The following is a 55,813-nucleotide window of genomic DNA, read 5'->3' as shown; positions in this document are numbered from 1 at the left end:
GATGGGTGGCCACGCATTGCACGCTGGCGCCGAAAATCGCATGAATCCGGTTCAATCCGTCCCGCGCCGGGCAGCCACTGCCGGGTTCGCGTTTGTTGCACGGCACATTGGCGTCGTAGAAGTAGTAGCAGCGGGTGCGTTGCAGCAGGTTGCCGCCGGTGCTGGCCATGTTGCGCAATTGCGGCGAGGCGCCGGCCAGAATGGCTTGGGACAGTAGCGGGTAGCGCTGTTCGATCAACGGGTGCCAGGCCAGGTCGGCGTTGCTGACCAATGCACCGATCATCAGCCCGCCGTTTTGCGTTTGCGTGACCTCACGCAACGGCAGTCCGGTGATGTCGATCAGATGTTCAGGGCGGGTGAGATTTTCCTTCATCAAATCCAGAAGATTCGTACCGCCGGCGATGAATCGAGATGCGGGACCGGCAAGGTGCACAGCGTCCTCTACTGAATTGGGTTTGCTGTAGTGGAAGGGCGTCATTGGTCGCCTCCTTGCTGGCAGGCGGGCAAGGCTTCTTCAATGGCATCGCAAATATTGCTGTAGGCGCCGCAGCGGCAGAGGTTGCCGCTCATCAATTCCTTGATCTGCTGCGTGGTCTGCGCCCGGCCTTCATTGGCCAGCCCCACCGCCGAACAGATCTGCCCCGGCGTGCAATAACCACACTGAAAGGCGTCGTGCTTGATGAAGGCTTGCTGCATCGGGTGCAGCGCCTCGCCATCGGCCAGGCCTTCGATGGTGGTCAACTCGGCGCCGTCGCACATCACCGCCAGGGTCAGGCAGGCATTCACCCGCTTGCCGTTGAGCAATACCGTGCAGGCCCCGCACTGGCCGTGGTCGCAGCCCTTTTTAGTGCCAACCAGATCCAGTTGCTCGCGTAGCAGGTCCAGCAATGTGGTCCACGGCAGCACATCAAGCTCACGGACCTGGCCGTTGAGCCGCAGGCGCAGCGGATGACGGGTGAACACCGACGGCGCTGCGTCGGGAGTGATCGCGCTCATAAACACCTCACGGTTGATCGTACCTTCGCGGCGTTTTGGCAAACCGCCGTCATTAAGGGGTACGACTTCGGGGGTGGGATGGGCGTTCAAAGGAATTGATCTGTGGCGCAATACCACTCGAAGCACAAAGGCCTTCGTGGCTTCTATGAAACCGGTTCGACTCGTGGGATTCGTGCAGACCCTGCGAAACGGCTGCCCCGAATGCTGCAGTTCATGGACCGCGCAGTGGTGCCTGGCGATCTTGATCTTCCAGGATGGCGGTTACACCCGTTCAAAGGAGATCTGACCGAATATTGGTCGCTCAGCGTATCGGGGAACTGGCGGGTTATTTTTCGTTTTATTGGCTCGGATATCGAACTGGTCGACTATCTGGACTATCTGGACTATCACTGACAGGAGGCAGGACCATGCCCATGCACAACCCGCCGCACCCTGGCGAAACATTGTTGCAGGACGTCTTACCCGAGCTTGGCATCAGCGTCACTGAATTGGCCCGCCATCTCGGTTTTGCCCGGCCACACCTTTCCAGGGTGTTGCACGGCCACGCGCCGATCAGCCCGGACCTGGCGGTACGTCTGGAACGGGCAGGCATCGGTAAAGCCAGAATGTGGCTCGGGGGTCAAACCGACTACGACCTCTGGCAGGCGGAACATCGTGAGCAGCCGGCTATCGAGCCCATTGCCGCCCACGTCTGATCGTTTCTAAACCAGCAACTCCCCCGCCACTGCCGCTCGAATGGCTTTACCACAGAGTTGTTCCACCAGCGCCAGCGCAAACGGCAACGCTGCGCCCGAGCCTTGGGCGGTGATGCAGTTGCCGTCGACCACCACCGGTTGATCGACGAAGGTGCAGCCTGACAATTGATGGCTGGCGGAGGGCAGGCAGGTCATGCGGCGTTGACGCAGAACCCCGAAGGCTTGCAGCGCCAGCGCCGGGGCTTCGGCGATGCCGGCGAACAGGCGCCCGGCGGCGGCCTGGTCCTTGATCAGTTGTTCCAGGGGTTGATGCGCCGCCAGGTGTTGCGCACCAACAGCACCGCCGGGCAGGGCAATCAGGTCGAACGGTTGGGCCAGCAGGTCTACCAGCATGGCGTCGGCGGTCAGGCGAGTGCCGCGAGCGCATGTGAGCATGCGCCGGCCCTCGATGCTGGCCACCACCACTTCAACCTGAGCGCGGCGCAGCACATCAATCAGGGTCACGCATTGCAGGTCATCGATGCCCTCGGCGAGGGTAATCAGGGCTCTAAAGGTCATGGGCACGGTCCACGGGATGATTCTTAAAGCGTAGTCAGCTTTAGTGTCCCTTGTTCGTGTCTGCCGTTACTTGATGTAAAGCTGCGTCGAAACGACGTTGCCCGGCGCGTTGATCGACCGGTTACTGAAGCTGAACGTCCCTTCCTGCCTGCCCCCCAAGTCAAAGACGTACAGCGTGCCGACGACCCTTGTCTCGGTGGCGGTGCATTCGGTCGGGTTGCCATTGCCATAGGCACAGACTTTTTGCTGCGCCCCGGCGAGGTTGAAGCCGTCGAGCTGGACGGTCGGCTTGCGGCCATACCCCACCTCCAGCACATACACCTTGATGTCTGCGCCGCCGTGGTCGCATGTCGTGCGCTCTTGTCCGGCGGAAATGTTTTCAATCCCGCACGCCGCCGACTGCACCTTGAGCACCTGAACGTTGGTCAACGGCGGTGCCGACGCGGCCATCACGGCAGGCGCACCCGCCATACACGCGAAAAACAGCCCCAACGACCGAACGATGTTGCGCTTGTCACCCACCATGAACACTCCCCCAAAACAGGCGCGCAGTATGGCGCAGTTCAGCCAACCGCAAAACATCGCCGACGATCGCAGCCATTACCCCACGCGGCTGGTATGATGCGCGGCTTTTTCCGACCCACAGAAAATTCCCGGGCGCCTTGGGCGGTCTGTGCTTTGCTGTTGAGGTCGATACATTCACGGCGCCCTGCGCGCCACGGGGAGCAGACATGCTGGAAAGGCTGTTTCAACTCAAGGCACATAACACCAACGTGCGCACCGAGATTCTGGCGGGCGTCACGACCTTCCTGGCCATGGCCTACATTCTGTTCGTCAACCCGAGCATTCTCGGCGAGACCGGCATGGACAAGGGCGCGGTGTTTGTCGCGACCTGCCTGGCCGCGGCCTTCGGCTCGACGGTGATGGGCCTGATCGCCAACTACCCGATCGCGCTCGCGCCGGGCATGGGCCTGAACGCGTTCTTCACGTATACCGTGGTCCTGCACATGGGCCATACCTGGCAAGTGGCGCTGGGTGCGGTGTTCATTTCGGCCGTGTGCTTCTTCCTGCTGTCGATCTTCCGCATCCGCGAATGGATCATCAACAGCATCCCGCTGCCCCTGCGTTCGGCGATTGCCGCCGGTATCGGCCTGTTCCTGGCCTTGATCGCCCTGCACAACGCCGGCATCGTGGTCAGTAACGAGGCGACCATGCTCGGCCTCGGTGACTTGAAAAAACCGGCTCCGATCCTCGCGACCCTGGGTTTTGCCCTGATCGTCGCCCTCGAAGCCCTGAAGGTTCGCGGCGCGGTACTGATCGGCATTCTGGCGGTGACGATCGTCTCCATCGCGATGAATGTCACCCCGTTCGGCGGCGTGATGTCGATGCCACCGTCGCTGGCCCCGACCTTCCTGCAACTGGACATCAAAGGCGCACTGGACATCGGTCTGGTCAGCGTGATTTTCGCCTTCCTGTTCGTCGACCTGTTCGACAACTCCGGCACCCTGATCGGCGTCGCCAAGCGCGCCGGCCTGATGGGCAAGGACGGCCACATGCCGAAAATGGGTCGTGCGCTGATCGCCGACAGCACCGCGGCCATGGCCGGTTCGCTGCTGGGCACCTCGACCACCACCAGCTACATCGAATCCGCCGCTGGCGTGAGTGCCGGTGGTCGTACCGGTTTAACGGCTGTCGTGGTGGCGATCCTGTTCCTGCTGGCGCTGTTCTTCTCGCCATTGGCCGCCAGTGTTCCAGCCTTTGCTACCGCACCGGCACTGCTGTTCGTCGCCGTGCTGATGACTTCCGGCCTGGCCGAAATAGACTGGGACGACATCACCGTGGCCGCACCGGTCGTGGTCACTGCCCTGGCCATGCCGTTCACCTATTCCATCGCCAACGGCATCGCCTTCGGTTTCATTTCCTGGACCGCGATCAAGTTGCTGTCCGGGCGTGCCCGTGAGCTGAACCCGGCGCTGGTGATTCTGTCGATTCTGTTTGTGATCAAGTTGGGTTGGTTCAGCGCATGACTTTTGATTCCCAGGCCTACGCCGTACAGCTCGAAGAAAAGGTCACGCGCCTGCGTGACCTGCTGGCCCCGTTCGGTGCGCCAGAACCTGAAGTGTTCGACTCGCCGCTGCAAAACTTCCGCCTGCGCGCCGAGTTTCGCCTGTGGCGCGAAGGCGGCGACCGTCACTACGCGATGTTTGCCCAAGATGACAAACGCACGCCGATCCTGATCGAAGAATTCCCGATCGCCAGCCTGCGCATCAATGAGCTGATGCCCAAGCTCAAGGCCGCATGGCAAGCGAGCGCGGCCCTGAGCCACAAATTGTTCCAGGTGGAGTTCCTGACCACCCTGGCCGGCGACGCGATGATCACCCTGTGCTACCACCGCCCGCTGGACGAGCATTGGCACACTGCCGCGTCGAAACTGGCGGCGGACCTCAACGTCAGCATCATCGGTCGCTCCAAGGGCAAGCGCGAAGTCATTGGCCATGATTACGTGGTCGAGCAATTCGAAGTCGGCGGCCGCACCTTCAGCTATCGCCAGCCGGAAGGCGCGTTCACCCAGCCCAACGGCACCGTGAACCAGAAGATGCTCAACTGGGCCTACGACGCCATGGGCGATCGCACGGACGATTTGCTGGAGCTGTATTGCGGCAACGGCAACTTCACCCTGCCGCTGGCCACCCGCGCGCGCAAAGCCCTCGCCACTGAAATCAGCAAGAGCTCGGTCAACGCGGCGTTGAGCAACCTCAGCGAAAACGCGGTGGATAACGTCACCCTGGTGCGTTTGTCCGCCGAAGAACTGACCGAAGCCTTGAACGAAGTGCGGCCGTTCCGACGCCTGCACGGCATCGACCTCAAGAGCTACGAATTCGGCAGCGTCTTCGTCGACCCGCCCCGTGCCGGCATGGACCCGGACACCTGCGAACTGACCCGCCGCTTCGACAACATCCTGTACATCTCCTGCAACCCGGAAACCCTGGCGGCCAACATCGCCCAACTGCACGACACTCACCGCATTACCCAATGCGCGATGTTCGACCAGTTCCCGTGGACCCATCACATGGAATCCGGGGTGTTGTTGACTCGGCGGTGATCGCAGGTGCCCGATACAAATCAGCCGTCTTGATGACGGCTTTTTTGTGGGTGTTGTTTACGGGATGACTTCGACCTTGCGCGGGCGACCGCCCTTTTTGCCATTAGCCCGGGCCGCTTCAGCCTTCGCGGCGCTGCTTTGCCGGCCATTGCGCGAGGAAACAACCGAAGCGGCCATATTCATCAGGGGCTTGCTGGCGGAAATCATCCCGGCGATGGAGACGTGCAGGTCCTTTTCCTCATGAAAAAGTGCAGTGCCGCAGAGGCCTACTTTCAGATCGGCATAATCCTCGGCTTCAAAACCATCGAATTCCGGGTAGTGCTTCACGGGCAGTAAAACGCCAGATCCATCTTCGAAGCGGACCGTAAGGCACTCCTCCTGAAACGTCACCGCTGTCGCCTGCAAGGCGCTTTTATGGCGAATTTTCCCCCGCTCAATTGCCTCATCCAGTACTGCTTCAGTGACTGGCCGGTCTACCTGCATTTTCGCTTTAATCGTTTTCAAAGTTCGATCTCCACACCCTCCGGCGCGCCGATCAGGGCCAGTAGGGTCTTGTTCTTATCGGGCTCGTAACACGCTGAGCCAATCACGTAGGTTGTGCTTGTGATCCTTTTCATCACCACGACTTCGTTGTCCTGCGAATCCCAAAGCTGATTGTCGAGGCATGCCGTTTGCAACTTGTCCCACCAAATACTGCGCGCACGGCGCAGGTGTACAGGTTGCCTGAGTCCGTAACGCAAGCCCTCAAGCACGGCGCCAGGTGGCCGGCGTGAATGCGGAACAACATCCCAAAGCTCGACACCGTTGTGCCAAAAGCTGAACTTGAAACGCGCGCTCCATGTCCCGCCGTCAACATGGGTGTGCGGCGGGCAGTGTTCGTCACGCAAGTTGATCAACATCGAAAACCCTTTGTAACTGAACAATCTCATGCTAACCCATCCGTTAGGTTTAATAAGCCGTAAGGCTCAACATTCCTTGAAATTCCGATAACTGGCACTGACTCTCCGAGTCAGCCACCTGAATTGAGCCTAGCTTTCGAGACCACGCGTGCCCTGCCCACGACGCCAAAAAATAGTTAACAAACCTTTCGCAGTAACACGCTGTATTAATGCGCAGGCATTTGATAAATACAGAGCTCCAGCCTTCATCTGATCCCCGGCGTAACCAATCATGCAACGACACTTCGACGATCTTCAGCTCGGTAGCATCGAACTGTTCTGCCTCGCCGCCGAGGCCGGGAGTTTTACCGCCGCGGCGCTGGTGGCCGGGGTGACGCCCGCCGCCGTGAGCCGTTCGGTGTCGCGCATGGAGGAACGCCTGGGGGTGCGGTTGTTTGCGCGCACCACCCGCAGCGTCAAGTTGACTGACAGTGGTCGACGTTATTACGAGGAATGCCGTCAGGCGCTGGCGCAGCTGGTTGAAGCTCAGCGGGAGGTCATGGGCCAGCAGCAGGAACCGTCCGGCACCCTGCGCATCAGTATTCCTACGACCTACGCCCACCATCGAATCCTGCCGTTGTTGCCGGAGTTTCGGGCGCGGTTTCCAGCGGTGAAGGTCGAAACCCACATCAGCAATCGCAACATCGATTTTGTCGGCGAAGGCTATGACATGGCGATTCGTGTGCGGGCCATCCCCGATTCCGGTTTGATTGCGCGGCCTCTGGAAGACGCGGCGCTGGTGATGATCGCCAGCCCCGATTACCTGAAACGCGCCGGGGTGCCGCAATCCCTGGATGATCTGCAGCAGCACGAATGCATCCAGTACGAACTGCCCAGCAGCGGGCGGCGGATTGCCTGGTTGTTCAATGACAGTGGCGTGCCGCTGGAGATTCTCGCCGACGGAAATCTCAGTTGTTCCGACGATGTGCTGGGTGGCGTGACCTTGGCGAAACACGGTGCGGGGTTGTTTCAGACCTATCGTTTCATCGTCGAAAACGAATTGGCCGATGGCTCGCTGGTGGAGGTGCTCAAGCCGTATGGCGGGCGCTCGCGGCCGTTCACCCTGCTCTATCCGCAGAGTCGGCATATGCCATTACGGTTACGGGCGTTTATCGATTTTCTGGTTGAGCGTTTGCCTCGCTAAGCAACAACCGTCCGATCACCGAACACAAAAACCCGCCCCTCCACCTCTTCAATTGACCAAAGTAACCGTCTAGTACAATTTATCTCCACAGGCTGAACCCTACAGCCAACGCCAACAATAATAAGTGGAGAGACCCCGATGCCCCCTATCGTTCTGGTGCTCAACGGCCCGAACCTGAACCTGCTCGGCACCCGTGAGCCGGCGACCTACGGCCACGAAACCCTGGCCGACATTTCCGCCTTGTGCGGGCGCTCTGGCGAAGAGTTCGGCCTGGCCGTGGAGTTTCGCCAGACCAACCACGAGGGCGAATTGCTCGACTGGATTCACGCCGCTCGCGGACGTTGCGCCGGGATCGTCATCAACCCGGCGGCCTGGACCCACACGTCGGTGGCGATTCGCGACGCCTTGGTGGCCAGTGAACTGCCGGTGATCGAAGTTCACCTGTCCAACGTCCATGCCCGCGAACCGTTCCGTCACCACTCCTTTGTCTCGGCCATCGCCACGGCGGTAATGGCCGGTTTCGGCAGCCACGGCTATCGTTTGGCGCTGGAGCATTTCAGCCATCGTTTGCAGGGGTGAACGCCATGTCTCAGAACGACGTTGTACTGGCCGGACTGATCGGCGCTGGCATCCAGGCCTCGCGCACGCCGACGCTGCACGAGCATGAAGGCGATGCCCAGGGCCTGCGTTATCTGTATCGCCTGATCGACCTTGATCAGTTGAAACTCGACCTCAATGCCCTGCCCGATCTGCTGATGGCCGCCGAACGCATGAACTTCACCGGGCTGAACATCACCTTTCCGTGCAAGCAGGCGATCATCCCGTTGCTCGACGAATTGTCCCCGGAAGCCCGGGGGATTGGTGCGGTCAACACGGTGGTGCTCAAGGATGGCAAACGCGTCGGCCACAACACCGACTGCCTGGGGTTTGCCGAAGGGTTTCGCCGGGGCCTGCGGGACGTTGCCCGTGAGCGCGTGGTGCAAATGGGCGCCGGGGGCGCGGGTGCGGCAGTGGCCCATGCGTTGTTGAGTGAGGGCGTGCAGCAGCTGAGCATTTTCGATGTGGATCACAGTCGGGCGCAGGCGCTGGCGAACAATCTCAATCAGCATTTTGGTGCGGGTCGGGCGGTAGCTGGGCATGATCTGGCGAGCACGCTGGCGGTGGCCGATGGTCTGGTGAACACCACGCCGATGGGCATGCAGAAACTGCCGGGCACGCCGGTGCCGGTGGCGTTATTGAGGGCTGATTTGTGGGTGGCGGAGATTGTGTACTTTCCGCTGGAAACCGAACTGCTGCGCAACGCTCGCGCGCTGGGTTGCCGGACGCTGGATGGTGGGACCATGGCGGTGTTTCAGGCGGTGAAGGCGTTTGAATTGTTTAGTGGGGTGGTGCCGGATGCGCAGCGGATGTTGGCGCATTTTCAGAGTTTGAATGGGTGATAGACCGGGGGGGCTGCTTCGCAGCCCAACGGGGGCAAGCCCCCTCGCCACAGGTCAGGCCTGCAGATAGCGCAAAACCGACTCGCAGATCATCGCCCGATGACGCTGCTTGATGCCTTCATCCGGCAGGTCGACCTGAAAAATCTCACCCAGCGTATGGCGGTTCGACACGCGATAGAAGCAGAACGAACTGATCAGCAAATGCACATCCAGCGGCTCCAGGCCCGACCGGAACACACCCTCTTCAGCCCCGCGACGCAGGATCTCGTTCAGTGAATCGAGGATGGTGTTGTTCATCGCCTTGATCGCATCGGAGCGCTTCACGTACTCGGCGTTGTGAATGTTCTCGATGCTGACGATGCGCACGAAATCGACGTTGCGGTCGTGGTGATCGAAGGTGAACTCCACCAGGCGCCGAATCGCTTCCACTGGCGCCAGCTCGGCCAGGTGCAGACGGTTTTCGGTGCTGCGAATATCACCGTAGAGTTTCTCCAGCACCTCGACATACAGCTGCTCCTTACTGCCGAAGTAGTAATAGATCATGCGTTTGGAGGTGTCGATGCGCTCGGCGATCGCATCGACGCGCGCGCCGGAAAGCCCTTGCTGGACGAACTCGACGATCGCCTCTTGCAGGATGTTCTCGCGGGTCTTTTCCGGGTTGTTCTTGCGACTCTTGCGAGGCTCGACAAGCGGTTCGCCGGGGGCGATGGAGCGTTCTGAAGTTATTGTCATTGCGGGCTCACGGCCATCACTGCACAGGCTGGCGATTATGGGCCGCGCCGCACAGTGAAGGAAGCCGCGCGGCCGCCGTTTAACCCCGTGTTTACGATTTTCCTACAACTTTGCCTGACGTACGGCACCACTTCGGGATTTGGCCATGGCCGCCAGCCGCACCGCCACGTTGGCCGCGCCATAACCGGCGTAGCCGTTCTTGCGCTGGATGATCTCGAAGAAGAACCGCCCTTCGAACGGCTCGGTGTACACATGAAACAGCTCGCCGCCCTGGGCATCGCGGTCGTACAGCACGTTGAAGTAGGCCAGTTCGCTGAGGAATTCGTCATCGAAATCGAAACGCGCGGCGAGGTCGTCGTAGTAGTTGAGCGGGATATCCAGCAGCGGCACGCCCGCCTCTTTCGCCCGGCTGACTTCGGCGAAGATGTCGTCGCAGTCGAAGGCGATGTGATGCACCCCGGAGCCGCGATAACTCGACAGCGCGTGTGAGATCGCGGTGTTGCGGTTCTCGGAAATGTTCAGCGGCAAGCGGATCGAACTGTCACGGCTGCGCAGCGCCCGGCTCTTCACCAGACCGTAGGGATCGGGCAGCACCACTTCGTCGTCGGCCTCGAAATCCAGCAGGCTTTTATAGAACAGCACCCAACTGTCGAGGCTGTCCGCCGGCAGCGCCATGGCCATGTGGTCGATGCGTTTGAGGCCGCCGCTGGCCGTAGCGGTCGGTTGCAGATTGAAGTCGGTGCCGTAGACATCGGCGTCCTGATCCACCAGGTAAATCAGGCTGCCGTCCGGTGCGCGCACGGCGGCGAGTTCCAGTTCATTGGGGCCGACCAGTCCGCGATAGGGCTGGCCCTTGTAGGCGACGGCGCGGGCCAGGGCACTGGCGCTATCGTTGACCCGCACCGCCGTGGCGCACAACGATGGGCCGTGGGCCTCGAAAAAGCTGTGGGCGAACGAGTACGGTTCGGAGTTGAGGATCAAATTGATATCGCCCTGGCGCAGCAGGCTGACGCTCTTGGAACGATGCTGCCCGGCCTTGACGAAACCCAGGCGTTCCAGCCAATGCGAGAGCTTGGCGCCGAGGCTTTCATCCACGGCGAATTCGAGAAACTCGATGCCGTTGTATTCACTGGCCTTGGGGGTTTCGAACAGGATATCGACAGGTTGGTTTTGCGGCTCCAGACGCTGGCGGGTCTTCTCTTCCAGGTACAGCAACGAGCGCAAACCGTCGGCGGCGTTGGCCCGGGGTGGCGCGGCGCGGAAGCCGTCGTTGAAAATCTCCAGCGACAGCGGCCCGGTGTAGCCACTCTGGATGATCGGCGCGAGGAACCCCGCCAGGTCGAATTCGCCTTGGCCCGGAAAACAGCGGAAATGCCGGCTCCACTCCAGCACATCCATGGCCAGGATCGGCGCGTCGGCCATTTGCACGAAGAAGATCTTGTCGCCGGGAATCTCGGCGATGGCGCTTGGATCGCCTTTGAGCGACAGCGTGTGGAAGCTGTCGAGCAAGACGCCAAGACTCGGATGATCGGCTTGGCGCACGATGTTCCACACCTGTTGATAAGTGTTCACATGCCGGCCCCAGGCCAGTGCTTCATAGCCGATGCGCAAGCCACGGGCACCGGCCCGTTCGGCGAGCAGGCGCAAATCATCGATCAGGATCTGTTCATCACCGATCGAGTCAGCCGCCGCGTTGCTGCACACCAGCACCAGGTCGGTGCCGAGTTCCTGCATCAGGTCGAACTTGCGCTCAGCCCGCTCCAGATTGCGCGGCAGGCGATCGCGACGGCAACCTTCGAAATCACGGAAGGGTTGAAACAGGGTGATAGCGATGCCGAGATCGGCGCACATCTGTCTGATTTCACGGGGACTGCCGTCGTAATAAAGCAGGTCATTTTCGAAAATCTCCACCCCGTCAAACCCGGCGGCGGCGATGGCTTCGAGTTTTTCCGGCAGGGTGCCGCTCAAGGAAACGGTGGCAATGGAACGCTGCATATTTCGACTCCCGGTGGTTTGCACGCGATCCCTGCAGGAGCAAGGCTTGCCCGCGATGGCGATCTTGGGGACGCCATCGCGGGCAAGCCTTGCTCCTACGGAAGCGGCATTTTTCTTGGAATAAATTATTGGCCGCAAGCTCCCGTACAGCAATTCAAAGTGTACTAGCCAGTTAGTTTTATGTGCGATTATCGAACACAATGGCCCTTGGCGAATTGACGATTTTTTGTCCACTGCCCAACATCCACTGCACATTGAGCCCGGACATCCATCCCCTCGGCTCGGTTACCCAAGACCCAGAACACCACATAAAAATAATCGGTGGCCTACATGACTCCTTCACAAAGCTCTCCCATGGAGCGTTCCTCCATGACTCCTGCCAGCGCTGGCATCGGCGCCAAGATCCGCGGCGCCATGGCGGTCGGCAAAACCCGTTGGGGCATGTTGGCGCTGGTGTTTTTCGCCACCACCCTGAACTACATCGACCGCGCCGCACTCGGCGTCATGCAGCCGATCCTGGCCAAGGAAATGAGCTGGACGGCGATGGACTACGCCAACATCAACTTCTGGTTCCAGGTCGGCTACGCCATCGGCTTTGTGTTGCAAGGCCGGTTGATCGACCGGGTCGGGGTCAAGCGCGTGTTCTTCTGCGCGGTGCTGCTCTGGAGCCTGGCCACCGGCGCCCATGGCCTGGCGACGTCCGCTGCGGGCTTCATGGTCTGTCGGTTTATTCTCGGTTTGACCGAGGCGGCGAACTACCCGGCCTGTGTGAAAACCACCCGGTTGTGGTTCCCGGCCGGCGAACGCGCCGTGGCCACCGGCATCTTCAACGCCGGGACCAACGTCGGTGCGATGTTCACCCCGATGCTGTTGCCGCTGATCCTGCATGCGTGGGGCTGGCAAGCCGCGTTCCTGTGCATGTCGGCACTGGGCGGGATCTGGCTGGTGTGCTGGGGCTTGAAGTACTTCAACCCGGAAGAGCATCCGAGCGTCAAACAATCGGAACTGGACTACATCCAGCAAGAAGTCGAACCGGAACAAACCCGCGTACCGTTCTCGAAAATCCTGCGCATGCGCGGCACCTGGGCTTTCGCCCTCGCCTACTCGATGACCGCGCCGGTGTTCTGGTTTTACCTGTACTGGCTGCCTCCGTTTTTGAATCAGCAATACAACCTGGGCATCAACGTGACTCAGATGGGCATCCCGCTGATCATCATTTACCTGACGGCGGACTTCGGCAGTGTCGGCGGCGGCATCCTCTCCTCGTTCCTGATCGGTCGCGGGATCAACCCGATCAAGGCGCGGCTGATGTCCATGCTGCTGTTCGCCTGCTGCATCATCGGCGTGATCATGGCCGCCGGCTCCAGCAACCTGTGGGTCGCGGTGGCGGCGATTTCCCTGGCCATCGGCGCGCACCAGGCCTGGACCGCGAACATCTGGAGCCTGGTGATGGACTACACGCCCAAGCACATGATGAGCACGGTGTTTGGCTTCGGCGGGATGTGCGCGGCGATTGGCGGGATGTTCATGACGCAGTTGGTCGGCCACATCCTCACCGTCACCAACAACAACTACACCGTGCTGTTCACCCTGATTCCGGCGATGTACTTCATCGCACTGATCTGGATGTACTTCATGGCACCGCGCAAGATTCCTACCGTCAGCGACTGAAACGCCCTACCCCGGCAGGCCTGATTCCAGGCCTGCCGCTATCGACGACTCTGCTGCCACGCCGCCGCCAACCCGCTGCAACAAATCACCGCGATCCCGACCACCGTGGTCAGGGTCGGCGTGTGGGAGAACAGCAGCCAACCGAGCAGTCCGGCAAACACAATCTGGCAATAACCAAACGGCGCCAGCAATGCCGGGGCGGCGTGGCGGAAGGCCTGGGTCAGAAACAAGTGCGCGGTCATCCCGCAACTCCCCAGCGCCAGCATCAACAACCCATGCCCCAGCGTCGGTACTTGCCAGAAGAACGGCACCAGCGCGCTCATCACCAACGTGTTGCACAACCCGGCGAAGAAGTTGCTGGTGGTCGGGCTGTCGATCTGGCTGAGCTTGCGGGTCAGCAATTGATAGAAGCAGAAAAACATCGCCGAGCAGAACGGCAGCAACACCGCCGGGGTGAACAGTTCACCGCCGGGGTGGACGATGATCAGCACGCCGACAAAGCCGCAAATCACCGCGATCCATTGCCCGCGCGTGACGTGTTCCTTGAGCAGCGGCACCGACAATGCGGTGACCAGCACCGGCGCAAGAAAGTTGACCGCCGTGGCTTCGGCCAAGGGAATGTACAAAAGACCGGTGGTGAAAAACAGGCTGGTGCCCAGCAGGCACAACGCTCGCGCCAACTGCAGCAAGGGGCGTTTGGTGCGTAGCACACGTAACCCGGACTGCGGCAAAAAAATCCCGGCCATCAACAAGGTGTGCACCAGGTATCGGGCCCAGACCACCATGACAATCGGGTAAAAACCGGAGAGGTACTTCGATATCGCATCATGGCTGGAGAAGAGGAAGGTCGCCGCGACGATCAGCAAGATCCCTTTGAAGGGTTTGTTTACACCGGAGAGGGGGGTGCTGAGCGTCATGGCAATCCTTTGGAATTTTAATTCCAACAATTTAGAACCTGGTTCCAGATTCTTACACAGGGTAACGAAAAAAGTGTGCGAACAACGCCCTGCTCTTTGTAGGAGCGAGGCTTGCCCGCGAAAGATCACACGCGGTTTACCAACCCTTACACATTTGGCCCACACCGTTTTCGCCGTTGCGGTTATTCATGGCGACGGCGATACACGCCCAAACAATCCATGGAGGAACCGCACACATGTTATGGAACAAGGCTAGACCCAGCGACAACGTCAACGACACCCGCGAGGGCAAGGATGCCCGCCAACTCACAGGGAAAGCCTTGGGTGCCGGACTGGCTGTCACGGCATTGGCCAGTGCAGGAATGTACTCGGCATTGAGTACGACACCGGGCGTAGTGCCTGTCGGCTCGGACACACCCGCTTACTACACTGCGCCCCACCCCGCCGCAGATCGGGACCTGTTGTTCGTTCAATCCGTACTGGGCGATACCGAAGACACCTGGACACAACTTTTTGCGCAGACGGGTCGCCACTACCCGCCTCCCAGGCTGACGCTGTTGAGCAATGACATCAACTCCCGATGCGGCATTGCCAGCGCCGGTAGCGGCCCGTTTTATTGCCCGGACGATCAGCAGGTCTATCTTGATCTGGCGTTCTTTTCACAGATGGCGCAACGGTTTTCGGTGATCGGCGAGTTCGCCCAGGCGTATGTCCTCGCTCATGAAATCGGCCACCACGTGCAGCTTGAATTGGGGATCTCCGAGCCTTTCGAGAAAGCATTGGCTACGCGGCAACCAGTGGCTGGCGACGGTGGCCTGGAAGTCCGGGCAGAGTTGCAGGCCGATTGCCTCGCCGGTGTCTGGGCGCACCATGCGCAAAAGCGCCTGGAGTGGCTGGAGCCCGGGGACATCGACGCGGCCCTGCATGCCGCCGCCGTGTTCGGCGACGATGCGCTGCAACGCGCCCAACACGCCACGATACGACCGCAGACGTTCAGTCATGGCACGTCAGAGCAGCGGGCGAACTGGTTCAAAACCGGGTTCGCCACGGGTCGGATCGACACCTGCGATACCTTCAACCGCGCGGACCTCTAAGACCTTCCCGCCGATGAAACCGCTAATGTCAGTGCACAGCACAGAACCGCCGGCGCGAAAGGCTGTCTGACGACCGGACTGGCGCCACGCCGACCCACCAGCAACACTCATCAGCACGCTTCTTCACCCGGACAAGAAAGAGGAATTCCCCATGCTATGGAAAAAAGGCCGACGCAGCGACAACGTGGTCGACGCCCGAGGTGATGATGTCGGCGGTGGGGGCGGCGGAATGCGCTTTGGTGGCGGCAAGGGCCTGAGCCTGACGGCGATCCTGCTGATCGTCGGGATCGGCTGGATCACCGGCCAGGACCCGATGCAGATCCTCGGGCAATTGACCGGGCAGATGAGCGAGCAGTCGGCACCGACCACCAGCCAGACCCGCAAGGCGCCACCGGCCAATGATGAAGGCGCCGAATTCGTGCGCTCGATCCTCGGCGATACCGAAGACACCTGGGGCCAGATTTTCCAGCAGGCCGGCAAGCAATATAAAAACCCGACCCTGGTGCTGTTCAGCAACCGGGTGAATTCCGCGTGTGGCCTGGCCACTTCTGCGACCGGGCCGTTTTATTGCCCGGCGGACCAGAAGGTGTACCTGGACATGGCGTTCTTCCAGGAGATGTCGCAACGCTTTTCCGCCGCCGGCGACTTCGCCCAGGCTTACGTGATCGCCCACGAAGTGGGACACCATGTGCAGACGTTACTCGGCGTTTCCGCGAAAATTCAGACCGCTCGCCAGCAAGGCCGGCAGATGGAAGGCGATGGTGGTTTACTGGTGCGCCAGGAACTTCAGGCCGATTGCCTTGCCGGAGTCTGGGCCAACAACGCGCAAAAGCGCTTGAACTGGCTGGAGCCCGGCGACATCGAGGAAGCCTTGAACGCCGCCAACGCCATTGGCGACGATCGCTTGCAGCAACAAGGTCAGGGCCGGGTCGTACCGGACTCCTTCACCCACGGCACGTCAGCGCAAAGGGTGCGCTGGTTTAAAACCGGTTTTGCCCAGGGCCAGGTCGGCCAGTGCGATACCTTCGCGGCGAAAAACTTGTAAATGCATAGATGGCTGCTGGTTTTGTTGATCGCCTGGGGCAGCGCCCAGGCTGACGAGCACGGGGTCAAAGAGATCAGCCCCGGACGCCTGCTGTTGAAAGAAGGCGAGATGGCGGTGGGGATGGGGCCGGCACCGAGCAAGATCGAACGGGTGCTGATCGTCATCCACGGTCGATTGCGCAACGCCGAAACCTACCGGCGCAGCGCCGAGCAAGCCGCCGAACAGGCTGGGCAGAGTGCGAACACCTTGGTAATCGCCCCGCAGTTCCTCAATGAGACCGACGCCGTGCGCCATCCCCTGGCTGACACGGTGTTGCGCTGGAAGGGCAATGACTGGATGGCCGGCGGTTTATCCACCGCGCCGTTTGCGGTGAGTTCCTTCGCAGCCCTCGACCAGATCATCGAGCGCATCGCCGACCGCCGCCAGTTTCCGGACGTGAAGCAAATCGTCATCGCCGGTCATTCCGGTGGCGGCCAGGTGGTGCAGCGCTACGCCCTGCTGGCCCACGACCAACCGGCGCTCACGGCAGCCGGGGTGAAAATCCGTTATGTGGTGGCCAATCCGTCGTCCTACGCCTACTTCAATGAGCAGCGGCCCGTGGCGTTCGACCATGCGCGGTGCACCGGTTTCAATCGCTGGAAGTATGGTCTGACCGACATGCCGATCTATGCCGGTGGGCAAACGGCCTCGCAGATTGAAGGCAGTTACATCAAGCGTGATGTGATTTATCTGCTCGGCCAGCAAGACACCGACCCGCAGCATCCGGCGCTCGACAAAGGCTGCGAAGCCGAGGCCCAAGGGGCTTATCGCCTGGTGCGCGGGCATAACTTTTTTGATTATTTGCTGCGGCGTAATCCACAGGGCGTGAATCAGCGCCTGGTCGAAGTGCCCGGGGTCGGGCATAACGGGGATGGGATGTTCACGTCGCCGGAGGGGCAGAAGGTGTTGTTCAGTCAGTAAGATTTTTGGTGCCTGATCGGGCCTCTTCGCGGGCAAGCCTCGCTCCTACAGTTGGAAATGCATTCCCCTGTAGGAGCGAGGCTTGCCCGCGAAAGCGATTAATCAAACAACAAATCTCTTAAGCCGAAAGCATCCGCCGCAACTCAACACAATCCGCCGCATGCCAATCCGCCAATTCCGGCCACGGATTTTCCGGCAGATTCACCAGCACCGTCCGCGCCCCCGCCGCTCGGCCGCAATCCAGATCGAAGCGGTAATCACCGACCATCACCAGCTCGCTCGCGGGCACGCTCCAGGCCTCGGCCAATTTCAGCAAACCACCGGGATGAGGCTTGGGCGGCGCTTCGTCACGGCCCAGCACATCCTCGACCGCGAAGCAGTCGGCCAGGCCAATCGCTTGCAGCGTCACATGCGCCAGCTCCCGCGCATTGCGGGTGAGGATGCCGAGGCGATAACCGCGCCCTGCCAGCTCACGCACCAGCTCCACCGCGCCCGGCGCTGGTTTTGAACCCAATGCCAAATCCCGTTCATGTTCCAGCAACCACGCGTGTTTAGCCGCGCCTTCTTCGGGTGGCAATGCGGCGAGGTGGGTCAGGATGTCGTCTTCGGCCGGGATCCCCAGCGCCACGCGGATCGCCGCGAAATCATGCACCGCCACCGTCAGGGTGCCGTCCATGTCGAACACCCAGTGCCGCACCTCGGCCAGGCTCATGCCCAATCCTTGCGATGACGAATCAGGCCTTCCTGAGTGACGGACGCCACCAGTTGACCGGCGCGGTTGAACACACTGCCGCGAGAGAAACCACGGGAATTGCCGGCCCACGGACTGTCCATGGCGTAGAGCAACCAGTCATCGGCGCGCAGGTCCGAGTGGAACCACAGCGAGTGGTCGAGGCTGGCGACCTGCATGTCTTTCTGCCACACCGATTTGCCATGGGGCAGCAGCGAAGTGGTCAACAGCCCGAAGTCGGAGGCGTAGGCCAGCAGGTATTTGTGCAGCGCCGGCGAATCGGCCAACGCACCGTCGGCGCGAAACCACACGTACTTGATCGGGTCGGAAGCTTGCGGGTTGTAGGGGTCTTTTTCGGTCACCGGACGGAATTCGATCGGCTTCGGGCAGAGCAATTTCTCGCGCATGTGTTCCGGAATCAAATGCGCGCGTTGCTGGGCCAGTTCCAGTTCCGACGGCAGGTTTTCCGGGCCGACCACTTGCGGCATTTCGGTCTGGTGCTGGAAGCCTTCTTCGTCGTACTGGAAGGACGCGCTGCACGTGAAGATCGGATGGCCCTTCTGGATCGCCGTCACTCGACGAGTACTGAAACTGCCGCCATCGCGCACCCGATCCACTTGATACACCACCGGCAACTTCGCATCGCCCGGACGCAGGAAATAACCGTGCATCGAGTGCACATGCCGCGTTTCTTCAACGGTCTGACTGGCCGCCGACAGGGACTGGCCGAGCACCTGGCCGCCGAACAACTGACGGAAACCCAGGTCCTGGCTGCGGCCGCGGAACAGGTTTTCTTCAATCGGTTCCAGGGTCAGCAGGTCAACCAGATCTTCCAACACTTGGCTCATTCAGGCTCTCCTCACACAAAGCAATGCCGCGCAGTCATGGCTGCGGCGGTCGATTCAGTTAATGGCCCAGGCCAACATGGGGGCCATTGTAAACATCTGTGTCTGCTTATCCATGCAGGGTTTGCAGCCATTGCTCACGGGTGATGCGATATAGCACATGGTGACGCAGCGGATGATCGGCCGCGAGCTTCGGGTGGTCGAAGTCATCGGCTGAATCATGGTGCATGCCAATCGCCTGCATGACTTTCTCCGACGGCAGATTGGTTTGCGTGGTGAAGGCCACGACCTCTCTCAAGGCCAACCGGTCGAAGCCGCAGCGCAGAGCGGTCCACGCCGCTTCACTGGCATAACCCAGGCCCCAGTGTTCGCGGGCCAGGCGCCAGCCGATTTCGGTGGCCGGGACGAACGGCGCGTCGAAGTTGACCACCGCCAACCCGGTAAACCCGATGAACTGGCCGGTGTCCTTGCGCTCCAGCGCCCAGAAGCCGAAACCGTGCTCGGCAAAATGCCCGCGAATCCGCCCGATCAACGAAGCGCATTCCAGGCGGCTCAGCGCGGCCGGGAAATAACGCATCACTTGTGGATCGGCACACATCGCCGCAAATTCCGGCAAATCCTCATCGCTCCACTGCCGCAAGAGCAGTCGCGCGCTTTCGAGTTCCAGTATCGGCTCCATCGTGCCCCTCCGTTTCCATCCTTTGAGTCTACATCGCTGGTAGGATCGTTCACTTATTCCTACACGCCGCCGTTGAAATTCTGACAATGCCCCTGCCGCTGATCTACCACGAAGACTACAGCCCCGAGTTCCCGGCGGAGCACCGCTTCCCGATGGACAAGTTTCGCCTGCTGCGCGATCACCTGGTGGACAGCGGTCTGGTCCGGGACGCCGATTTACTGCGTCCGGAACTCTGCCCTGCCGAGATTCTCGCCCTCGCACATGACCCTGCGTATATCGAACGCTACATGAGCGGCGAGTTGTCCCGCGAAGACCAGCGGCGCCTCGGCCTGCCGTGGAACGAAGCGCTGGCCCGCAGAACGGTGCGGGCGGTCGGCGGTTCGTTGTTGGCCGCCGAGCAAGCGCTGGAACATGGGCTGGCCTGTCACCTGGCCGGCGGCACTCATCATGCCCACTACGATTACCCGGCGGGGTTCTGCATCTTCAATGACCTGGCGGTGATCAGCCATTACCTGCTGGAAAGCGGTCGGGTGAATCGGGTGCTGATCTTCGATTGCGACGTGCACCAGGGCGATGGGACTGCACGGATCCTGCACAACACCCCGGACGCAATCACCGTTTCCCTGCACTGCGAGAAGAATTTTCCTGCACGCAAAGCCGAAAGTGACTGGGACATCCCGCTGCCCAAGGGCATGGGCGATGCCGATTATTTGCAGGTGGTGGACGACGCGCTCAACTACCTGCTGCCGCTCTACCAGCCGGATCTGGTGCTGTATGACGCCGGCGTCGATGTGCACAAGGATGATGCGCTGGGTTACCTGAAACTGACTGACGAAGGCGTCGCCGCCCGGGATGAAAGCGTAATGCGCCACTGCCTGGGCCGGGACATTCCGGTGGTCGGGGTGATCGGTGGCGGCTACAGCAAGGACCGCCAGGCTCTCGCCCGGCGTCATGGCATCCTGCATCACAGCGCGCAACGGGTCTGGCAGTCATCAGGTTGTCATTGAGCTGTGAATCTTTACCCACAATGCCTGTGGAACTGCCTGTGGATAACCTGAGTGAAAGCGCCTACAGGCCCCACCCCCTATAGCTTACAAAGGACTGGTTGTTTTTTGACCAGCCTTTACCGGCACGCCCACGTCGATGGGTGCTGATAGAATGCGCGGCTTATTCCGCCACGCCGCAGCTCTCGCCATGACCCCATCCGCCCCAGCCCTCCCCCCTCACGTCGCCATCATCGGCGGTGGCCCCGCCGGCCTGATGGCCGCCGAGGTGCTGAGCCAGCGCGGAATCAAGGTCGACCTGTACGACGGCATGCCTTCGGTGGGGCGAAAATTCCTCCTGGCCGGCGTCGGCGGCATGAACATCACCCACTCCGAAGCCTACCCGGCCTTCCTCTCGCGCTACGCCGAACGAGCGCCGCAGATTGCCCCGCTGCTGCGATCCTTCGGTGCCGATGCCCTGTGCCAGTGGATTCATGAGCTGGGTATCGAAACCTTTGTCGGTAGCTCCGGCCGGGTTTTTCCTACAGACATGAAAGCCGCTCCCCTGCTGCGCGCCTGGCTCAAACGCTTGCGCGACAGTGGCGTAGTTATCCACACCCGCCATCGCTGGCTCGGCTGGAACGACCACGGTGATTTGCGAATCGCTGGCCCCGACGGTGAAATCACCGTCAAACCCGACGCCACCCTGCTCGCCCTCGGTGGCGGCAGTTGGTCGCGCCTGGGTTCGGACGGCGCCTGGACGCTGCCGCTGGAACAGCGCGGCGTAGGACTCGCGCCGTTGCAGCCAAGCAATTGCGGCTTCGAGGTGCAGGCCTGGAGCGAATTGATGGTCAGCAAATTCGCTGGTGCACCGCTGAAAAATATCGCCATCGGTTTGAATGACGACGTTCCGCGTCTGGGCGAGTGTGTGATCACCGCTACGGGGATTGAAGGCAGTTTGATCTACGCGTTGTCGGCGCCGATCCGCGAAGCCATCAACCTGCACGGCTCGGCGACTATTCATATCGACCTGTTGCCGGGTCGGCCTGTGGATAAAGTTGAGATTGCGCTGCGCAAACCGCGTGGCTCACGCTCCGTGTCCAAACACTTACACAGCCAACTCGGAATCGACGGCGTTAAAGCGGCGTTGCTACGCGAACTGACAGGCACCGAGTGTTTTGCCGATCCGGCCTTGCTGGCCAAAGCGATCAAGGCCTTGCCGCTGACACTGGTGAAAACCCGGCCACTGGACGAAGCCATCAGCAGTGCGGGCGGTGTGACGTTCGAAGCGATGGACGAACGCCTGATGCTCAAGCAACTGCCTGGCGTGTTCTGCGCGGGGGAAATGCTCGACTGGGAAGCACCGACCGGGGGCTATCTGCTGACCGGGTGTTTCGCCAGTGGCCGGGCGGCGGGATTCGGGATAGCAGACTGGCTTAAAAGCTGCGGCAAGTTTTAAGCGGCAAGCTGCAAGTTAAAAGCGGCGTGGCTTTTCAGCTTGCCGCTTGTAGCTTGCAACTTATAGCTGCTCTTACGGCTTCTTCTTACGCGGCCCAGTGTTAAACACCGGTACTTTGCGCACAGGCTTGAGCGAAGGTTCCACCGCCGAAGCATCCCCACTCTCAACCCACTTGCCCAAGTTGCGCTTACCGCCACCGGAGGTCTTTGGCTTCTTCGGTTTTTTCGGCTTCTTGACGACCTGACCAGTGGAATCGGTATCCGGCACCCGATGCTCAGGCTCGAAATCCTGCTCGGTCTGGCGGGTCAAGGTCTGACGGGTCAACATCTCGATGGCCGACAGCTGATTCACCTCATCGGCACACACCAACGAAATCGCCTCGCCAGTGGCACCCGCACGCCCGGTACGACCGATGCGGTGGATGTAATCCTCAGCCACGATTGGCAGGTCGAAGTTGACCACCAGCGGCAGGTCTTCGATATCCAGACCACGGGCCGCGACGTCGGTGGCCACCAGAATCTGAATCTCACTGGCCTTGAACCGATCCAGCGCCCGCTGACGCGTCGCCTGGGGTTTGTCGCCATGGATACCGTCGGCGTTAACGCCCAGGCCCTGGAGTTTTTCCACCAGCGCGTCCACGCCGTTGCGGGTCTTGGCGAACACCAGCACCTGCTTCCACTTGCCTTTGCGCAGCAAATGAATGAACAGCTCAGGCTTGCGCTTCTTGTCCACCACCACAACCCATTGCTTGACGGTGTTGGCCGCCACGTTGCGCGGGCTGACTTCGATGCTCAGCGGATCATTGAGCATTTGCCCGGCGAGCAAGCGGATGGCGTCGGAGAACGTGGCGGAGAACAACAGCGTCTGGCGCTGTTTCGGCAGCACGCGGTAGATATTCCCCAGTTCCTCGGAGAAGCCCAGGTCGAGCATGCGATCGGCTTCGTCGAGGATCAGGGTTTGCAGTTGATTGAATTTGAGCGCCTTCTGGCGATACAGGTCAAGCAAGCGACCCGGGGTCGCCACCAGCACATCGACGCCTTTGCGCAGCTTCATCATCTGCGGGTTGATGCTGACGCCGCCGTACACCGCATAAGTGCTCAACGGCAGGTTCTCGGCGTACTGGCGCACGGCTTCGTGAACCTGCTCGGCCAGTTCGCGGGTCGGCACCAGGATCAGGGCGCGTACCGAGTTGGACGCCACTTTCGGCCCTTCCATGGCCAGCAACTGCAGCAGCGGCAGCGCGAAACCGGCGGTTTTGCCGGTGCCGGTCTGGGCCGCAGCCATCAGGTCGCGACCGGCCAGCACCGCCGGAATGGCTTGCGCCTGGACCGGCGTAGGCGTCTGGTAGCCGAGCGTCTCAAGAGAGCGCAGCAAGGGTTCGATCAGGCCAAGGGAGGCGAAAGTCATGGGATTACCGTAGGAAAAAGCGGAGCGGGTGTGCGATGGCGCGCAGTTTACCCTAATTCACACGGGATTCTGTTGGTGCAACCGCCACAGGTCGCACCGGACCGCGACGCCACTGCGGCAAACCGATCAACACCACGGCGCTGATGATCACCGCCATCGCTATCGCTTCCTCAATACCGATGGTCTCGCCGACAAACACGATCCCCAGCAATACCGCCACCGCCGGGTTGACGTAGGCATAACTGGTGGCCGCCGCCGGGCGCACGTTTTTCAACAGGTACATGTAAGCGTTGAAGGCGATGATCGAACCGAAGCCGATCAGGTAGGCCAACGCGGCCCAGCCTTCCATCGGCGGCAGGCTGTCCAGGTGTTCGCCGCTGACCGTGCTGCCGATCAGCAACACCACGCCACCCACCAGCATTTCCACGGCACTGGCCATCGCGCCCTGGGGCAACGGCAAGTGTTTGCTCCACACCGAACCGAACGCCCAGGCTGCGGCGGCGAACACCAACAGCGCCGCGCCCAATGGGCTCGATTGCAGATTGGAACCCAGGTTGAGCATCGCGATGCCGATCAGCCCGAGCACAATCCCCGCCCATTCGAGACGGGTATTGCGCGCGCCCCAGAAATAGCCGAAGAGCAAGGTAAACAGCGGCACCGTCGCCACCGCCAGTGCCGCAACACCGGACGCCACGCCCGTGTGCTCGGCCACGCTCACCGCGCCGTTACCGAAACTGAGCAGCAAAATCCCGATAATCCCCGCCGCTTTCCACTGCGCCCAGGTCGGCGCCGGCGCCCCGCGCCAGCGCAAGAAGGCGTACATCAGCGTGCCGGCAATCACAAAACGAATCCCGCCGAGCATCAACGGCGGCCAGTACTGCACGCCGATGCGAATGACCAGATAGGTCGAGCCCCAAATCACGTACAACGCGAAAAATGCGGCGATCAACGGTAAGGGGAAACGACGTAAGCCAGGCATTGGGCAGCTCGACAGGCAGGACAAGGAGATTGGATATTCTAGAAAGGCCAAGCGGTAAAAATAAGTTACAAAACCTGTTTATCGCACCGGTACACTTTTCAAAGCACGGAGATCAGCGCGATTAACCGTGTTTTCGAAAGTCATGTCATTTTCAGGAATCCCACGATGGACAAGTACGACCGCATGCTCCTCAGCGCCCTGTTGGAAAACGGTCGCGCGTCCTACGCCGAACTGGCGCGCAAAGTGAACCTGTCGGCCCCGGCCGTGGCCGAACGCGTGGCCAAGCTTGAGGCGTCCGGCGTCATCACCGGTTACCAGGCGAAAGTCGACCTGTCGAAAATCGGCCTGCCGATCCAGTGCGTCATCGAACTGCGCCTGAACCAGCACGGCAATCAGAAGACCTACGACGACCTGATCAAAATCCCGCAATTGACCGAGTGCCATCGGGTGACCGGTGATCCGTGCGTGATCATGCAAGCGGCGGTGGGGTCGATGCCGGAGCTGGAAGAGTTGATCAATCGCATTGCCAAGTTTGGCTTCAGCAAGACCTCGATTGTGTTGTCGAGTGCGATAGATAAGCGGGTGCCGTTGGGGCAGTTGGAAGGGAGGTAGTGAGGCGGATGACGTCTTCGCGGGCAAGTCGAATCGTCGCACCGCTCGCTCCTACAGGTTCGAGGCGATCCCGAATGCCGAGCACACCATAAATCTGTAGGAGCGAGCGGTGCGACGATTCGACTGGCCCGCGAAGCGATCTATCAAACGCCGCTATATCCGGCGGCCAACAAACACGGCATATCCTTTAGACGAACCCATGGTTCCGTTCGCCAATGCAGCAGGCTCAACGTGCCTCCTGCCCATTCCATCAAGCGCAAACTCGGGGCCTGATTCGAGGCTACCCCGCCACCGTCGCGCAGCATCGGCACTACGTGATGGGTCAACCAACGGCGCAGATTCCGGTTCTCCGGGCAGTAGTGATAGACCAGCATCGCGTATACGCCGGATTCGCTCAGCATCAGCGTTTCCTGGGGTTCGTCACTTCCGGACAAACACATCATTCGGCGCTGGTCGGCGTCGAGCTTGAGCGCGTGTCTGCCGTTAATGTCCACGCCCATTAATCGGCCTATATCACGGGCGCAAAACCAGGCTTCTGCGTGCAGCAAGAGTGCTCGCAATTGGATGTGATGGCGGATGAAGGTTTGGGGGATGAAAGGAACTGGGGGATTGGGGGTAACTTTAGGCATGGCAGTCTCATATAGAAAGTTAGAGCTGCCAGCATCACTTGCAGATGATGGGTGGCAGCTGTGCGCGGGTCTGCAAGACCGAGTAGAGACCAATCCCGGCAGACCCGAAGGTCTCCCGCACACAGCTACCATAAATCGATGTTCGCTCATTAAAGCGGCGCGATTATAGGTGCGCATGTGGTCTCGTAACAAACTCTCGGCGGGCTTGCAGTCCCGATCACTGCATTAGCAGCGACGGACAAAAGGTTATCGATGCCCCAGATGAGGGGCAAGACAGACATTCCCTAAAATTCGGTAGGACCGATCATCGAATCAGAGGCGTCGTTAAACACACCACTCAACGGACACGTTGGGGCAACTGGAAGGAAGGTAGTGCGGCGGATGACGCCTTCGCGGGCAAGCCTTGCTCCTACGGGTTCGAGGCGATCCCGAATGTCGAGCACACCATAAAATCTGTAGGAGCGAGCGGTGCGACGATTCGACTTGCCCGCGAAGAGGCCCGCCAGCCAAACGCAAAAGATCGCAGCCTTAGATCGTTCCCACGCGACCCGTGGGAATGCAGCCAGGGACGCTCCGCGTCCCAAGAGCGGACGCAGAGCGTCCGGTGAGGCATTCCCACGCAGAGCGTAGGAACGATCATAGGTAGGGTGTGAGTCAGAACCCGCGATGGCGCTTGAGGTTTTAGATCGTTCCCATGCTCCGCGTGGGAATGCAGCCAGGGACGCTCCGCGTCCCAGAAGCGGACCCAGAGCGTCCGGTGAGGCATTCCCACGCAGAGCGTGGGAACGATCATAGGCAGGGTGTCAGTCAGAACCCGCGATGCCGCTTGAGGTTTTAGATCGTTCCCATGCTCCGCGTGGGAATGCAGCCAGGGACGCTCCGCGTCCCAAGAGCGGACGCAGAGCGTCCGGTGAGGCATTCCCACGGGTCGCGTGGGATCGATCTAAGGCTGCGATCTTTTGATCTTGCTCTTAAAACCCGCGATGGCGCTTGAGGTGTTCGTTGATCTTCGCCGCCGGCACTTTCTGCAAGCTGACCAGCAGATCATGGGACAACTCGCGCAACCCGTGCTGCTGGCGCAATTGTTCAGCCAAATGCGTCGTCAGGTTCGCCGCCATTTCCGCATCCGCCATCGCCCGGTGAGCCTTGCCGGTGTTGGGCAAACTGGCAAACGTGGTGAGCGTCCCGAGCTTGTGATTCGGCGCCGCCGGCATCAACCGTCGAGCCAGCAGTAGCGAACAGGCAAAGTTCTGCAACCGCGTACGCTTGATCCGCCCCAGTTCAAAATCCCAGAACTTCTGGTCGAACGCGGCGTTGTGCGCCAGCAACGGCGTGATACCGACAAACTCGTTCACCTCGTTCATCACCTGCTCGGCCGACGGCGCGGTGCGCAGCATGGCGTTGCTGATGCCGGTGAGTTGTTCGATGAAGGCCGGGACGCGTACACCGGCGTTCATCAGGCTCTGGTAACGCTCGACGATACGCCCCTGTTCAAGGATCACCACGGCAATTTCCGTGGCCCGGCAGCTGCTGCTCGGGGAGATCCCGGTGGTTTCAAAGTCGATGACGGCTATGCGTTCCAAACCTGTTTCTACTCCGTAAAAATCAATTCTTGAGCAGCAACGCGCCTTCGATCGGCACGTAGCGGCTGGCGGCGCGGATCAGCGAGTTGGCGGTCAGGCCCGGCACGCCGTAAGCCACGGCTTGCACGCCGTGTTTGCTGATGATGCGCTCCAGCAACATATCGAAATCACCGTCGCCGGAGGCCAGCACCACTTCGTCGACGTGATCGGCGGCGTCCATGATGTCGAGGGTGATGCCCACGTCCCAGTCGCCCTTGGCCGAGCCGTCGCTGCGCTGGATGTAGGGCTTGAGCTTCACCACGAAACCGAGGTTGCGCAGGATCTGCTGGAACTGCTGCTGTTTGCTGTCACCGCGATCGATGGCGTAGGCGTACGCCTCGACGATCTCGCCCTGTTTGCTGATATCAGCCCACAACGCGGCATAGTTGAAGTGGCAACCATAGGCCTGACGCACGGTGTAGTAGAGGTTTTGAACGTCGGCGAACACTGCGATTTTCTTCATCGCATTTCCCTCTTGGCGCACAGGCGCAGGCTTGAATCCGGCACTAGGCCCGAAAAGTCGCCCAGTATGCCAGCCCGGAGGTTTGTTCCGCGAATAATCGGCCCGGGGCGTTTGCGCGCCCCGGACGAGTGGTGGGTCAGATGAAGGAGTCGTCGTCATCGCCGCCGAAGAATGACGAGCTGTCATCGCTGTAGTCGGCGTCAGTGAAATTGCCCTGGTCGCTGGAATCGTTACCGGCCACGTTCTGGTCGTTGTTCCAGTCATTGCCGCTGTGGTCGTTGACCTGGGCCGGCTCTTCCTTGATGACTTCGACGATTTCCTGCGGCTGCTGATTACTGTGGAACAGGCTGCTGATGCCTTGCGCCAGCATCACGCCACCGGCCACGCCGGCCGCGGTTTTCAGCGCGCCGCCGAGGAAGCCACTACCCACCGGCGCCTGTTGTTGCGGCGCGTAGTTCTGCTGCGGGGCGCCGAAGTTTTGCTGGGGCGGTTGTGAGTTGAACGACGGCCGTGCCGGTTCACGCCAACCGCCGGTCGATGGCGGCGCGCTTTGCGTCGGCGCAGGCTGCGGATCGCGGGAACCGCCGCCGAAGATACTCGACAGGAAACCACCGCCGCCCGGGGCCGGCGCGGCTGCCTTGGCCTGTTGCAGTTCGGCCTGCAATTGCTGGATCTGCTGGGCCTGTTGCTTGTTCTGTTCATCGAGGCTTTTGATGGCAGCCTCTTGCACCAGAATCGCCTGGGTCATGAAATAGCCCGCGGCGGGCTGGCGAGTCAGGTGCTCCTTGATCCGCGTCTCGGCCTGGGCGTCGCGCGGGGCTGAGTCCGTTTCGGCCTGTTGCAGCCGGGAAAACAGTCCATCGATCAGGGTTTGTTCTTCGCTGTTCATGGCGACCTCGTAGATTGCCGGGAATATCGTCACCCTCATCCACTGTGGATAAGGTGCCTGACAGTAATGGGGCTGCAACAGGATGTTTCAATGGCCTTTACCTAACGTTTACGTTTGCGCCCCTCAGGGTTTCATCGGTTAAAGTGTGGGACGGCTTTTAACCTGCGATACCAACTGATGAATCCGTTCGAAGTGCTGCGTGACTCCCTGTATTTCTCTAAACGCAATCTGAGCCAGATCGTGCAACTGTGCCTGCCGCTGGTGATTCTCGAGGCGTTCCTGCAACAAATCGTCGACAACACCACCGGCCCGGACGGGTTTCCTGGTTACAGCATGATTGTCGGTTTGCTGGTGTATCCGCTGTACACCGGCGCATTGATTCTGTTTCTCGACGCCCGCAGCCGGGGCGAATCCCCGCGCATCCGCGACTTGCTGGCCACGTCTGCCACTTTATGGCCGCGCTTTGCCCTGCTCACCGCGCTCAATACGCTGCTGATCCTGATTGGCCTGTCGCTGTATTTTCTGCCGGGCATCTGGCTGATGGTGACCCTGGCCTTCGCCGAGTACCTGCTGGTGCTGCGCGGCCTGGCGCCGTTGGCGGCGATGAAGGAAAGCCTGCGCCTGACTCGCGGCCATTTCCTGCGCATCCTCGTCTGCATCCTGGCGGTGATGGCGCCTTTATGGCTGCTCAAGGGTGCCAGCCTGGAGGTCTACCCGGAGCCACAGAACCCGGTGCTCGGCTTGCTGATCGACAGCGCCCACAGCTTCCTGCAACTGTTCACCAGCGTGGTCCTGTTCCGCCTGTTCATGCTGATCGGCGAAGCGCCTGACAAAAACGACGGAACGGTCTGACCGCTCTGCCCTTGGGCGCGGGCGCCGCTCTCGGGTATGCTCGGGGTCATCTTTGTAACGCTATAAGCCGAGCCAATGACCCGTCTACTGCGCTACACCCTGCTGGGCCTGCTGCTGATCGTCGGTCTGGCCGGCCTGTTGATCTACAGCGTGACCTGGCGCCCCGAAGCCAAGGAAGTGTTGCCGGTCAGCTGCAACGCCAAGGCACCGACCCTGGTGCCCGGCCAGGCCTTGAAGGTGATGACCTGGAACGTCCAGTACCTGGCGGGCAAACGCTATGTGTTCTGGAACGACCTGGCCCAGGGCGATGACGAAAAACCCACTCCCGAAGACATGGCGTTCAGCCTCGATGAAGTGGCGCGGGTGATTCGTGACGAGCAACCGGACATCGTGTTGCTGCAAGAGCTCGATAACGGCGCCAAGGCCAGCGACTATCAGGACCAGTTCAAACTGTTGCAGGAACGGGTCGCCGACCTGTTCCCATGCAGCGCCCACACCTTCGACTGGAAAGCCGACTTCGTTCCCGAGCCGCACATCTTCGGCAGCGTCGGCCGGCAACTGGCAACTTTGAGTCGCTACCAGATCGAACATGCCGAGCGCCTGCAATTACCGGTGGCGCCCGCCAATTTCATCAGCCGTCAGTTCAAACCGAAAAATGCCTTGCTGGTGACCTATCTGCCATTGAGCGATGGCGGGCAGATCGCGGTGCTCAACACTCACCTGGACCGCGTTATCCAGCCCGACGACACCCTGCAAGCGCAGGTGACGGCAGTGGCCAAGGTCCTCGACAAGTACGAAAGCCGTGGCACGCCGTGGCTGATTGGCGGGGATTTCAATCTCTTGCCCCTGGGCCAGTACCGACGCCTGCCCACCGAGCAACGCACGGCCTACTCCGCCGACAGCGCCCTGCATGTGCTGTGGGACAAATACCCGATGATCCCCACCAACAACGAAGCCAGCGGTGTCGACCGGGCGCAGTGGTTGACCCATTACCCGAACGATCCCGGCTTGAATGGCCCGGACCGCACGGTTGATTACCTGTTTTACAGCCCGCGGATCAAACGGGTCGAGGCGACGGTAAGGCAGGACGATACGCTGCGGATTTCCGATCATTTGCCGGTGATTGCGCGGTTTTTGTTGCCGGCAGCACCGTAGATCAATGGTGGCGCGGGGGCTTGCCCCCGTTGGACTGCGCAGCAGTCCCCTGTTTCTTGGGGATAAGCGGGGCCACTTCGCAGCCCAACGAGGGCAAGCCCCCTCGCCACAAGAAACCTCACCCTTAAAAAATCATCATGACTTACGCGGCTTGATCCGCGCCGTCGCCTCGGCCACCAACGGATCATCCGGCCAGTAATGTTTCGGATACCGCCCCTTCAAATCCTTCTTCACCTCGGCATAGGTGCTGCGCCAGAAGTTCGCCAGGTCCTGGGTCACCTGCACCGGCCGCCGCGCCGGGGACAACAGGTGCAGCTTGACCACCTGCCGCCCACCGGCGATGCGCGGGGTCTCGGCCAGGCCGAACAGTTCCTGCAAACGCACCGCCAGAATCGGTGGCTGCTCGCTGTAGTCCAGACGAATCGATGACCCGGACGGCACGCTCAAATGATGCGGCGCCAGTTCGTCCAGCCGCTGGGGCAATGGCCACGGCAGCAGGTTATGCACGATGCTCGACAGGTCCAGATTGGCGAAATGACTGAGCCGCGAGACTTTGCCCAGGTACGGCATCAACCAGTGTTCAAGATTTTTCAGCAGCGCGGCGTCACTAACATCCGGCCATTCGCTCTCGCCCTTGCCTGCGAGATCCAACTGGCGCAACAACGCCACCCGCGCCTGCCACTGACGCAGCTCCGGAGTCCAGGGCAACAACTCCAGACCTTTGCGCCGCACCAGATTGACCAGCGCCTGACTGCGCGCGCTTTCGTCGAGCCCGGTCAAGGGTTCGCGGCTGAGGATCAATTCACCGACCTTGCGCTGGCGCTCGGCCCGCAGCACGCCTTCGCGCTCATCCCAATCCAGTTGATCGACGCAGCGCACTTGCTCGGCCAGCACTGAGTCGAACAGCGCCGGATCGAAATCCGCCGCCAGATAAATCCGCTCTTCACGCTGGCCCTGACGACTGCCGAGGTCGGCGATTACCAGCCAGGGCTGCTTCATCAAACTGTCGGCCTCGGCGAACAGCGCCGCCCGGCCATTGGCCAGCCGATATTCCGCGCCACCGGCCCGCCGCTGTTGCGCAACCCGGTCCGGGTAGGCCAGCGCCAGCAATGCGCCGAGCCAGCGTGGATGATCGGGATCGCTGACTGGCTCCGAGGCTTTACCGCGCAAGTAGCCGCGATACTGCCGCGCCAGTTGCCGGGCTCGTTGTACCCCGCCCTGAGCCCCGCGCGCGGCGCGCTCTTCACCGGACAACAGCACCAATCGGCTGTGCAGGTCGGCGCCAGCGCCACGCAAAATATCGCGCTCACCCAGCAGTGCGGCGACATCGCACGCCATGTCCGCCAGACCGAGCGCCTGACCGCGCAGCAGCAAATGCGCGATCCGAGGATGCGCCGGCAATTGAGCCATGGCTTGACCGTGACGGGTCAACGCTTCGCCGTCCAATGCACCGAGGCGGTCGAGCAAATCCTGAGCCTGTGCATAAGCCGCAGCGGGCGGCACGTCGAGCCAGACCAATTGACCCGGTGTCACGCCCCAGCGACCGAGCTGCAACGCCAACCCGGCGAGGTCCGCCGAAAGAATTTCCGCACTGGCGTACGCCGCCAGTTGTTCATGCTGATCCTGCGACCACAGGCGATAACACACGCCCGGTTCCAGACGCCCGGCCCGACCTGCACGCTGCGTGGCGCTGGCGCGGGAGATGCGCTGAGTATCGAGGCGGGTCATGCCGCTGCCGGGATCGAAACGCGGTACCCGCGCCAACCCGGCATCGATCACCACGCGCACGCCGTCGATGGTCAGGCTGGTCTCGGCGATGTTGGTCGCCAGCACCACTTTGCGAAAACCTGCCGGTGCCGGGTCAATCGCGGCGCGTTGCGCGGCCAGATCAAGCTCACCATGCAACGGGCAAAGCAGCACCTGTGTGCTATTGCCCAAGGCATCGGCCAGTTGTTGATGCACGCGCCGGATCTCCGCCTGCCCCGGCAGGAACACCAGCACGCTGCCGGTTTCATCGTTCAAGGCTTCGAGGATGGTTTGCACCAGCCGTGGTTCGATAAATTCGCCAGGCTGGAACGGCCGGCCCCAGCGCATCGCCACCGGGTACATGCGCCCTTCGCTGCGCAGGATCGGCGCGTCATCGAGCAAGCCGGCCAGACGTTCGCCTTCCAGGGTGGCCGACATCAAGAGGATTTTCAGTGGCTGGTCTTCGCGAAACAGCTCGCGGCCATTGAGGCTCAGGGCCAGCGCCAGATCCGCATCCAAGCTACGCTCGTGGAACTCGTCAAAGATCAGCAGCCCCACGCCATCCAGCGCCGGATCATCCTGCAAGCGCCGGGTAAGAATGCCTTCCGTCACCACTTCGATGCGGGTATTGGGGCCGACTTTGCTGTCGAGACGAATGCGATAGCCAACGGTTTCACCCACCTTTTTCACCCAGCTCGCTAGCCAAACGCTCCGCCGCCGCCCGCGCCGCCAGTCGCCGTGGTTCGAGCATCAGAATGGTCTGCCCCGCCAGCCACGCCTCGTTGAGCAAGGCCAATGGCACGCGGGTGGTTTTACCGGCGCCGGGCGGTGCTTCGAGCACGGCTTCGTGGCGTGTCGCCAAGGCTTCACGCAGGGCGGGTAAAACTTCATCAATCGGCAAAGAAATCATGCTGGCTCCCAAACAGAGCGGCGAGTATAACGGCGAACTGCTTGGCGTTAATCACAGTCCTAATTCATACAGACGCCCATTCGTTTTCAAATGACCCAGGAGATTTCATATGCGTATCCCCTTTCGCCTGATTGGCGGCGTTCTGGTCGCCACCCTGCTGACCCAAGTGACTGCCTGCGGATCGATTTTCTACCCGGACCGTCGCGGCCAGATCGACGGCAAGATTGACCCGGCCATCGCGGTGCTCGATGCCGTGGGCCTGTTGTTCTACGTCATCCCTGGCTTGATCGCCTTCGCCGTGGACTTCGCCACTGGCGCGATTTACTTCGAACCGGGCAAGACCGCCCAGGTAGCGCCGGAAAAACTCAAGGAAGCGATCGGTCCGGACGGTCAGGTCGATAACCGCAAGTTGCAGACCATTCTGGAAACCGAACTGGGCCGCAGCTTCCCGCTCGACGACCCACGCCTGATCCAGCACAAGGGCAGCACCCAGCAACTGGCCATGTTCGGCCTGCAACCTGCCGCATAAGGAAGCGCTTCACCCATGAGCACCAGTCTCGAACACGCTCGCCTGCTGCGGTTGGCGACCCGCGCCTCCGTGGCGGTGGCTTGCACGCTGATCATTGCCAAAGCCATTGCCTGGTGGCTGAGCGGTTCGGTGAGCATGCTCGCCGGGTTGACCGACTCGGCCCTCGACGGCATCACCTCGCTGCTCAACCTGCTGGCGGTGCATTACGCCTTGCGACCGGCGGATGACGATCATCGCTACGGCCACGGCAAGGCTGAATCGCTGTCGGGCATGGCCCAGGCGTTGTTTATTGGTGGCAGTGCGGTATTGATTTCGTTGCAGGCGATTGAGCGACTCAAGCATCCGGAACCGGTGGGCGCGCCGTGGATCAGCATCGGGGTGATTATTTTCTCCCTCGCACTGACCGTGGCGTTGCTGATGTTGCAGCATCGGGTGATCAAAGCCACTGGTTCCAACGCCGTGCGCGCCGACTCGCTGCATTACCGTTCTGACCTGATGCTCAATGGCAGCATCCTGGTGGCGCTGGTACTGGCCGGGTTCGGCTGGCATCAACTGGACGCGTGGTTCGGCCTGGGGATTGCGGTGTATATCCTCTGGAGCGCGGTGCAGATCGCCCGGGAAAGTTTTGCGGTGCTGATGGATGAAGAACTGCCGGCGGATGTCAGCCAGCACATGCTGGAATTGGCCTGCGGCGTACCGGGAGTGCTGGGGGCGCATGATTTGCGCACGCGGATTTCCGGTAACCACTGGTTTGTGCAGTTGCACCTGGAATTGCCGGGGGAGCTGACGTTGTCAGTCGCGCACGGCATCAGCGATCAAGCCGCCGACGCCATCCACGCCGCTTACCCGCGAGCCGAAGTGCTGGTGCACGCTGACCCGATAAGAGCAGCTGCAAGCGGTAAGCTTTAAGCTGCAAGCTCCAAGCTCCAAGCTCCAAGCTCCAAGCTCCAAGCTTGCCGCTTAAAGCTTGAAACTTGCAGCTGCTTTTATTCCACTTGATAACCGCGACTGCTCAGGCAGTTGCCCTGGGCCTGGCGGTAGGCTTGCACGACTGACGGATCAGGCTGGTACGTCGCGGTTTGCGGATTGAAGCCGCTTTGCTGCACCGCGTATTGCGAGCACTCGTAACCGTCCTGGGCGACTTGCTCCGGGGATTGGCCGTTGGCCGGATACGCGGTGACGTCAATGCCGTTGCTGGTCGGTTGCGGTTGCGGCGCGCCTGTCGGCGGCTCGACCACTACGTAATCCTGAGTGCTTTCTTCGTAGGCATAGTAGGAACCGGCGGCGAGGAACAACAGCGCGCCGCCGATCCATACTTCACGGGCGTAGTCGGGCATGTAATGCACACGAATCCCGCGTGGCGGCTGAACCACTACGTAACGCGGACCTTGTGGGCGATACCAGTAGCCGCCGGAGTAGAAGTAATCCTGGCCACGGTACGGCACACGGAAGTTGCGGTCCGGGAAGCGATCGACCATCTGACCGGGACGATACTGCGGGCCTGGGCCCCATCCGTTGCCGTGCCCGTTCGGGCGACCTTCCCAGCGATGGTCATCGGGACGCGGGCCCTGATTGCCGTTCTGCCAGTGCTGGTTGTTATCGTTGCGGCGCGGGATGTCCTGATAGTTGCCGTAGCGCGGCTGCTGGGTCTGGCGCACGGTGTCGGGCCGACCCTGGATCGGCAGGCTATTGGCCGGGAGTTGCGGCGGCGGTGGCGCCGGACGAACCTGGGTGTTGGCGTCGTGCGGCTGACGGTTCTGCCATTGGCCGTCGTTGCGGTTCTGGCCGTTGTGCTCGAACTGACGACTGTTGTCGCCGCGAATGATCTCGTTGTTCTGCGGACGCGGCTGATTTTGCTGCGGGTTGTTTTGCGGCCGGGGCTGGTTCTGATTGTCGCCGCCATGCCCCTGATTATTACCCTGATGCTCTGGCCCGCGCTGCCCGCCATGGGGGCTGCGGCTTTCCTGATCATCGGCGAGCGATTGCGCGCTGACACTTACACACAGCAAACCAACACCGGCCAAACGCCAGATGCGCGACTTCATGCTCTTCCTCACTGCGGGTTAGGGCTTGTACATGAGACTGGGAAAGCACAGGCCGGTTCTGCAACAGGTTATCAGTCACGCAACTTATTTATTGAGCAATAAAAAAGGGAGACCCGTCGGCCTCCCTTTGAGAACTTCGTCCGTGCTCGACGCTTATGACGTCGGCTCACCTCACGCCGTCTTCTGGACAGTGTGTAGCTCGGAGGCCGGCACATCCCCGGTGGGGTGGCGGCCGCGACTGGCCTGATTGGGCGAGTCGCTGTGGACTGTTTGTCCGAGCAGTGATTCTGTTAATAAGAATAGGCCTGGGGCGCTGGCAGAGGATTGCGAAGATTGCTCAAATAAACATCACTTGCGCAATTTTTAACCCTGGATAGATAATCCGCCGCAATAGTTACGACAAAGGACTGATTGATGAGCAAACTCGACCGTTACGACCTGAGCATTTTGGCGGAATTGCAGCGTGACGCGCGCATCTCCAACCAGGAACTGGCCGAACGCATCGGCCTGTCGCCTTCGCCTTGCTCGCGCCGCGTCAAACAGCTGGAAGACGACGGCTACATCTCCCGCCAGGTGGCCCTGTTGGACCGCAAGATGCTTGGCCTGAGCCTCACGGCCTACGTGCTGATCGGCATGGACCGCCACACGCCTGAACGTTTCGAGAATTTCGAAGCAGCGATCCGTACCTTGCCGCAGGTGCTGGAATGCAGCCTGGTGACGGGGATGGATGCGGACTATCAGCTCAAGGTGGTGGTGCCGGACATGGATCACTACCAGAAACTGCTGCTGGGGCATCTGACCCGAATTGAAGGGGTGACCAGCGTGCGGTCGAGTTTTGTGTTGAATCAGGTGTTGAACAGCACCGAGTTACCGTTGACGCATCTGCGCAGTTGATCGAGTTGCAGATCGTTTCCACGCTCCGCGTGGGAATGCCTCCCGGGACGCTCCGCGTTCCGCTCTTGAATCGTGACGCAGAGCGTCACTGGCTGCATTCCCACGCAGAGCGTGGGAACGATCAGCGCGCTCCGCGTGGGAACGATCAGTGTCCGGGGCGACGAATAACCGCGACACACTGCCGCAGGTCAATGCCCGCCTCACTCGCCGTGCCGTATACTCGCCCCCGCCCTTTTAGCCTCGCCCGCGCTGGAGATGTTCGATGGATCCTGCAGTATTCGAAGAGTGGATGATGACTGGCTTGGTCAGCATCCTGATTATTTTCATGGGTTTCATCGTCTGGGACCTGGCGAAGAAATCCAAGGCTGGCAAGTTCGGCACCATGATTCTGTTCTTCGTGCTGGGCCTGGGGATCTTCGCGTTCATCATCAAAAGCGTGGTCATCGCCTACATCGAAACCAGCTCATAACCGCGCCGGTACTTCCTTCCACTGGCCCTGATCGAGCCCTTCGATCGTCCAGTCGCCAATCCTGACCCGCACCAGACGCAACGTCGGCAAGCCGACCGCCGCGGTCATGCGCCGCACCTGACGGTTGCGCCCTTCGCGAATCACCAACTCCAGCCAACTCGTGGGCACGCTTTTGCGAAAGCGCACCGGCGGATTGCGCGGCCACAGCTCCGGCTCTTCCAACTGCCGCGCTTCGGCGGGCAAGGTCATGCCGTCGTTCAGCTCGACGCCATCGCGCAGGCGTTGCAACTGCTCGGCGTTCGGCTCGCCTTCCACTTGCACCCAATAGGTCTTGGCCAGTTTGTGTTTCGGGTCGGCGATCCGCGCCTGAAGCTGGCCGTCGTTGGTCAGCAGCAGCAAACCTTCGCTGTCGCGGTCCAGTCGTCCTGCCGGGTAAATGCCGGGAATCTCGATGTAATTCTTGAGCGTCGCCCGCCCTTCTGCGTCGCTGAATTGCGTCAGCACATCGAACGGTTTGTTGAACAGAATCAGTTTCGGCTCGGCCGGTGGCGCTTTGGCGACACGGCGCGGGGCGGATGACGAGGTATTCGCGCCAGGGCGGCGGGAAACGGGACGTGGAGGACGCGACATGGGGAAAGGAACATCTAACGGTCAGGGCTGCTAATGCTAGGGCGTGCCATCGATTATTGCCACAGCAGTGGAAATAATCGATGGCACGCCCTGCCCCAACCGCTAAATGACCATGACAACTGTTATCGGAACGGCGGCTCGTCGAAGCTGCGCAGTTTGCGCGAGTGCAACGAGTTGAGTTCAGTGCGCAACAGATCCACCGCCTCGATGCCGATCTTCAAGTGCTGGCTGACCGCGCGTTCATAGAAAGCGTTGGCCGAACCCGGCAGCTTGATTTCGCTGTGCAGCGGTTTGTCCGAGACGCAGAGCAACGTGCCATACGGCACCCGCAGGCGATAACCCTGGGCGGCGATGGTGCCGCTTTCCATGTCCACGGCCACGGCGCGGGACAGGTTGATCAGCGGTCGTTCCTGCGCCCAGCGCAATTCCCAGTTCCGGTCGTCGTAAGTCAGCACGGTGCCGGTGCGCAGGCGTTTCTTCAGCTCATCGCCCTTCTCGCCAGTGATGTTGGCCGCCGCTTGCTGCAAGGCCATCTGCACTTCGGCCAGGGCCGGGATCGGAATGTTCGGCGGCACCACCCGGTCGAGAATCCCGTCGCGACGCATGTAGGCGTGAGCCAGCACGTAGTCGCCAATGGTCTGGGACTGACGCAGGCCGCCACAGTGGCCGATCATCAGCCAGCAATGCGGACGCAGCACGGCCAGGTGGTCGGTGATGTTCTTGGCGTTGGACGGGCCGACGCCAATGTTCACCAGCGTCACGCCGTGGCCATCGCTGGCGATCAGGTGATAGGCCGGCATCTGGTAGCGGTGCCAGACCACGCCCGCCGCAATTGCGGAAGCTTCGCCGTGGTCCATGCTTTTTTCAATGATCACATTGCCGGGCAAGACCATACGCACGAAACGCGGATCGCTGCGCAATTGCTCCAGGCCATGCACGATGAATTGGTCAACGTAACGATGGTAGTTGGTCAGCAGGATCCACGGCTGCACATGCCGCCAGTCGCTGCCGGTGTAATGCACCAGCCGGCGCAGGGAGAAATCCACCCGCGCCGCATCGAACAGCGCCAAGGGCAGCGGATCGGTGTTTTCCCAGTCGTACAGGCCATCGGCGATGCCGTCGGTGGCGGCGGACAGGTCGGTACTCGGGAACACCCGCGCGAGCGTGGCTGCGGTGACGCCGGAACCGGCCAGTTCATCGCCTTGCTCGACTACGTACGGATACGGAATGTTCTGCTGGCTGACGCCGACTTCCACCGTGACGGTGAAGTCGTGCATCAGCGGCACCAGTTGTTCCAGCAGGTATTTACGGAACGCCGCCGGGTGGGTGACGGTGACGCTGTAGGTCCCCGGCAGCTGCACCTTGGCGTAGGCGCGGGTGGTTTGTGGCACTTCGCCCTGGCAGAGGTAGGTCAGGCGCAGCTCGGGATAACGAAACATCGCCCGCTGTTCGGCGTCCGGTTCGATACGATCCTTGAGGTAACGCTTGAGCGCCTGATTCAGCGCAGAGGTGGCCTGCTCATGCAGGGCGGCGAGCCGGTCGACGGCTTGTTCGGCGGTTTGAACAACAATAAACGCTTCGGTCACGATCAGCTTCCTGTGTTCTGACATGCAGACCTTCATCTTGCCTGCATCGTCGCTTCACGGGAACAGTGGCGTGAGGATGGCGACCCACCCTCTCCAACCACAGGGTATCGGTGTGCCTTTGATTGGATTATCAAAAGCCTTGCGGGGCCGAGCGCGCCACGATTGCTTCCACGTCCAGCCCACGCGGCAACGCGCCATACACCCTTCCCGCCTGACCCAGCCGACTGGCGATAAACCCGTCACTGACCGCCGCACTCCCCGCCTCCAGCAACAACCTGGCCTGCAAGCCCAGCGCAATGTCTTCAGTCAGCTGCCGGGCGCGGTATTGAATGTCGCTGGTGTCCTTGAACGCCGCCTGCAATTGGCTGATGTGCGCGGCCAGGCGTTTGTCGCCGTGGCCATCGCCCAACTCGCTGAACAGCACATCCAGCACACCCGGCTCTTTCGACAAGGCCCGCAGCACGTCGAGGCATTGCACGTTGCCGGAACCTTCCCACGTCGAGTTCACCGGCGCCTCCCGGTACAAACGCGGCAGGATGCTTTCTTCGACATACCCGGCACCGCCCATGCATTCGGCGGCTTCGTTGATCATTCCGGGGGCACGTTTGCAGATCCAGTATTTGCCCACCGCCGTTACCAGCCGGGCGAATTTGGCTTCATGGCTGTCATCCAGATGATCCAGCGCCTTGCCCATGCGCAAGCTGAGCGCCAAAGCGGCTTCGCTTTCCAGGGCCAGGTCGGCCAGTACGTTCTGCATCAACGGTTGTTCGCTGAGCAACTTGCCGCCGACCGTGCGGTGGGCGCAGTGATGGCTGGCCTGGGTCAGGGCCTGGCGCATCAGGGCGCTGGAACCGACCATGCAATCGAAGCGGGTCATGGCAACCATTTCGATGATGGTCGGCACGCCCCGGCCTTCCTCGCCGATCATCCACGCCAGGGCGCCACGGAACTCGACTTCGCTGGACGCGTTGGAGCAATTGCCGAGTTTGTTTTTCAGGCGCTGGATGTAGAACTGATTGCGCGTGTCGTCTGGGCGATGGCGTGGCAGCAGGAAACAGGTCAGGCCCTTGTCGGTCTGGGCCAGGGTCAGGAACGCATCGCACATCGGCGCCGAACAGAACCACTTGTGCCCCACCAGTTCATAGGCCTGGCCCGGACCGCTGGCGCCCACCGGATAAGCCTTGGTGGTGTTGGCCCGCACGTCGGTGCCGCCCTGTTTCTCGGTCATGGCCATGCCGATGGTGACGCCGGCCTTGTGGGCCATGCCGACGTTGCGTGGGTCATATTCGGTGGCGAGGATTTTCGGTAGCCACTGCTCGGCCAGACTCGGTTGCAGGCGCATCGCCGGGACGCTGGCGAAGGTCATGGTCAGCGGGCAACCGCTGCCGGCCTCGGCCTGGCTGTGCAGGTAACTCATGGAGGCGCGCGCAACGTGGGCGCCGGATTGCGGATGCGCCCAGGGCAACGAGGTCAAACCGTGCTCGACCGCCGTGCGCATCAGTTCGTGATAGGCCGGGTGAAACTCCACCAGATCGATGCGATGACCATAACGGTCATGGCTGACGAACACCGGTTTGTTCTGATTGGCCAGGAACCCGGCCTCCATCAGCGGCCCACCGGCCAGCGCGCCATACGCGTCGATCCGTGATTCGGCCCAACCGGCGCCAAAGCGTCGCGACCACTCCTGCAACGGCAGGTCGATGCGATACAGGTTGGTGCCGTCCAGAGACGGTGGCTGGTTGGTGACTTCGTGGGTTTCGGCGAACTGATGCAGGTTCATGACGGGGCTCCTTTGGTCAGCCAGGAATCCAGTTAAGCACCGGCCCTTGGCTGATCAAAGTGTCATATCCGCCCAATTACCGGCGCTTTCACCCTAGTTCGTAACAAAGTACTCGCCGGTATAACGCGGCCTGCAAGTCCTCGAACTTCACCGGTTTGCTCAGGTAATCAATCACCGCGCCGGCTGTGCGGCCTTCCCGATCAACATTCAGCGCCACCATGAACACCGGCAACTCGGCACACCCCGGCAAGCCACGGATCTGGCAGCAGAGGGAAGCACCGTCCTGAGCCGGCAGCTGACAATCGAGCACCACTGCATCGAAGGTTTCGCGCTGCAAATGGTCGAGCGCGGCCGCGCCGCTGTCGGCGGATCGCACCCGGAACCCGAGCTTGAGCAACATCCCGCGCATGACCAGTTGATTGATGCTGTTGTCATCCACCAGCAGCACCGTGCAGTCCTGGGGCTGCCGCAGACGCGGGAGGTCACGGGTCGTCGATGGCGTTGGCGTGCGCTCGACCGGCGGCAACGCGACTTCGATATCGAGCTGGAAGCGGCTGCCGCGTCCAGGTTCGGAGCGGTGGGTCAGGCGCCCGCCGAGCAATTCGACCAATTGCCGGCAGATCGCCAGGCCAACCCCCAAACCACCGTATTCGCGGGTCATCGAGCCGTCGAGCTGGAAGAAGCGCTGATACATCGTCGCTTCTCCCAAATCGGTGAAGCCAATGCCGGTGTCGATCACCGCAAAGGACAGCGCCAACCGCCCCTCCTCCATCGTCTGGCCGGTTACCCGCAACGCCACACCGCCGACCCGAGTGAACTTGATCGCGTTGTCCAGCAGGCATTCCAGGCATTGCATCAGTTTGCTGCGGTCGCCGAGCAGGCGATCGGGCAGCCCCGGCGTGACCTCGACCTTGAGGTCCAGCGACTTGCCGGACGCATTGCCTTCGAACTGCACACGCAAGGCCTCGACCGCGCCGCGCAAGCTGAAAGCTTCCGGGTAAGCCTTGAGCTTGCCGGCCTGCAACTCGGTAAGGGTGAGGATGCCGTTGACCATGCGCATCATGTCCCGCGCCGAACCGGCGGCGGTTTGCTGGTATTGCTCCAGCTCCGGGTCCATCTCGACGGTCTGCATCAATTCCAGCGAACCGATCACCCCGTTCATCGGCGTGCGCAGTTCGTGGGTCAGGGTCGCGAGGAATTCGTCCTTGAGCTTGTTGCTGCGGGCCAGTTGCTGGTTGAGCACTTCCAGCTTTTGCCCGGCATCGAACAGGGTCTGCGCCTGCTGCTCACGCATGGCGTTGATGCGATCCGCCAGGGCCAGGGACAGCAGCGCGACTTCAATCGCCGAGCCGATCTGGCTGGCGTACATGGTCAGGAACACGTTCGGCAGGTAACCGAGCACCATCAGGGTATTGACGATGCCGCCGAGCAAAAACGCCGACCAGGCAATGATGAAATAACGCGCCACCCGCAGGCCCCGGGCCCAGGCGAAGATCCCGGCGGCAAAAATCACCACGGTAAACAGCAGCGCGAGGGTCGTGGCCAGGCGCAGGGCCAGAGCGTAACTGGTCATCAGCGACAAGCCGACCACCACCGCGCCAAACGCGATCAGTGCCAACAGCACGCGATCGAGCCAGCGGCTGTGTTCCTTGGTTTGCAGGAAGCTGCGGGCGAACTGGCTGCCGAACAGCCCGGCGCAACCGATGAAGAACGGCGTCGCGGCGTTGGCCCACCACGGGTTGTCCGGCCAGAAATACTCCACCGCCGCGCCGTTCACCGACAGCTGATACAAGCCGAACGAGGCGATGTAGAAGATGTAATAGAGGTAACTGGTGTCGCGCACGCTGAGGAAGATGAACAGGTTGTAGACCACCATCCCCAGCAATACGCCGTAGATCAGGCCCAACACATACAGGCGCACCGGTTGCTCTTCGAGGTACGCGGTGCTCGACCACAAGGTCACCGGCGCCTGGATCGAGCCTTCGCTTTGCAACCGCAGGTACACGGTTTGCGCCTGGTCGGGTTTGAAATTCAGGTTGAACAGGTAGTTGTTCTGGCGGATTTCGCGACTGGCAAACGGCAGCGCATCGCCGGTGCGTCGGATCAGTTGATAGTCGCCAGCGGCATCGGGCAAATACAGATCAAGGTGATCGAGGGGCGGATAGGCCAGTTCCAGCAACCAGGTCCGTTGCGTCTGCGGATTGGTCGGACGGTAGTGCAGGTCGATTTTCAGCCAGAACACCGAACGCGAATAACCGGCGTTGAGGGTGGCTTTATCGTGGGTCTTGAAGTTGCCGGCGGCGGCTTGCGCACGGACATCGGCGATGCTCGCCTGACCGCCCGCGTCTTCGTACACCTGCAGGGTTCGACCCAGGGGAAGGCTCTGGGTGAACTCGTCAAATTCAACGGCGCTCGCCAGGAGGGGCAAGCACAACAGCAACATCAGCAAATAGCGCATTTAAGCCCCAGCGTGGCCTGTCCGGTCCTGTCAGGAAGCCCCCCATTCCTTTTGAGTAGACGTAAAACCGGTATTACCTGTTATTGGTTTGGATCCACTCTAGCATAGCCGTTGATGGCCATTGAGCACCATTGAAATTTTTCCGGTAGAGGCTCTAGCACGGGCGTTCCAGCGCAGGGTATTGAGATAGAGCTGTTGGTCTGGTCAGAATATGACAATGATCCCGATCCACTGAACCTTTGTGGCGAGAGGGCTTGCCCCCGTTGGGGTGCGAAGCGCCCCCATTTGCCTTCTGCCTGGAACACCGTTTCTGCAAGTTTGCGACTGCTTCGCAGCCGAACGGGGGCAAGCCCCCTCGCCACACTGTATCGGCAATTCCTGGTGTCACTGCACCCGAAAAAACAGCATTGGTGGTAAGCTCGCGCACCATGAATATCTACAGCTCTCGCCCCGTTGTCCTCTGTCTCTCCGGCCACGACCCAAGTGGTGGCGCCGGCTTGCAGGCAGATATCGAAGCCCTGCTCGCCCAGGGTTGTCATGCGGCTCCGGCCGTCACCGCCCTGACCGTGCAAGACACGGTCAACGTCACGGATTTCCGCGTCCTCGACCGTGAGTGGGTGTTGGCCCAGGCCAACGCCGTGCTCAACGACTCCGAAGTCGCGGCCGTGAAACTGGGCATGCTCGGTTCCCTGGAAATGGTCGACACCGTGGTCGAACTGCTCTCGGCGCACCCGCATTTGCCGGTGGTCTGCGACCCGGTGCTGCGCGCCGGTGGCGGCGGACGCCTGGGCAAGGACGAAGTCGGCTACGCCATGCGCGAACGCCTGCTGCCTCTGTCCATCATCGCCACCCCGAACCTTCCCGAAGCGCGCATCCTCGCCGAACTGCCCGACGGCACCGCGGACGAGTGCGCGGAAAAACTCCTGCCGTTCGTCAAACACCTGCTGATCACCGGCGGCCATGGCGATGAACACGAAATCCACAACCGTCTGTACAGTCGCGACGGTCGTCGCGAAACCTTTACCTGTCAGCGTTTGCCCGGCAGTTATCACGGCTCCGGTTGCACCCTGGCCAGCGCGTTGGCCGGTCGTCTGGCCCAGGGCGAAAACCTCGCCAGTGCCGTGCAGACCGCGCTTAACTACACGTGGCGTACCCTGCGCGATGCCGAGCAACTGGGCAAAGGCCAGTTCGTGCCGCGCCGCCTGCCGCTGGATTTCTGTTCCTGACTTTTGATGCGTGAAGCGCCGAGGCTTGTCCGATGAAACTACGTGGCCTGTACGCCATTACCGATAGCCAGTTGCTGGCCGGTAAATTTCTACCGTATGTGAAAGCGGCGCTGGACGGCGGCGTAACCCTGCTGCAATACCGCGACAAGAGCAGCGACGAAGCCCGTCGCCTGCGTGAGGCTGAAGCCCTGCGTAACTTGTGCGAACTTTACAAGACTCAACTGATCATCAACGACGACTTCGATCTAGCTGCGCGCCTAGGTGTTGGTTTGCACCTGGGCCAGACCGACGGCCCGCTGACCCCGGCCCGCGCCTTGCTCGGTCGCCAGGCCATCATCGGTTCGACCTGCCACGCGCAACTCGAACTCGCCGAACAAGCGGCCAAGGAAGGCGCGAGTTACGTCGCCTTCGGCCGCTTCTTCAACTCCAACACCAAACCCGGTGCCCCCACCTGCAGCCTCGACTTGCTCGACCAGGCCCGCAGCAAACTGCACCTGCCGATCTGCGCGATCGGCGGCATCACCCTGGACAACGCCGCGCCGCTGGTGGCCCACGGCGTCGATCTGCTGGCGGTGGTGCATGGCCTGTTTGGCGCCGAGAGCACGGCTGAAGTCACCCGCCGCGCCCGCGCCTTCAATGAATTACTGAAAGTCTGATTAGAGAGCCCGATCATGTCTCGTTCCGAAACCCTGTTTGCCGATGCCCAGAAACACATTCCCGGTGGCGTGAATTCCCCGGTTCGCGCGTTCAAGAGCGTTGGCGGCACGCCGCTGTTCTTCAAACACGCTGAAGGTGCCTACGTCACTGACGAAGACGACAAGCGTTATGTGGATTACGTTGGCTCCTGGGGCCCGATGATCCTCGGCCACAGCCACCCGGACGTGCTCGACGCCGTGCGTAAACAGCTGGAACACGGCTTGTCCTACGGCGCGCCGACCGCGATGGAAACCGAGATGGCCGACCTGGTCTGCTCGATCGTGCCGTCGATGGAAATGGTGCGCATGGTCAGCTCCGGCACCGAAGCGACCATGAGTGCGATCCGCCTGGCCCGTGGTTTTACCGGCCGCGACGCGATCATCAAGTTCGAAGGCTGCTACCACGGCCACTCCGACAGCCTGCTGGTCAAGGCCGGTTCCGGTCTGCTGACCCAAGGCGTACCGAGTTCGGCGGGTGTCCCTGCTGACTTCGCGAAACACACCCTGACCCTGCCGTTCAACGACATTGACGCCGTGGAAGTCATGCTCGCCGAAGTCGGCCAGACCGTGGCATGCATCATCGTCGAGCCGGTGGCCGGCAACATGAACTGCGTACCGCCGGCACCGGGTTTCCTCGAAGGCTTGCGGACCCTGTGCGACAAGCACGGCGTGGTGCTGATCTTCGACGAAGTGATGACCGGTTTCCGCGTGGCACTCGGCGGTGCCCAGGCGCACTTCGGCGTGACCCCGGACCTGAGCACCTTCGGCAAGATCATCGGCGGCGGCATGCCGGTCGGCTGTTTCGGCGGCAAGCGCGAAATCATGTCGCACATCGCGCCACTGGGCCCGGTGTATCAGGCAGGCACCTTATCGGGTAACCCGCTGGCCATGGCCGCCGGCCTGACCACCCTGCGCCTGATCAGCCGTCCGGGCTTCCACGCCGAACTGAGCGACTACACCAGCCGCCTGCTCGATGGCCTGCAACAGCGCGCCGATGCGGCGGGCATCCCATTCGTGACCACCCAGGCGGGCGGTATGTTCGGCCTGTACTTCAGCGGTGCCGACGACATCGTGACCTTCGATGATGTGATGTCCAGCGACGCCAACCTGTTCAAGCGCTTCTTCCACTTGATGCTGGAAGGTGGCGTATACCTGGCGCCGAGTGCCTTCGAAGCCGGCTTCACCTCGATTGCCCACGGCGAAACCGAGTTGAAACTGACTTTGGATGCTGCCGAACGCGCCTTCGCCGCACTGAAATAACGCTGTGCCGCTGACGTTGGCGATTGCCAGCGTCAGCTTTTACCTACATTCCTGCGTCTTTTCCTACCCTTGTGCCAATAATCTCCCGCAAAGTAGGCGATATATTCCCCGCGCAGCAGAAAAACGAGTAAAGACTTTGTAAGGTTGGCCCTGCTTATTTCATAATGCGCGCTTATTGGATCCCTCGATGGGTCCGCGCGCCCTTCAGAGGTAAGTCGATTCCCATGAACCGCACCGGCCGCACCCTTGCATTGGGCTGCCTGTTGCTCCTTCAGCCCCTGCTCGCGCTCGCACAAGCAGGCGGCAACTCGTTGTTGATCCCAGCGATGGGTCGCTGCACCCTCAATACTCAGCCGCAAGACCTGACGCAAGCGCTGGCCGCCTGCCAGAAAGCGTCGGATGAAGGGGATGCGCAAGCGCAATACGAGTTGGGCGAGTTCTACTACGACGGCAAAAATACGCCGCGTGACCTCGATAAAGCGCTTAAATTCTTCGAAAAGGCCTCGCTGCAAGGCCACGCCCAGGCGCAATTCAAACTCGGCACCATGTTCTTCCACGGCGAAGGCGTGCCGGCCAATAACGTTCAGGCCTATATCGTGCTGAAAATGGCCGCGGTCAACGGCGCAGAAGATGCGTTGGACACCGCCGATGAAGTCGCCGAGAAAATGCCCCGCGAAGATCTGGAAGTGGCCACGCAGGTGCTGGGGCAAATCTTCCGTAAATACCTGATGGAATTGCAGAGCGCCGATGGGCGGACGCCTTTCTCGCCGCTGCCCTGATCCCCCCCTCAAGGCGATAACAGATAGCCTTGCCGATACGCCTCGACGCCAGCAACATGGGCGATCGTCATGCCCGCCGTGGCCATTCGCCGTAACGAACGCACATACAGCAGCCCTTCCCGGACACAAGCCACCGTCGTGACACGGTCGCTGACCGGATCGATGATCTCAGCCACCACCTGCCCGGCCGCCAGATAATCACCAACCTGCGCACAAAACACGATCAGCCCGCCAAATGGACTTATCAGCGGTTCGACACCCGCCAGCGGCGTCGGTCGGTTGAGCAACGGCGGTAAAGGTGGTGCGTCAGCGTCGATCGCGCCAACGTGGGTCAAGTAATTGATCAAACCCTGGCAGTCCTGCCCCGCCAGCTCATGGCTTACGTCAGCCACTCCCCGCAACTCTACCGTCACCGCAAACCCCGGCCTCGCAAAGCGCCCAGGGAAACGTGCCTGCATCTGCGACCAGAACAGCGTGAAACTCTCATCGAACGAGCGCCCGCCTGCGTCTTTTGCCATAAAGCAGGCCTTGGCACCCAGATACCTGGCCAAGGGTTCGACCTGGGTCCAGAAATCCGGTGACAGGTACAGATGCTGTACGGCCTCAAAGTCGCAATGCAGGTCCAGCACGATATCGGCATCGCAGGCCAGGGTTTGCAGAACCAGACGCAAGGATTGCAGCTGGGTCGTGGGGATCTGGCTGGCCAATACCTGCAACAGGGTCGAACGGATCAGCCCCAGATTGTCGTCGAGGCTGTCGGTCAACCCGGTCATCACTGCATCGCCCACTTGCTGGCTGACATCCAGAAAGAACCGATTGAAGTTTTCTCGGCTGTCGTTATCGAAACGTCCTTGGGGGACGTCCATCAGCACTTGCTCCAGCCCTGCCGGATTGGCGACCGGCACCAGCACGATTGGTTTGCGCAGTAGATTGGCGGCTTCCAATTCTTCCAACCGTCGCTTGAGATGCCACAGCACCAGCATCCCCGGCAGTTCGTCGGCGTGCAGGGACGATTGGATATAGATCTTGCCGTCCGCGTGCGCCGGGCCGTAATGGAAGCTGTGAATCTGCCGCGCCGTGCCCGGCACCGCCGCCAGCAAATGATGTTGTTTGGTCTGCATCGGATCTCCCGTCGGCCGGAACCGGGAACGCACTGCCAACACCGCCCCGGCCAGGTCAAAAAGTCGGTTAGTTGCCGCTGAACATGTCCACACCGTCGAAGTACGTGTCTTGCAACCGCACATAGGTGCCGTCGGCATGCAGGGCGGCCAACCCCCGATCCAGCATGGTTTTCAAGGTGGCATTGCCTTTGGCGATGCCAATACCGCTTGTCGACGGCATCAGCTCGCTTTCAATCAGCGGCCCCAGGACAAAACCGGCACCCCGGGGCGAACTCAGGAAGCCGCTCTGAGCCTGCTGCGCATCCTGCAAAGAGGCTTGCAAGCGACCTGCGACCAGATCGGCGTAGGCCTGCTCCTGATCCGGGTAAGCCAACACTTTCATGCCCGCCTTGGCCAATACCTGCCTGGCATAGATTTCCTGGGTGGTGCCCTGCAAATAGCCAACGGACTGGCCCTTGGGTTCTTCAAGGTTTTCGCCCTTCCTGAACACCATGGCCGTGGGACTGGAAAAAACCTCCGAGGAGAAATCGATAACCTTCAGCCGCGCCGCAGTAATGCTCATGGACGCCAATATCGCGTCGATCTTTCCGGCCAGAAGACTGGGGATCAGGCCATCAGAGTCGATTTCAACCCACTGGCAACGAACTTCCAGATGCGCGCAGATACCATTGCCGATATCAATCTCGAAACCGACCAACTTGCCAGTCTCATCCTTATAAGCGAAGGGTGCGTAGTTGGGGTCAGCACCGAATCGTATGACTTCATAATCTTTGGCAAAGAGTGAAACGCTGAATAACACAACGACCAATAGCAATAACAACAGGATTATTTTTTTCATTGTTCTATTCCTTGTTATTAGAAGAACAGGACTGCGTTACAACACGTCCAGATACGGAACCTCTCGACGCATCGTTAATGAAGCGGCGGGCGCATCGAACTCTCGCCCCAGCCGATGCCCGCCATACACGGCCGCCGCAATCGTGCCTGGCGCCAGACAGTCACCGACCAACTCTACGGTTTGAATACCGACATCCCGCCACACTTGCGGCGCATCATGGAGCGCCTGGTACAGCGCTTGATCGGGCTCCCGGGAAGTCACCAACAGCAACGAGGCCGCCGGAATCACACGCGGTCGGCCGGTATAGACACAGCCCGCCATCACACCATCGGGCGTGACGCTGCACAGCGTGTGGGACGCGATGATGGTGATATTCAGCTCCAGCAGGCGACGCTGGATGCGGTGCTGCTCGAGGGTGTTGTGGGTCCATGTCGCCACGTCCGCCGCCGGGGTGACGAAGATCACTTCCACCCCCCGATCCACCAGATGCTCGGCCAGTACGCTGCCAAGGTAATAGTGATCGTCGTCGAACAACAGCACGGGGGACGGCGGGATGGCGCCAGCCAGCACATCATCCGGAGTCAGCACGGGGATGCCGGACAAACCCGGCAGGACCTGGCGCAAAGCCCGACCCAGACCGTCCCGGCGCCAGTGAGATCCGGTTGCGATGAAGACGTGCTCGGCGGCAAAGTCCAGCACATCCTGGGCGTTCAGCCGGCTCTCGCGGTAGATGTCCACTGAGGCCAGCCGATTCAGCGCGTCGAGGCGATAGTCGACCACCCGTGACCAGCTCGCCAACCCCGGGAGCCTGGACTCAAGCGTCACGCGACCGCCCAGGTTGCGCGAGCTTTCTACCAGCGCCACGTCCATGCCCCGCAGGCCTAGCACCCGCGCGCATTCAAGCCCGGCAGGCCCCGCCCCGATCACCAGCGCCCGGCCGGGATGGCCCACACGCGCCACCGACTCAGGATGCCAGCCCCGCCGCCACTCTTCGCCCATGGTCGGGTTCTGGGTGCAGCGCAACGGTGTGCTGGTGTGATCACCACTGACGCAGATATTGCAGCCGATGCACTCACGGATTTCGTCCATCCGCCCTTCTTCGATTTTCTTCGGCAGAAAGGGATCAGCAATGGAGGGGCGCGCGGCACCGATCAGGTCCAGCACCCCGCGGCGCACCAGCGACACCATGGTGTCAGGCGAGGTGAATCGACCAACCCCCACCAGCGGCTTGCGGGTCAGCGCCTTGAGCCCCAGCAACAATGTCTCTTGATAGCCCTCGCTGGCAAAGCGCGAGGTCACACTGTCGTTGGCCCAGTCGGCGACATTGACGTCCCACAGGTCGGGCAAATCCGCCAGCATCGAGAAGATTTCAGCGCCTTCGCCCTCCCGGGACAGGCCGTCGGCGGCCTGCTCATCCACCGCCAGGCGCACGGCCACCGCACAACGATCACCCACCGCGTCCCGGGTGTCTTCAATCAATTCGCGCAACAGACGCACACGGTTCTTCAGCACTCCGCCGTATTCATCGGTGCGGCGATTGTTGCGCGGGGTCAGGAAATGAAACGGCAGGCCGAGGTCGTGGCCCGCGTATACGTAGACAATGTCGAAACCCGCCTGACGCGCCCGCAACGCAGCAGCCCGGTGCATCTGGCGCAGTTGCTGGATATCGGCCCGGCTCATGGCCCTGGCCTGTACGGGGTCATAGCTGCGCACCGGCGTGTTTGACGGCGCCCACGGGATTTCGCGACTGTATCGATTGGGGGCGGAGTAGCCGTTGAAAGCCAGTTCAACACCGGCCAATGAACCATGCTGATGGACCGCCTCGCACATGCGGGCCAGTGCCGGGATGTCACGCTCATCCCACAGACGCGCCTCTATATAAGGGGAGAATTCGCTCAGGGGACTGATCTCGCATTCCTCCGTGCAGACCACCCCCCAGCCCCCCTCGGCTTTTATTCCACGCATGCGAGCCATTGCCGAGGGATGCACATGCCCCATGCCATTGCAGTGGGGCACCTGGTAAAAACGGTTACGCGTACGAACGGGGCCAATCTGGACCGGCTCGAAAAGAATGTCATAACGAGAATCGCGCACAGAGCTACCCCCGAACCAATAAGTCCGCCAATAACTGTTTCATAAATAGGCAGTGCTTGATTAGCCGCCGAGTGGCAACTTGCGTTCAACGTTGGGCATCGCCAACAAACTTTTGACGCAACCGGGCAATTGACCGTAAACGGTTTTCAGTTTGCGGTTTTTTATGGTTGGACTCATGGCATTCACTGCATGACCACAACCTGATATTTTTCCGACAAGCAGTCAATACGCCGGATAAATATCAGAAGCGTCCTACACACTGAAATCAGACGACACAAAGTCGAGGCGAAAGCTATTTTTCAGGCATCGGCATCGGAAACGGCATCACATTGCCGACCGCGCCGCGGGCTTCGCTGATTTTCGGCGTACCGAGGCGCTCGACTTCGTCGATGCGCACGATCGAATGCATCGGCACGAAACTGCGCACCACGCCCTCGAACTGAGCCTTGAGTTTCTCTTCGCTCGGATCGACGACCACTTGCGTGCGCTCGCCAAAGACGAACTCTTCCACTTCCAGGAAGCCCCACAGATCACTTTGATAGATCTGCTTGGCATACATTTCGTACACCTGGCCCTGGTTGAGGAAAATCACCTTGTAGATTGGGGCTTCACGTTTGGTCATGGTGGGCGGGCAACACATTGGGGATAAAAATGAGGGCGCGAACTATAGCATAGCCACCGGACGCACAACGGTAGGAACCTTGGGACATGTTCCCTATAATGCGCGGTTCTTTGAATCACGTGATGACTCTGTCCATGGCCAAGAAGCTTTACATCGAAACCCACGGTTGCCAGATGAACGAGTACGACAGCTCGCGCATGGTCGATCTGCTGGGTGAACATCAGGCCCTGGAAGTCACCGCTCGCGCCGAAGATGCCGACGTGATCCTGCTCAACACCTGCTCGATCCGTGAACGCGCCCAGGACCGGGTGTATTCCCAGCTCGGTCGCTGGCGCGAATTGAAACTGGCCAACCCGGACATGGTGATCGCCGTCGGCGGATGCGTGGCCAGCCAGGAAGGCGCCGCCATCCGCGACCGCGCACCGTATGTGGACGTGGTCTTCGGCCCGCAAACCCTGCACCGCCTGCCGGAAATGATCGATGCTGCCCGCGCCACTAAGCTGCCGCAAGTCGACGTCTCGTTCCCGGAAATCGAAAAATTCGACCATTTGCCCGAGCCGCGCATCGATGGCCCGAGCGCTTACGTGTCGGTAATGGAAGGTTGCAGCAAGTACTGCACGTTCTGCGTGGTGCCCTACACCCGGGGTGAAGAAGTCAGCCGGCCGTTCGACGACGTGATCGCCGAGATCATTCACCTGGCCGAAAACGGCGTGCGCGAAGTGACCCTGCTGGGGCAGAACGTCAACGGTTATCGCGGCACCACCCACGATGGGCGCCTGGCGGATCTGGCCGAGCTGATCCGCGTGGTGGCCGCCGTCGATGGCATCGACCGGATTCGCTACACCACGTCGCACCCGCTGGAGTTCTCCGACAGCCTGATCCAGGCCCACGCCGATGTGCCGGAACTGGTGAAACACCTGCACTTGCCAGTGCAATCGGGTTCGGACCGCATCCTGTCGGCGATGAAGCGCAACCACACCGCGCTGGAATACAAATCCAAACTGCGCAAGCTGCGGGCCGCCGTGCCGGGGATCTGCATCAGTTCCGACTTTATCGTCGGCTTCCCGGGCGAGACCGAGAAAGACTTCGAACAGACCATGAAGCTGATCGAAGACGTCGGTTTCGACTTCTCCTACTCCTTCGTTTATAGCCAGCGCCCGGGCACTCCGGCCGCCGACCTGGCCGACGAAACGCCGGAAGCACTGAAAAAAGAACGCCTGAACGCGCTGCAACATCGCTTGAACCAGCAAGGTTTCGAGATCAGCCGACAAATGGTCGGCTCGGTCCAGCGGATTCTGGTGACCGATTATTCGAAAAAAGACCCCGGTGAGCTGCAAGGCCGGACCGAGAATAACCGTATCGTCAACTTCCGCTGCGACAATCCAACCCTGATCGGCCAATTCGCCGATGTGCATATTGATGCGGCACAGCCGCACTCATTGCGGGGCTCGCTGATCCAATAATCACCTGAATGCCCGTGACTGCGGGCTTTTTGTGGCGAGGGAGCTTGCTCCCGCTGGAGTGCGAAGCGCTCCCAATATCTGCAGGTTGTACTGAGGTGACTGGCTTGCGACTGCTTCGCAGCCGAGCGGGAGCAAGCTCCCTCGCCACAGGTATGAAGTGTCCGTTAGACATTGGTCTGTTTAAGAGCTTTCGTACCCAGCCCACTGGCGTTATCCTTGATTTCATCTTAATTGCCCCAGGGCGGCTAAATACGACCTTGAACGCACCCATCGAACCACATCGTTTTATCCTCGAGCCCTTTGAGGCTCGCCGCTTCGCCAATCTGTGCGGGCAATTCGACGAGCATCTGCGCTTGATCGAACAACGCCTGACCATCGAGATCCGCAATCGCGGAAACCAGTTCGAGCTGATCGGCGAACCCAAGCACACCACTTCTGCGGAAAACCTGATCCGCCGCCTGTACCGGGAAACCAAGGGTACGGAGCTGTCGCCGGATACGGTTCACCTGTTCCTGCAGGAATCGGCCGTCGAAGAATTGGACAACGTCTCCCCCGGCGAACCCTCCGTTGCCTTGCGCACCAAGAAAGGCATGATTCGCCCTCGCGGCTTGAATCAGCTGCGCTACGTGAAGGAAATCCTCGGTAACGACATCAATTTCGGCATCGGCCCGGCCGGTACCGGCAAGACCTATCTGGCCGTTGCCTGCGCGGTAGACGCGCTGGAACGCGAGCAGATTCGCCGCATCCTGCTGGTGCGCCCGGCGGTTGAGGCTGGCGAAAAGCTTGGCTTCCTGCCCGGCGACCTGTCGCAGAAAATCGATCCGTACCTGCGCCCGCTGTACGACGCGCTCTACGAAATGCTCGGCTTCGAACACGTGGCAAAGCTGATCGAGCGCCAGGTGATCGAAGTCGCACCGCTGGCTTACATGCGCGGTCGCACGCTGAACAACAGTTTCATCATCCTCGACGAAAGCCAGAACACCACCGTCGAGCAGATGAAGATGTTCCTGACCCGCATCGGCTTCGGCTCCACGGCGGTCATCACCGGTGACATCACCCAGGTCGACCTGCCCAAAGGCACCAAATCCGGGCTGCACCATGTGATCGAAGTCCTGAAAGACGTGCCGGGTATCAGCTTCACCCATTTCATGCCCAAGGACGTGGTGCGCCATCCATTGGTACAACGCATCGTCGAAGCCTACGAGCGCTTCGAGAATCGCGTGGCCGATGAAGCGCCAAAGGATAAACGCCACGATGCTTGAGCTTGATCTGCAACAGGCCACCGAAGCGCCTGTCCCCAGCGAAGCCGAGTTCCGCCAATGGTGCGAACTGGCCCTGCGCCAGCGCACTGCCGATTCTGAAATGACCATCCGTTTGGTCGACGAAGAAGAAGCCCGCGAACTGAACTTCACCTGGCGGCAGAAAGACTACGCAACCAACGTTTTGTCGTTCCCGGCCGACGTGCCCGACGAGTTTCTCGACATTCCCCTGCTGGGCGATCTGGTGATCTGCGTGGCGGTGGTCGAGCGCGAAGCCGCGGAACAAGGCAAGGAACCAAAGGCCCATTGGGCGCATCTGGTCATTCACGGCTGCTTGCATCTGCTTGGTTACGACCATATAGATGACGAGGAAGCCGAGGAAATGGAAGCACTGGAACGAACGTTGCTTGCCGAGTTGGGTTATCCCGACCCTTACGCGGACGACGAAACCGAAACATCCCCTATTGTTACAACAAAGGATTCAGAGTAATCGCTATGAGCGAAGATCGATCGAGCAACGGGCAGAAGTCATGGCTGGGTAAGCTCACCCAGGCTTTTGCCCACGAGCCGAAGAACCGCCAGGAGCTGCTGGAGCTGCTGCGCGACGCACACCAAAACAAACTGCTGGACAGCGAAGCGCTGGCCATCGTCGAAGGCGCCATCCAGGTGGCTGACCTGCAAGTTCGGGACATCATGGTCCCGCGCTCGCAGATGATCAGCATCAAGGCGACCCAGACACCTCGCGAGTTCCTGCCCGCCGTGGTCGACTCGGCCCACTCCCGCTACCCGGTGATCGGCGAAAGCCACGATGACGTGAT

General features: G+C 60.9%; 55 protein-coding genes and 1 pseudogene (2 of these 56 only partly in view). 28 read left to right on the top strand and 28 right to left on the bottom strand.

What is annotated here, in order from left to right; genetic code table 11:
• On the bottom strand, window positions 1-478 hold the 5' end (the start) of the coding sequence (locus tag ACZ89E_RS27030; RefSeq protein WP_463258533.1) for an FAD binding domain-containing protein. It extends 509 nt beyond the left edge of the window; only the first 478 of its 987 coding nucleotides appear in the window; the start codon lies at window positions 476-478; its stop codon lies beyond the left edge, outside the window.
• A complete protein-coding gene (locus ACZ89E_RS27025) occupies window positions 475-996 on the bottom strand; it encodes a (2Fe-2S)-binding protein (RefSeq protein WP_149660991.1) in 522 nt (173 codons plus the stop codon). The genes ACZ89E_RS27030 and ACZ89E_RS27025 overlap by 4 nt, the downstream gene beginning before the upstream one ends.
• A 102-nt stretch (window positions 997-1,098) precedes the next feature.
• On the opposite strand from ACZ89E_RS27025, the gene ACZ89E_RS27020 reads away from it, so the two are divergent.
• Both ACZ89E_RS27020 and ACZ89E_RS27015 read left to right on the top strand, forming a co-directional pair.
• Window positions 1,099-1,389: a type II toxin-antitoxin system RelE/ParE family toxin gene (locus tag ACZ89E_RS27020; RefSeq protein WP_476256760.1), complete on the top strand. Its 291-nt coding sequence runs from the start codon at window positions 1,099-1,101 to the stop codon at window positions 1,387-1,389.
• 14 nt (window positions 1,390-1,403) lie between these two features.
• Complete coding sequence (locus ACZ89E_RS27015) at window positions 1,404-1,691, top strand: HigA family addiction module antitoxin (protein ID WP_476256759.1); 288 nt, start codon at window positions 1,404-1,406, stop codon at window positions 1,689-1,691.
• A gap of 6 nt (window positions 1,692-1,697) precedes the next feature.
• Here ACZ89E_RS27015 and ACZ89E_RS27010 read toward each other — a convergent pair whose 3' ends face one another.
• Both ACZ89E_RS27010 and ACZ89E_RS27005 read right to left on the bottom strand, forming a co-directional pair.
• The gene (locus ACZ89E_RS27010; protein ID WP_476256758.1) at window positions 1,698-2,249 is read right to left on the bottom strand and encodes a DJ-1 family glyoxalase III; all 552 of its coding nucleotides are present in this window, start codon (window positions 2,247-2,249) and stop codon (window positions 1,698-1,700) included.
• Window positions 2,250-2,315: 66 nt separating this feature from the next.
• Complete coding sequence (locus ACZ89E_RS27005; RefSeq protein ID WP_256672374.1) at window positions 2,316-2,720, bottom strand: DUF4879 domain-containing protein; 405 nt, start codon at window positions 2,718-2,720, stop codon at window positions 2,316-2,318.
• 260 nt (window positions 2,721-2,980) lie between these two features.
• On the opposite strand from ACZ89E_RS27005, the gene ACZ89E_RS27000 reads away from it, so the two are divergent.
• A complete protein-coding gene (locus ACZ89E_RS27000) occupies window positions 2,981-4,276 on the top strand; it encodes an NCS2 family permease (RefSeq protein ID WP_149660986.1) in 1,296 nt (431 codons plus the stop codon).
• Window positions 4,273-5,352, top strand: a complete 1,080-nt coding sequence (gene trmA / locus ACZ89E_RS26995; RefSeq protein ID WP_149660985.1) for a tRNA (uridine(54)-C5)-methyltransferase TrmA — start codon at window positions 4,273-4,275, stop codon at window positions 5,350-5,352. The genes ACZ89E_RS27000 and trmA overlap by 4 nt, the downstream gene beginning before the upstream one ends.
• A 57-nt stretch (window positions 5,353-5,409) precedes the next feature.
• On the opposite strand, the gene ACZ89E_RS26990 is transcribed toward trmA, so the two are convergent.
• On the bottom strand, window positions 5,410-5,856 hold the full coding sequence (locus ACZ89E_RS26990; RefSeq protein WP_476256757.1) for a DUF2442 domain-containing protein: 447 nt from the start codon (window positions 5,854-5,856) through the stop codon (window positions 5,410-5,412).
• Window positions 5,853-6,281 (bottom strand): DUF4160 domain-containing protein, encoded by a 429-nt coding sequence (locus tag ACZ89E_RS26985; protein WP_149660983.1) that lies wholly within the window; start codon window positions 6,279-6,281, stop codon window positions 5,853-5,855. Before ACZ89E_RS26985 ends, ACZ89E_RS26990 begins: the two co-directional genes overlap by 4 nt.
• Window positions 6,282-6,522: 241 nt before the next feature.
• Between ACZ89E_RS26985 and ACZ89E_RS26980 the strand changes: the two genes are divergently transcribed.
• The 3 genes from ACZ89E_RS26980 (at window position 6,523) to ACZ89E_RS26970 (ending at window position 8,873) form a co-directional block, all read left to right on the top strand.
• Window positions 6,523-7,434, top strand: coding sequence for a LysR family transcriptional regulator (locus ACZ89E_RS26980; protein ID WP_149660982.1), 912 nt, complete (start codon window positions 6,523-6,525; stop codon window positions 7,432-7,434).
• A 138-nt stretch (window positions 7,435-7,572) separates the two neighbouring features.
• Window positions 7,573-8,013, top strand: a complete 441-nt coding sequence (gene aroQ / locus ACZ89E_RS26975; RefSeq protein WP_149660981.1) for a type II 3-dehydroquinate dehydratase — start codon at window positions 7,573-7,575, stop codon at window positions 8,011-8,013.
• Between the two features lie 5 nt (window positions 8,014-8,018).
• A complete protein-coding gene (locus tag ACZ89E_RS26970; RefSeq protein ID WP_476256756.1) occupies window positions 8,019-8,873 on the top strand; it encodes a shikimate dehydrogenase in 855 nt (284 codons plus the stop codon).
• 54 nt (window positions 8,874-8,927) lie between these two features.
• On the opposite strand, the gene ACZ89E_RS26965 is transcribed toward ACZ89E_RS26970, so the two are convergent.
• Together ACZ89E_RS26965 and quiC are read right to left on the bottom strand one after the other, a co-directional pair.
• Entirely contained in the window at window positions 8,928-9,605 is a 678-nt protein-coding gene (locus ACZ89E_RS26965) for a TetR/AcrR family transcriptional regulator (protein ID WP_476256755.1), read from the bottom strand.
• Between the two features lie 102 nt (window positions 9,606-9,707).
• Window positions 9,708-11,600 carry a 3-dehydroshikimate dehydratase QuiC gene (quiC, locus tag ACZ89E_RS26960; RefSeq protein ID WP_463258539.1) on the bottom strand — a complete coding sequence of 631 codons (1,893 nt, stop codon included), beginning with the start codon at window positions 11,598-11,600 and terminating at the stop codon, window positions 9,708-9,710.
• A gap of 354 nt (window positions 11,601-11,954) precedes the next feature.
• On the opposite strand from quiC, the gene ACZ89E_RS26955 reads away from it, so the two are divergent.
• Entirely contained in the window at window positions 11,955-13,271 is a 1,317-nt protein-coding gene (locus ACZ89E_RS26955; protein WP_476256754.1) for an MFS transporter, read from the top strand.
• Window positions 13,272-13,309: 38 nt separating this feature from the next.
• On the opposite strand, the gene ACZ89E_RS26950 is transcribed toward ACZ89E_RS26955, so the two are convergent.
• The gene (locus tag ACZ89E_RS26950) at window positions 13,310-14,188 is read right to left on the bottom strand and encodes a DMT family transporter (protein ID WP_149662063.1); all 879 of its coding nucleotides are present in this window, start codon (window positions 14,186-14,188) and stop codon (window positions 13,310-13,312) included.
• A gap of 236 nt (window positions 14,189-14,424) precedes the next feature.
• Between ACZ89E_RS26950 and ypfJ (ACZ89E_RS26945) the strand changes: the two genes are divergently transcribed.
• From ypfJ (ACZ89E_RS26945) to ACZ89E_RS26935, 3 genes are all read left to right on the top strand, one after another.
• Window positions 14,425-15,282: a KPN_02809 family neutral zinc metallopeptidase gene (gene ypfJ / locus ACZ89E_RS26945; RefSeq protein WP_476256753.1), complete on the top strand. Its 858-nt coding sequence runs from the start codon at window positions 14,425-14,427 to the stop codon at window positions 15,280-15,282.
• 151 nt (window positions 15,283-15,433) lie between these two features.
• The gene (gene ypfJ / locus ACZ89E_RS26940) at window positions 15,434-16,327 is read left to right on the top strand and encodes a KPN_02809 family neutral zinc metallopeptidase (protein WP_149662065.1); all 894 of its coding nucleotides are present in this window, start codon (window positions 15,434-15,436) and stop codon (window positions 16,325-16,327) included.
• Window positions 16,328-17,287 carry an alpha/beta hydrolase gene (locus ACZ89E_RS26935; RefSeq protein ID WP_149662066.1) on the top strand — a complete coding sequence of 320 codons (960 nt, stop codon included), beginning with the start codon at window positions 16,328-16,330 and terminating at the stop codon, window positions 17,285-17,287.
• A gap of 118 nt (window positions 17,288-17,405) precedes the next feature.
• Here the strand turns inward: ACZ89E_RS26935 and ACZ89E_RS26930 are convergent, their stop codons facing one another.
• The 3 genes from ACZ89E_RS26930 to ACZ89E_RS26920 form a co-directional block, all read right to left on the bottom strand.
• Entirely contained in the window at window positions 17,406-17,999 is a 594-nt protein-coding gene (locus ACZ89E_RS26930; RefSeq protein WP_149662067.1) for an HAD family hydrolase, read from the bottom strand.
• Window positions 17,996-18,865, bottom strand: coding sequence for an acyl-CoA thioesterase II (tesB, locus tag ACZ89E_RS26925; RefSeq protein ID WP_476256752.1), 870 nt, complete (start codon window positions 18,863-18,865; stop codon window positions 17,996-17,998). The genes ACZ89E_RS26930 and tesB overlap by 4 nt, the downstream gene beginning before the upstream one ends.
• Window positions 18,866-18,971: 106 nt before the next feature.
• A complete protein-coding gene (locus ACZ89E_RS26920) occupies window positions 18,972-19,541 on the bottom strand; it encodes a GNAT family N-acetyltransferase (RefSeq protein WP_476256751.1) in 570 nt (189 codons plus the stop codon).
• 86 nt (window positions 19,542-19,627) lie between these two features.
• Between ACZ89E_RS26920 and ACZ89E_RS26915 the strand changes: the two genes are divergently transcribed.
• Window positions 19,628-20,548, top strand: a complete 921-nt coding sequence (locus ACZ89E_RS26915) for a histone deacetylase family protein (RefSeq protein ID WP_476256750.1) — start codon at window positions 19,628-19,630, stop codon at window positions 20,546-20,548.
• 187 nt (window positions 20,549-20,735) lie between these two features.
• The gene (locus ACZ89E_RS26910) at window positions 20,736-21,983 is read left to right on the top strand and encodes a TIGR03862 family flavoprotein (protein ID WP_476256749.1); all 1,248 of its coding nucleotides are present in this window, start codon (window positions 20,736-20,738) and stop codon (window positions 21,981-21,983) included.
• Window positions 21,984-22,055: 72 nt separating this feature from the next.
• Here ACZ89E_RS26910 and ACZ89E_RS26905 read toward each other — a convergent pair whose 3' ends face one another.
• Together ACZ89E_RS26905 and yedA are read right to left on the bottom strand one after the other, a co-directional pair.
• Window positions 22,056-23,390, bottom strand: coding sequence for an RNA helicase RhlE1 (locus tag ACZ89E_RS26905; protein WP_149662072.1), 1,335 nt, complete (start codon window positions 23,388-23,390; stop codon window positions 22,056-22,058).
• Between the two features lie 52 nt (window positions 23,391-23,442).
• Window positions 23,443-24,369, bottom strand: a complete 927-nt coding sequence (yedA, locus tag ACZ89E_RS26900; protein WP_476256748.1) for a drug/metabolite exporter YedA — start codon at window positions 24,367-24,369, stop codon at window positions 23,443-23,445.
• Between the two features lie 165 nt (window positions 24,370-24,534).
• Between yedA and ACZ89E_RS26895 the strand changes: the two genes are divergently transcribed.
• Window positions 24,535-24,981: an Lrp/AsnC family transcriptional regulator gene (locus ACZ89E_RS26895; protein ID WP_476256747.1), complete on the top strand. Its 447-nt coding sequence runs from the start codon at window positions 24,535-24,537 to the stop codon at window positions 24,979-24,981.
• A gap of 143 nt (window positions 24,982-25,124) precedes the next feature.
• Here ACZ89E_RS26895 and ACZ89E_RS26890 read toward each other — a convergent pair whose 3' ends face one another.
• From ACZ89E_RS26890 to ACZ89E_RS26875, 4 genes are all read right to left on the bottom strand, one after another.
• Complete coding sequence (locus tag ACZ89E_RS26890; RefSeq protein ID WP_476256746.1) at window positions 25,125-25,610, bottom strand: BRO-N domain-containing protein; 486 nt, start codon at window positions 25,608-25,610, stop codon at window positions 25,125-25,127.
• A gap of 971 nt (window positions 25,611-26,581) precedes the next feature.
• Window positions 26,582-27,193: a 3'-5' exonuclease gene (locus ACZ89E_RS26885; RefSeq protein ID WP_054052626.1), complete on the bottom strand. Its 612-nt coding sequence runs from the start codon at window positions 27,191-27,193 to the stop codon at window positions 26,582-26,584.
• Window positions 27,194-27,215: 22 nt separating this feature from the next.
• Window positions 27,216-27,695: a LabA-like NYN domain-containing protein gene (locus ACZ89E_RS26880; protein ID WP_054616703.1), complete on the bottom strand. Its 480-nt coding sequence runs from the start codon at window positions 27,693-27,695 to the stop codon at window positions 27,216-27,218.
• A gap of 136 nt (window positions 27,696-27,831) precedes the next feature.
• On the bottom strand, window positions 27,832-28,584 hold the full coding sequence (locus tag ACZ89E_RS26875) for a DUF2076 domain-containing protein (protein ID WP_463258547.1): 753 nt from the start codon (window positions 28,582-28,584) through the stop codon (window positions 27,832-27,834).
• A gap of 177 nt (window positions 28,585-28,761) precedes the next feature.
• Here ACZ89E_RS26875 and ACZ89E_RS26870 point away from each other — a divergent pair, with 177 nt between their 5' ends.
• Together ACZ89E_RS26870 and ACZ89E_RS26865 are read left to right on the top strand one after the other, a co-directional pair.
• Window positions 28,762-29,436, top strand: coding sequence for a YciC family protein (locus ACZ89E_RS26870; RefSeq protein WP_476256745.1), 675 nt, complete (start codon window positions 28,762-28,764; stop codon window positions 29,434-29,436).
• Between the two features lie 75 nt (window positions 29,437-29,511).
• Window positions 29,512-30,591, top strand: a complete 1,080-nt coding sequence (locus ACZ89E_RS26865) for an endonuclease/exonuclease/phosphatase family protein (protein ID WP_476256744.1) — start codon at window positions 29,512-29,514, stop codon at window positions 30,589-30,591.
• A gap of 135 nt (window positions 30,592-30,726) precedes the next feature.
• On the opposite strand, the pseudogene hrpB reads toward ACZ89E_RS26865, so the two are convergent.
• Window positions 30,727-33,247, bottom strand: a pseudogene (hrpB, locus tag ACZ89E_RS26860) (ATP-dependent helicase HrpB).
• 109 nt (window positions 33,248-33,356) lie between these two features.
• Between hrpB and ACZ89E_RS26855 the strand changes: the two are divergent.
• Window positions 33,357-33,776: a polyribonucleotide nucleotidyltransferase gene (locus ACZ89E_RS26855; protein ID WP_092277683.1), complete on the top strand. Its 420-nt coding sequence runs from the start codon at window positions 33,357-33,359 to the stop codon at window positions 33,774-33,776.
• A gap of 15 nt (window positions 33,777-33,791) precedes the next feature.
• Complete coding sequence (locus ACZ89E_RS26850) at window positions 33,792-34,685, top strand: cation diffusion facilitator family transporter (RefSeq protein WP_476256743.1); 894 nt, start codon at window positions 33,792-33,794, stop codon at window positions 34,683-34,685.
• Window positions 34,686-34,762: 77 nt separating this feature from the next.
• Here ACZ89E_RS26850 and ACZ89E_RS26845 read toward each other — a convergent pair whose 3' ends face one another.
• The gene (locus ACZ89E_RS26845) at window positions 34,763-35,821 is read right to left on the bottom strand and encodes a DUF6515 family protein (protein WP_149660864.1); all 1,059 of its coding nucleotides are present in this window, start codon (window positions 35,819-35,821) and stop codon (window positions 34,763-34,765) included.
• 414 nt (window positions 35,822-36,235) lie between these two features.
• Between ACZ89E_RS26845 and ACZ89E_RS26840 the strand changes: the two genes are divergently transcribed.
• Together ACZ89E_RS26840 and ACZ89E_RS26835 are read left to right on the top strand one after the other, a co-directional pair.
• A complete protein-coding gene (locus ACZ89E_RS26840; RefSeq protein WP_007937367.1) occupies window positions 36,236-36,715 on the top strand; it encodes an Lrp/AsnC family transcriptional regulator in 480 nt (159 codons plus the stop codon).
• Window positions 36,716-36,977: 262 nt separating this feature from the next.
• A complete protein-coding gene (locus ACZ89E_RS26835; RefSeq protein ID WP_133837610.1) occupies window positions 36,978-37,184 on the top strand; it encodes a DUF2788 domain-containing protein in 207 nt (68 codons plus the stop codon).
• Here the strand turns inward: ACZ89E_RS26835 and ACZ89E_RS26830 are convergent.
• From ACZ89E_RS26830 to ACZ89E_RS26815, 4 genes are all read right to left on the bottom strand, one after another.
• Window positions 37,179-37,814: a pseudouridine synthase gene (locus ACZ89E_RS26830; protein WP_476256742.1), complete on the bottom strand. Its 636-nt coding sequence runs from the start codon at window positions 37,812-37,814 to the stop codon at window positions 37,179-37,181. The genes ACZ89E_RS26835 and ACZ89E_RS26830 overlap by 6 nt on opposite strands.
• Window positions 37,815-37,936: 122 nt before the next feature.
• The gene (amn, locus tag ACZ89E_RS26825; protein ID WP_178129222.1) at window positions 37,937-39,436 is read right to left on the bottom strand and encodes an AMP nucleosidase; all 1,500 of its coding nucleotides are present in this window, start codon (window positions 39,434-39,436) and stop codon (window positions 37,937-37,939) included.
• A gap of 94 nt (window positions 39,437-39,530) precedes the next feature.
• Complete coding sequence (locus ACZ89E_RS26820) at window positions 39,531-41,180, bottom strand: acyl-CoA dehydrogenase family protein (protein ID WP_476256741.1); 1,650 nt, start codon at window positions 41,178-41,180, stop codon at window positions 39,531-39,533.
• An 88-nt stretch (window positions 41,181-41,268) separates the two neighbouring features.
• A complete protein-coding gene (locus tag ACZ89E_RS26815; RefSeq protein WP_149660868.1) occupies window positions 41,269-43,638 on the bottom strand; it encodes a hybrid sensor histidine kinase/response regulator in 2,370 nt (789 codons plus the stop codon).
• 428 nt (window positions 43,639-44,066) lie between these two features.
• Between ACZ89E_RS26815 and ACZ89E_RS26810 the strand changes: the two genes are divergently transcribed.
• From ACZ89E_RS26810 to ACZ89E_RS26795, 4 genes are all read left to right on the top strand, one after another.
• Window positions 44,067-44,864: a hydroxymethylpyrimidine/phosphomethylpyrimidine kinase gene (locus ACZ89E_RS26810; protein WP_054052463.1), complete on the top strand. Its 798-nt coding sequence runs from the start codon at window positions 44,067-44,069 to the stop codon at window positions 44,862-44,864.
• 32 nt (window positions 44,865-44,896) lie between these two features.
• Complete coding sequence (gene thiE, locus ACZ89E_RS26805; protein ID WP_476256740.1) at window positions 44,897-45,520, top strand: thiamine phosphate synthase; 624 nt, start codon at window positions 44,897-44,899, stop codon at window positions 45,518-45,520.
• 15 nt (window positions 45,521-45,535) lie between these two features.
• Window positions 45,536-46,819, top strand: coding sequence for a glutamate-1-semialdehyde 2,1-aminomutase (hemL, locus tag ACZ89E_RS26800; RefSeq protein ID WP_149660871.1), 1,284 nt, complete (start codon window positions 45,536-45,538; stop codon window positions 46,817-46,819).
• A 224-nt stretch (window positions 46,820-47,043) separates the two neighbouring features.
• Window positions 47,044-47,598 (top strand): tetratricopeptide repeat protein, encoded by a 555-nt coding sequence (locus tag ACZ89E_RS26795; RefSeq protein WP_133837601.1) that lies wholly within the window; start codon window positions 47,044-47,046, stop codon window positions 47,596-47,598.
• Between the two features lie 8 nt (window positions 47,599-47,606).
• Here the strand turns inward: ACZ89E_RS26795 and ACZ89E_RS26790 are convergent, their stop codons facing one another.
• The 4 genes from ACZ89E_RS26790 to ACZ89E_RS26775 all read right to left on the bottom strand — a co-directional run bounded on the left by ACZ89E_RS26790 (window position 47,607) and on the right by ACZ89E_RS26775 (window position 52,273).
• On the bottom strand, window positions 47,607-48,719 hold the full coding sequence (locus tag ACZ89E_RS26790; RefSeq protein WP_476256739.1) for a succinylglutamate desuccinylase/aspartoacylase family protein: 1,113 nt from the start codon (window positions 48,717-48,719) through the stop codon (window positions 47,607-47,609).
• A gap of 67 nt (window positions 48,720-48,786) precedes the next feature.
• Window positions 48,787-49,557, bottom strand: a complete 771-nt coding sequence (locus ACZ89E_RS26785) for a transporter substrate-binding domain-containing protein (protein ID WP_149660873.1) — start codon at window positions 49,555-49,557, stop codon at window positions 48,787-48,789.
• A gap of 36 nt (window positions 49,558-49,593) precedes the next feature.
• On the bottom strand, window positions 49,594-51,651 hold the full coding sequence (locus ACZ89E_RS26780; RefSeq protein ID WP_476256738.1) for an oxidoreductase: 2,058 nt from the start codon (window positions 51,649-51,651) through the stop codon (window positions 49,594-49,596).
• Between the two features lie 292 nt (window positions 51,652-51,943).
• Window positions 51,944-52,273, bottom strand: coding sequence for a DUF1820 family protein (locus ACZ89E_RS26775; RefSeq protein WP_007894425.1), 330 nt, complete (start codon window positions 52,271-52,273; stop codon window positions 51,944-51,946).
• Window positions 52,274-52,407: 134 nt separating this feature from the next.
• On the opposite strand from ACZ89E_RS26775, the gene miaB reads away from it, so the two are divergent.
• From miaB to ACZ89E_RS26755, 4 genes are all read left to right on the top strand, one after another.
• The gene (gene miaB / locus ACZ89E_RS26770) at window positions 52,408-53,736 is read left to right on the top strand and encodes a tRNA (N6-isopentenyl adenosine(37)-C2)-methylthiotransferase MiaB (protein ID WP_476256737.1); all 1,329 of its coding nucleotides are present in this window, start codon (window positions 52,408-52,410) and stop codon (window positions 53,734-53,736) included.
• Between the two features lie 257 nt (window positions 53,737-53,993).
• Window positions 53,994-54,998, top strand: coding sequence for a PhoH family protein (locus tag ACZ89E_RS26765; RefSeq protein WP_133837596.1), 1,005 nt, complete (start codon window positions 53,994-53,996; stop codon window positions 54,996-54,998).
• Entirely contained in the window at window positions 54,991-55,485 is a 495-nt protein-coding gene (ybeY, locus tag ACZ89E_RS26760) for an rRNA maturation RNase YbeY (protein WP_149660876.1), read from the top strand. The genes ACZ89E_RS26765 and ybeY overlap by 8 nt, the downstream gene beginning before the upstream one ends.
• Window positions 55,486-55,490: 5 nt before the next feature.
• Window positions 55,491-55,813, top strand: partial view of an HlyC/CorC family transporter gene (locus ACZ89E_RS26755; protein ID WP_133837594.1) — the 5' portion only. It continues 517 nt past the right edge of the window; 323 of the gene's 840 nt are visible here — the first part of the coding sequence; its start codon is at window positions 55,491-55,493; its stop codon lies beyond the right edge, outside the window.

Source organism: Pseudomonas sp. TE3899 (assembly GCF_056279105.1).
Note: the sequence above shows the minus strand (reverse complement) of the source record. Positions and strands in the feature narration are given on the sequence as shown.

Bases quoted from the DNA above. Each gene is read 5' to 3' on its own strand.
- ACZ89E_RS27025 (WP_149660991.1), bottom strand. From the start codon at position 996: ATGAGCGCGATCACTCCCGACGCAGCGCCGTCGGTGTTCACCCGTCAT.
- ACZ89E_RS27015 (WP_476256759.1), top strand. From the start codon at position 1,404: ATGCCCATGCACAACCCGCCGCACCCTGGCGAAACATTGTTGCAGGAC.
- ACZ89E_RS27010 (WP_476256758.1), bottom strand. From the start codon at position 2,249: ATGACCTTTAGAGCCCTGATTACCCTCGCCGAGGGCATCGATGACCTG.
- ACZ89E_RS27005 (WP_256672374.1), bottom strand. From the start codon at position 2,720: ATGGCGGGTGCGCCTGCCGTGATGGCCGCGTCGGCACCGCCGTTGACC.
- ACZ89E_RS27000 (WP_149660986.1), top strand. From the start codon at position 2,981: ATGCTGGAAAGGCTGTTTCAACTCAAGGCACATAACACCAACGTGCGC.
- trmA (WP_149660985.1), top strand. From the start codon at position 4,273: ATGACTTTTGATTCCCAGGCCTACGCCGTACAGCTCGAAGAAAAGGTC.
- ACZ89E_RS26985 (WP_149660983.1), bottom strand. From the start codon at position 6,281: ATGAGATTGTTCAGTTACAAAGGGTTTTCGATGTTGATCAACTTGCGT.
- ACZ89E_RS26980 (WP_149660982.1), top strand. From the start codon at position 6,523: ATGCAACGACACTTCGACGATCTTCAGCTCGGTAGCATCGAACTGTTC.
- aroQ (WP_149660981.1), top strand. From the start codon at position 7,573: ATGCCCCCTATCGTTCTGGTGCTCAACGGCCCGAACCTGAACCTGCTC.
- ACZ89E_RS26970 (WP_476256756.1), top strand. From the start codon at position 8,019: ATGTCTCAGAACGACGTTGTACTGGCCGGACTGATCGGCGCTGGCATC.
- ACZ89E_RS26965 (WP_476256755.1), bottom strand. From the start codon at position 9,605: ATGACAATAACTTCAGAACGCTCCATCGCCCCCGGCGAACCGCTTGTC.
- quiC (WP_463258539.1), bottom strand. From the start codon at position 11,600: ATGCAGCGTTCCATTGCCACCGTTTCCTTGAGCGGCACCCTGCCGGAA.
- ACZ89E_RS26955 (WP_476256754.1), top strand. From the start codon at position 11,955: ATGGAGCGTTCCTCCATGACTCCTGCCAGCGCTGGCATCGGCGCCAAG.
- ACZ89E_RS26950 (WP_149662063.1), bottom strand. From the start codon at position 14,188: ATGACGCTCAGCACCCCCCTCTCCGGTGTAAACAAACCCTTCAAAGGG.
- ypfJ (WP_476256753.1), top strand. From the start codon at position 14,425: ATGTTATGGAACAAGGCTAGACCCAGCGACAACGTCAACGACACCCGC.
- ypfJ (WP_149662065.1), top strand. From the start codon at position 15,434: ATGCTATGGAAAAAAGGCCGACGCAGCGACAACGTGGTCGACGCCCGA.
- ACZ89E_RS26935 (WP_149662066.1), top strand. From the start codon at position 16,328: ATGCATAGATGGCTGCTGGTTTTGTTGATCGCCTGGGGCAGCGCCCAG.
- ACZ89E_RS26930 (WP_149662067.1), bottom strand. From the start codon at position 17,999: ATGAGCCTGGCCGAGGTGCGGCACTGGGTGTTCGACATGGACGGCACC.
- tesB (WP_476256752.1), bottom strand. From the start codon at position 18,865: ATGAGCCAAGTGTTGGAAGATCTGGTTGACCTGCTGACCCTGGAACCG.
- ACZ89E_RS26920 (WP_476256751.1), bottom strand. From the start codon at position 19,541: ATGGAGCCGATACTGGAACTCGAAAGCGCGCGACTGCTCTTGCGGCAG.
- ACZ89E_RS26915 (WP_476256750.1), top strand. From the start codon at position 19,628: ATGCCCCTGCCGCTGATCTACCACGAAGACTACAGCCCCGAGTTCCCG.
- ACZ89E_RS26910 (WP_476256749.1), top strand. From the start codon at position 20,736: ATGACCCCATCCGCCCCAGCCCTCCCCCCTCACGTCGCCATCATCGGC.
- ACZ89E_RS26905 (WP_149662072.1), bottom strand. From the start codon at position 23,390: ATGACTTTCGCCTCCCTTGGCCTGATCGAACCCTTGCTGCGCTCTCTT.
- yedA (WP_476256748.1), bottom strand. From the start codon at position 24,369: ATGCCTGGCTTACGTCGTTTCCCCTTACCGTTGATCGCCGCATTTTTC.
- ACZ89E_RS26895 (WP_476256747.1), top strand. From the start codon at position 24,535: ATGGACAAGTACGACCGCATGCTCCTCAGCGCCCTGTTGGAAAACGGT.
- ACZ89E_RS26890 (WP_476256746.1), bottom strand. From the start codon at position 25,610: ATGCCTAAAGTTACCCCCAATCCCCCAGTTCCTTTCATCCCCCAAACC.
- ACZ89E_RS26880 (WP_054616703.1), bottom strand. From the start codon at position 27,695: ATGAAGAAAATCGCAGTGTTCGCCGACGTTCAAAACCTCTACTACACC.
- ACZ89E_RS26875 (WP_463258547.1), bottom strand. From the start codon at position 28,584: ATGAACAGCGAAGAACAAACCCTGATCGATGGACTGTTTTCCCGGCTG.
- ACZ89E_RS26870 (WP_476256745.1), top strand. From the start codon at position 28,762: ATGAATCCGTTCGAAGTGCTGCGTGACTCCCTGTATTTCTCTAAACGC.
- ACZ89E_RS26865 (WP_476256744.1), top strand. From the start codon at position 29,512: ATGACCCGTCTACTGCGCTACACCCTGCTGGGCCTGCTGCTGATCGTC.
- ACZ89E_RS26855 (WP_092277683.1), top strand. From the start codon at position 33,357: ATGCGTATCCCCTTTCGCCTGATTGGCGGCGTTCTGGTCGCCACCCTG.
- ACZ89E_RS26850 (WP_476256743.1), top strand. From the start codon at position 33,792: ATGAGCACCAGTCTCGAACACGCTCGCCTGCTGCGGTTGGCGACCCGC.
- ACZ89E_RS26845 (WP_149660864.1), bottom strand. From the start codon at position 35,821: ATGAAGTCGCGCATCTGGCGTTTGGCCGGTGTTGGTTTGCTGTGTGTA.
- ACZ89E_RS26840 (WP_007937367.1), top strand. From the start codon at position 36,236: ATGAGCAAACTCGACCGTTACGACCTGAGCATTTTGGCGGAATTGCAG.
- ACZ89E_RS26835 (WP_133837610.1), top strand. From the start codon at position 36,978: ATGGATCCTGCAGTATTCGAAGAGTGGATGATGACTGGCTTGGTCAGC.
- ACZ89E_RS26830 (WP_476256742.1), bottom strand. From the start codon at position 37,814: ATGTCGCGTCCTCCACGTCCCGTTTCCCGCCGCCCTGGCGCGAATACC.
- amn (WP_178129222.1), bottom strand. From the start codon at position 39,436: ATGAAGGTCTGCATGTCAGAACACAGGAAGCTGATCGTGACCGAAGCG.
- ACZ89E_RS26820 (WP_476256741.1), bottom strand. From the start codon at position 41,180: ATGAACCTGCATCAGTTCGCCGAAACCCACGAAGTCACCAACCAGCCA.
- ACZ89E_RS26815 (WP_149660868.1), bottom strand. From the start codon at position 43,638: ATGCGCTATTTGCTGATGTTGCTGTTGTGCTTGCCCCTCCTGGCGAGC.
- ACZ89E_RS26810 (WP_054052463.1), top strand. From the start codon at position 44,067: ATGAATATCTACAGCTCTCGCCCCGTTGTCCTCTGTCTCTCCGGCCAC.
- thiE (WP_476256740.1), top strand. From the start codon at position 44,897: ATGAAACTACGTGGCCTGTACGCCATTACCGATAGCCAGTTGCTGGCC.
- hemL (WP_149660871.1), top strand. From the start codon at position 45,536: ATGTCTCGTTCCGAAACCCTGTTTGCCGATGCCCAGAAACACATTCCC.
- ACZ89E_RS26795 (WP_133837601.1), top strand. From the start codon at position 47,044: ATGAACCGCACCGGCCGCACCCTTGCATTGGGCTGCCTGTTGCTCCTT.
- ACZ89E_RS26790 (WP_476256739.1), bottom strand. From the start codon at position 48,719: ATGCAGACCAAACAACATCATTTGCTGGCGGCGGTGCCGGGCACGGCG.
- ACZ89E_RS26785 (WP_149660873.1), bottom strand. From the start codon at position 49,557: ATGAAAAAAATAATCCTGTTGTTATTGCTATTGGTCGTTGTGTTATTC.
- ACZ89E_RS26775 (WP_007894425.1), bottom strand. From the start codon at position 52,273: ATGACCAAACGTGAAGCCCCAATCTACAAGGTGATTTTCCTCAACCAG.
- miaB (WP_476256737.1), top strand. From the start codon at position 52,408: ATGGCCAAGAAGCTTTACATCGAAACCCACGGTTGCCAGATGAACGAG.
- ybeY (WP_149660876.1), top strand. From the start codon at position 54,991: ATGCTTGAGCTTGATCTGCAACAGGCCACCGAAGCGCCTGTCCCCAGC.